36 protein-coding genes (1 of these 36 cut by a window edge) are annotated in these 43,865 nt (G+C 59.5%); 22 read left to right on the top strand and 14 right to left on the bottom strand.

The window, feature by feature from the left end; genetic code table 11:
• On the bottom strand, positions 1-1,742 hold the 5' portion of the coding sequence (locus ACYSMN_RS16320; protein ID WP_488924976.1) for a M1 family aminopeptidase. The gene continues 715 nt to the left of window position 1, outside the view; only the first 1,742 of its 2,457 coding nucleotides appear in the window; it begins with the start codon at positions 1,740-1,742; the stop codon falls past the left edge of the window.
• A gap of 263 nt (positions 1,743-2,005) precedes the next feature.
• Here ACYSMN_RS16320 and ACYSMN_RS16325 point away from each other — a divergent pair, with 263 nt between their 5' ends.
• Complete coding sequence (locus ACYSMN_RS16325; RefSeq protein WP_488924977.1) at positions 2,006-2,575, top strand: hypothetical protein; 570 nt, start codon at positions 2,006-2,008, stop codon at positions 2,573-2,575.
• Positions 2,576-2,621: 46 nt separating this feature from the next.
• Here ACYSMN_RS16325 and ygiD read toward each other — a convergent pair whose 3' ends face one another.
• Complete coding sequence (gene ygiD / locus ACYSMN_RS16330) at positions 2,622-3,455, bottom strand: 4,5-DOPA-extradiol-dioxygenase (RefSeq protein WP_488924978.1); 834 nt, start codon at positions 3,453-3,455, stop codon at positions 2,622-2,624.
• Between the two features lie 263 nt (positions 3,456-3,718).
• Here ygiD and ACYSMN_RS16335 point away from each other — a divergent pair, with 263 nt between their 5' ends.
• On the top strand, positions 3,719-4,111 hold the full coding sequence (locus ACYSMN_RS16335) for a BlaI/MecI/CopY family transcriptional regulator (RefSeq protein WP_488924979.1): 393 nt from the start codon (positions 3,719-3,721) through the stop codon (positions 4,109-4,111).
• Positions 4,101-5,576 (top strand): M56 family metallopeptidase, encoded by a 1,476-nt coding sequence (locus ACYSMN_RS16340; RefSeq protein ID WP_488924980.1) that lies wholly within the window; start codon positions 4,101-4,103, stop codon positions 5,574-5,576. The genes ACYSMN_RS16335 and ACYSMN_RS16340 overlap by 11 nt, the downstream gene beginning before the upstream one ends.
• Positions 5,577-5,654: 78 nt before the next feature.
• On the opposite strand, the gene ACYSMN_RS16345 is transcribed toward ACYSMN_RS16340, so the two are convergent.
• From ACYSMN_RS16345 to dnaB, 6 genes are all read right to left on the bottom strand, one after another.
• Positions 5,655-5,960, bottom strand: coding sequence for a putative quinol monooxygenase (locus tag ACYSMN_RS16345; protein ID WP_488924981.1), 306 nt, complete (start codon positions 5,958-5,960; stop codon positions 5,655-5,657).
• Between the two features lie 250 nt (positions 5,961-6,210).
• Entirely contained in the window at positions 6,211-6,510 is a 300-nt protein-coding gene (locus ACYSMN_RS16350; RefSeq protein ID WP_488924982.1) for a putative quinol monooxygenase, read from the bottom strand.
• A gap of 144 nt (positions 6,511-6,654) precedes the next feature.
• On the bottom strand, positions 6,655-9,270 hold the full coding sequence (locus tag ACYSMN_RS16355; RefSeq protein ID WP_488924983.1) for a TonB-dependent receptor: 2,616 nt from the start codon (positions 9,268-9,270) through the stop codon (positions 6,655-6,657).
• A 304-nt stretch (positions 9,271-9,574) separates the two neighbouring features.
• Complete coding sequence (locus ACYSMN_RS16360; RefSeq protein ID WP_488924984.1) at positions 9,575-9,931, bottom strand: winged helix-turn-helix domain-containing protein; 357 nt, start codon at positions 9,929-9,931, stop codon at positions 9,575-9,577.
• Between the two features lie 34 nt (positions 9,932-9,965).
• The gene (locus ACYSMN_RS16365; protein ID WP_488924985.1) at positions 9,966-10,358 is read right to left on the bottom strand and encodes an NTF2 fold immunity protein; all 393 of its coding nucleotides are present in this window, start codon (positions 10,356-10,358) and stop codon (positions 9,966-9,968) included.
• 304 nt (positions 10,359-10,662) lie between these two features.
• Complete coding sequence (gene dnaB / locus ACYSMN_RS16370) at positions 10,663-13,221, bottom strand: replicative DNA helicase (protein WP_488925013.1); 2,559 nt, start codon at positions 13,219-13,221, stop codon at positions 10,663-10,665.
• 768 nt (positions 13,222-13,989) lie between these two features.
• On the opposite strand from dnaB, the gene ACYSMN_RS16375 reads away from it, so the two are divergent.
• A complete protein-coding gene (locus ACYSMN_RS16375; protein WP_488924986.1) occupies positions 13,990-15,375 on the top strand; it encodes a UDP-N-acetylmuramate--L-alanine ligase in 1,386 nt (461 codons plus the stop codon).
• Entirely contained in the window at positions 15,372-16,082 is a 711-nt protein-coding gene (locus ACYSMN_RS16380) for an alpha/beta fold hydrolase (RefSeq protein WP_488924987.1), read from the top strand. Before ACYSMN_RS16375 ends, ACYSMN_RS16380 begins: the two co-directional genes overlap by 4 nt.
• Positions 16,083-16,173: 91 nt before the next feature.
• Here ACYSMN_RS16380 and ACYSMN_RS16385 read toward each other — a convergent pair whose 3' ends face one another.
• From ACYSMN_RS16385 to ACYSMN_RS16395, 3 genes are read right to left on the bottom strand one after another with little or no spacing between them, the layout of a single operon-like run.
• Positions 16,174-16,311, bottom strand: coding sequence for a hypothetical protein (locus ACYSMN_RS16385; protein WP_488924988.1), 138 nt, complete (start codon positions 16,309-16,311; stop codon positions 16,174-16,176).
• A 2-nt stretch (positions 16,312-16,313) separates the two neighbouring features.
• Positions 16,314-16,886: a hypothetical protein gene (locus ACYSMN_RS16390; protein ID WP_488924989.1), complete on the bottom strand. Its 573-nt coding sequence runs from the start codon at positions 16,884-16,886 to the stop codon at positions 16,314-16,316.
• Between the two features lie 50 nt (positions 16,887-16,936).
• A complete protein-coding gene (locus tag ACYSMN_RS16395; protein WP_488924990.1) occupies positions 16,937-17,731 on the bottom strand; it encodes a M48 family metallopeptidase in 795 nt (264 codons plus the stop codon).
• A 294-nt stretch (positions 17,732-18,025) separates the two neighbouring features.
• On the opposite strand from ACYSMN_RS16395, the gene ACYSMN_RS16400 reads away from it, so the two are divergent.
• Positions 18,026-18,640 carry a fumarylacetoacetate hydrolase family protein gene (locus tag ACYSMN_RS16400; RefSeq protein WP_488924991.1) on the top strand — a complete coding sequence of 205 codons (615 nt, stop codon included), beginning with the start codon at positions 18,026-18,028 and terminating at the stop codon, positions 18,638-18,640.
• A gap of 393 nt (positions 18,641-19,033) precedes the next feature.
• Complete coding sequence (locus ACYSMN_RS16405) at positions 19,034-21,055, top strand: M23 family metallopeptidase (protein ID WP_488924992.1); 2,022 nt, start codon at positions 19,034-19,036, stop codon at positions 21,053-21,055.
• 289 nt (positions 21,056-21,344) lie between these two features.
• On the opposite strand, the gene ACYSMN_RS16410 is transcribed toward ACYSMN_RS16405, so the two are convergent.
• The 3 genes from ACYSMN_RS16410 to ACYSMN_RS16420 all read right to left on the bottom strand — a co-directional run bounded on the left by ACYSMN_RS16410 (position 21,345) and on the right by ACYSMN_RS16420 (position 23,012).
• Positions 21,345-22,037, bottom strand: coding sequence for a ClpP family protease (locus tag ACYSMN_RS16410; RefSeq protein ID WP_488924993.1), 693 nt, complete (start codon positions 22,035-22,037; stop codon positions 21,345-21,347).
• A gap of 89 nt (positions 22,038-22,126) precedes the next feature.
• Positions 22,127-22,426 (bottom strand): hypothetical protein, encoded by a 300-nt coding sequence (locus tag ACYSMN_RS16415; protein ID WP_488924994.1) that lies wholly within the window; start codon positions 22,424-22,426, stop codon positions 22,127-22,129.
• Positions 22,427-22,430: 4 nt separating this feature from the next.
• Positions 22,431-23,012 carry an RNA polymerase sigma factor gene (locus ACYSMN_RS16420; RefSeq protein ID WP_488924995.1) on the bottom strand — a complete coding sequence of 194 codons (582 nt, stop codon included), beginning with the start codon at positions 23,010-23,012 and terminating at the stop codon, positions 22,431-22,433.
• A gap of 227 nt (positions 23,013-23,239) precedes the next feature.
• Here ACYSMN_RS16420 and ACYSMN_RS16425 point away from each other — a divergent pair, with 227 nt between their 5' ends.
• The 15 genes from ACYSMN_RS16425 to ACYSMN_RS16495 all read left to right on the top strand — a co-directional run.
• A complete protein-coding gene (locus tag ACYSMN_RS16425; RefSeq protein WP_488924996.1) occupies positions 23,240-23,818 on the top strand; it encodes a lipocalin family protein in 579 nt (192 codons plus the stop codon).
• Between the two features lie 449 nt (positions 23,819-24,267).
• Positions 24,268-27,351 carry a DUF8696 domain-containing protein gene (locus tag ACYSMN_RS16430; RefSeq protein ID WP_488924997.1) on the top strand — a complete coding sequence of 1,028 codons (3,084 nt, stop codon included), beginning with the start codon at positions 24,268-24,270 and terminating at the stop codon, positions 27,349-27,351.
• Between the two features lie 33 nt (positions 27,352-27,384).
• The gene (locus tag ACYSMN_RS16435) at positions 27,385-28,362 is read left to right on the top strand and encodes a PorP/SprF family type IX secretion system membrane protein (RefSeq protein WP_488924998.1); all 978 of its coding nucleotides are present in this window, start codon (positions 27,385-27,387) and stop codon (positions 28,360-28,362) included.
• A 446-nt stretch (positions 28,363-28,808) separates the two neighbouring features.
• Complete coding sequence (gene bcp / locus ACYSMN_RS16440) at positions 28,809-29,258, top strand: thioredoxin-dependent thiol peroxidase (protein WP_488924999.1); 450 nt, start codon at positions 28,809-28,811, stop codon at positions 29,256-29,258.
• 254 nt (positions 29,259-29,512) lie between these two features.
• Positions 29,513-30,415: a transketolase gene (locus tag ACYSMN_RS16445; protein WP_488925000.1), complete on the top strand. Its 903-nt coding sequence runs from the start codon at positions 29,513-29,515 to the stop codon at positions 30,413-30,415.
• Between the two features lie 173 nt (positions 30,416-30,588).
• Positions 30,589-31,992, top strand: coding sequence for a vWA domain-containing protein (locus ACYSMN_RS16450; RefSeq protein WP_488925001.1), 1,404 nt, complete (start codon positions 30,589-30,591; stop codon positions 31,990-31,992).
• A complete protein-coding gene (locus ACYSMN_RS16455; protein WP_488925002.1) occupies positions 31,992-32,507 on the top strand; it encodes a hypothetical protein in 516 nt (171 codons plus the stop codon). The genes ACYSMN_RS16450 and ACYSMN_RS16455 overlap by 1 nt, the downstream gene beginning before the upstream one ends.
• A 256-nt stretch (positions 32,508-32,763) precedes the next feature.
• Entirely contained in the window at positions 32,764-33,489 is a 726-nt protein-coding gene (locus ACYSMN_RS16460; RefSeq protein WP_488925003.1) for a phytanoyl-CoA dioxygenase family protein, read from the top strand.
• Between the two features lie 118 nt (positions 33,490-33,607).
• Positions 33,608-33,907, top strand: coding sequence for a GIY-YIG nuclease family protein (locus tag ACYSMN_RS16465; protein WP_488925004.1), 300 nt, complete (start codon positions 33,608-33,610; stop codon positions 33,905-33,907).
• 179 nt (positions 33,908-34,086) lie between these two features.
• The gene (locus ACYSMN_RS16470; protein WP_488925005.1) at positions 34,087-35,043 is read left to right on the top strand and encodes a transketolase family protein; all 957 of its coding nucleotides are present in this window, start codon (positions 34,087-34,089) and stop codon (positions 35,041-35,043) included.
• 663 nt (positions 35,044-35,706) lie between these two features.
• Positions 35,707-36,306 carry an RNA polymerase sigma-70 factor gene (locus ACYSMN_RS16475; protein ID WP_488925006.1) on the top strand — a complete coding sequence of 200 codons (600 nt, stop codon included), beginning with the start codon at positions 35,707-35,709 and terminating at the stop codon, positions 36,304-36,306.
• Between the two features lie 150 nt (positions 36,307-36,456).
• Positions 36,457-37,497, top strand: coding sequence for a FecR family protein (locus ACYSMN_RS16480; RefSeq protein WP_488925007.1), 1,041 nt, complete (start codon positions 36,457-36,459; stop codon positions 37,495-37,497).
• A 226-nt stretch (positions 37,498-37,723) separates the two neighbouring features.
• Positions 37,724-41,173 (top strand): TonB-dependent receptor, encoded by a 3,450-nt coding sequence (locus ACYSMN_RS16485; protein ID WP_488925008.1) that lies wholly within the window; start codon positions 37,724-37,726, stop codon positions 41,171-41,173.
• A gap of 18 nt (positions 41,174-41,191) precedes the next feature.
• Positions 41,192-42,643, top strand: a complete 1,452-nt coding sequence (locus ACYSMN_RS16490) for a RagB/SusD family nutrient uptake outer membrane protein (RefSeq protein ID WP_488925009.1) — start codon at positions 41,192-41,194, stop codon at positions 42,641-42,643.
• Between the two features lie 504 nt (positions 42,644-43,147).
• The coding region (locus tag ACYSMN_RS16495) for a glycoside hydrolase family 30 protein (protein WP_488925010.1) at positions 43,148-43,865 on the top strand (718 nt) is incomplete at its 3' end.

A 43,865-nucleotide genomic window follows, 5' to 3' on the forward strand; every position in this document is an offset into this window, starting at 1 on the left:
CGCCGGTCGAGGTAGCGCGGGGCGCGGCGGTATTGGTAGGCGTATTCGGCGAGGGGCTTGTTATCTTTCTTCTGCCACACCAGCGTTTTCTCGGCGTCCACGTTCACCAGGTCGGGTTTGGTGGCTGCCGGGAAGTACAGCGTATCCACGGCGTGGCGCAGGGTGGCCGGATAGCGCTGGACCCGGCTCCCGGCGTAAATATCCACCGTGAGCGGCAACACGAACGGAATGCCGGCCTGGGTTTGGCGCACCACTACGGCCTGCCGCTTGCGGGCCGCGTCCCACTGGTAATCAATCGTGACGACGGGCTGGCCGGCGCCGTAGTACCACTGGTTGAAAAACCAGTTCAGGTCCTGGCCCGACGCTTCTTCCAGCGCCAGGCGCAGTTGCTGGGCTTCGCCCGTTCCGAAGGCATTCTGCGTCAAGTAGCCTTTCAGGCCCCGGAAAAACACCTCTTCGCCGAGGTAGCTGCGCAGCATATTTAAGATGCTGCCACCCTTCTGGTAGCTCACGGCGTCGAACATGTCCTCTTTATCGGAATACTGGAAACGCACCAGCGGCTTGGTGTGGTTTTCGGGGTCGCGCAGGTAGTTGCGCAGGCTCCGGTCGGCCTGGGCGGCACCGGCGTCGGGGCCGTATTCGTGCTCGGCCCAAATCACCTCGCTGAAGTTGGCGAAGGACTCGTTCACGGTCAGGTTGCTCCAGCTTTCCGCCGTCACGTAGTCGCCGAACCAGTGGTGGAACAGTTCGTGGGCTATTTCGCGCTCCACGCCGGCGTATTCCCAGTCGAGCAGCTCCCGACTCGTGCCCTGGGCTTGTTCGCCAAACAGGGAAGCGGTGGTGTTTTCCATGGCCCCGGCCACGTAGTCGTGCACCACCACCTGGGCGTATTTCTCCCAGGGAAAGTTCACGCCCAGGCGCTGCGAAAAGAACTCCAGCATCTGGGGCGTCTTGCCGAAAATCTGCCGGGCCTGGGCTGCGTACCGGGGTTCGAGGTAGTAGCTCACTTCCTTGCCGCGCCAGGTGTCTTTGGTGATGCGGAAGTCGCCGACGGTCAGCATGAACAGATAGGGCGCATGGGGCTGGTCCATCTTCCAGGTGTCGGTGCGCAGGCCCGGCCCGGCTGGCATCTGCCCGGTCAGCTTCCCGTTGCTCAGCGTCACGTACTTGGCTGGTACGGTGAGGCTGATTTCGGAAGTGGATTTCTGGTTGGGCTTGTCGATGGTCGGAAACCAGGCGGAGTTGGACTCGGTTTCGCCCTGCGTCCAGATCTGCACGGGCTTGCCCGCTACGGCACTATCGGGGTTGATGAAGTACAGCCCTTTCGCGTCGCCGATGGCCACGCTGCCCTTTACCTTCAGCTCGTCGGGTTTGGCAGTGTACTCGATATAGATAGTGTACGCCTCGCCAGCCGGCACCTTCCGCCCGAGTCGGATGAGCAATTGCTGCTGGTTGTAGTCGTACTTGAGCGGCTGCGGCGTAGTGCCTTGCAACAGCCCTACCGCCTTAATATCCATGCCTTGGGCATCGAGCCGCAAAGAATCGGTGGCGTAGCCGTGAGGCTTGAGTGTCAGCCATTCCTTGCCGTAGACATGGCGCTTGGCGTAGTCGAAGCGCAAATCCAGCTTGGTATGCACCAGATTGTTGACTTTGCGGGGCGTGTTGCGGTAGGTGGTGGCGGGTTGTTGGGCGACGGCCGGGGTGGTGAGGGCCAGGCCGAGGAGCAGGGAAAGGTTTCGCATAGCGCACAAGGTAGGCAACGGGGGCGGATGGGGGCCTCACCCCCCAGCCCCCTCTCCTTCAGAGAGGGGGAGCCAGACGACCGTACGTACGGATGCACGGATGGCTAGTGGCAGCGTCGGCGTGAACAAGTGAGGCAGGGAGCCGGACGGTAATAGGTGTGCGTGGACTGGAGAGTTGCTTTATGAATGGGTTTTGATTGGGTTTTAATCAGGAGGGCGTTTACTTCGGGGCAGCCTTTTACCGTATCATTCTTCGCTCCCTCATGCCGCTGCACTACACCAACCGCCGCCAGGAAACCTACTACGTGCGGGCTGCCCGTACCAGCAAAGGAGGTGTCCGCTATTACATCGTCAAGGATTTCACCCGCTACCCGGCTGAGGAAATTCTGGAAGCCATGCCCGAGGGCTTTGAGTGGTATGAGTACCCGGAAGATGGCAAAACCACGCTTCGCAAAATCGTGCCCACCACCGTGCCGCCCGACATGGTGGAACTGGTGGAGGAGCTGGTATACCAGTATTCGCCGCTCCAGATTCTGCACCTCGACGTGGAGCCCGACGCCGTAACGGTGTACGAATACCCGCACAACCCTGCCGATCTAGGCATGAGCGCCAAGGAAATCCGCCGCTTTGCTTATATGCTGCCAGTGTTGCGGTTCGCGCAGCTGCCGGAGCAGCAGTTTCAGGTGCAGCGCGTGTGCCAATATCCTGGCCTGGAAGGCTGGATTCCGCTGGAAACCGGGACCAATCTGGCCGCCCTAGCCACTAAGTTCGCCCCGCACATCGGCCAGGATAGCCTGCTGGAGTTCTGGATTGAGGGAGAGGAAGACTTCTAGAGCTGTGAGCCGCAAGCTGTGGGGCATACGGACAAATAACAGCGGCCTACCCCACCACAAACGTGCGCATGCTCATGCCACCGAAGCTCACTTCCTCAAAGGCATGGCGAATATCGTCGTTGGGTTCGGCCAGGGCCAGGCTGTAGAGCATGGGAATGTAATGGTCGGGGGTGGGCACAGCCAGCGGGCCACTAGCCCCGGCTTGCTGGTAGTGGGCCAGAGCGGCGAGGTCGCGCTGGTTTATTTTGGCTTTGGCCCAGGCATCAAACTCCACCGCCCAGTCGTGCGGACGGGCATCGTTCTGCATGAAGCTGGGCATGCTCTGGCGCAGGTTGTGCACGATGTTGCCGCTGCCTAGAATCAACACGCCCCGGCGGCGCAGAAACTGTAGCTGCCGGGCCAGCTCGGCGTGGAAGGTGATGGGCTTGTAGTAGTCGATGCTGAGTTGGAACACGGGAACATCGGCGGCCGGAAACAGGTGGTGCAGCACCGTCCAGGTGCCGTGGTCGAGGCCCCACTCGTCGGTGGGGTGAGCATCGGGCAAAGCGGCGAGTACCTCCTGGGCCACGTCGGGCGCGCCGGGCGCGGGGTACTGCATGTCGAACAGTTCCTGCGGGAAGCCGCCAAAGTCGTGAATGGTTTCGGGCCGCTCGTTCACGGCTACGAAAGTGCCGCGCGTGAGCCAGTGCGCCGACACCACCAGAATGGCCCGCGGCACCTGCCGGTTCCGAATCTCCTGGCCCAGCTGGTGCAGCGTCTGGGTGAAAGGGTTGTCGGCCAGCGCGTTCATGGGGGAGCCGTGGCCCACGAAAAGCACGGGCATCTTGGCCGTTTGCTGAAAGCCGCTGGCGACGGTATGGAGGTCTTGCAGGGAGTTCATAAGGAAAAGGCCATGAGGCCAGTGATTTGGGAAAGTGTTGGCGGAGCCTGAAGGCTAGAACCTGCACACAACAGGAAACTCGGTCGGAAGTAGCAGGAATTTGTCGGTAAAGAATACTCGGGCGACACACTCACGCTCAGGCGGACTTATTGACGCCTGAAGGCTAAACAGGCAATAGCCTGTTTATCAGATAAAACTGATGCATAAGTTTATTAACGTATAAATAAGTTGTAAAACTTATTTATACGTTGCACCTTTACCACATGGAAGAACTAACCAAAACGGAGGAGCGCATCATGCAAGTCCTCTGGCAGTTGAAGAAGGCCTTCGTAAAGGACATCATCGAACAGCTGCCGGACGAACCTAAACCGCCCTATAACACCATCTCCTCGGTGGTGCGCATTCTGGAGCGCAAGGGCTACGCCGGTTTCAAAGCCTATGGCAAGACGTACGAGTACTTCCCGCTGATTAGCCGCGCCGAGTACCGCGCCGCCAGCTTCAAGCGCCTGCTCACGCAGTATTTCGACAACTCGCCTTCGGCTTTAGTGTCGTTTATGGTGGAAGAAGAAACGCTCGATCAGCAGGAGGTACAGCAGCTGCTCACCATGCTACAGGCATCTGACAAGCCTTCTAAACCCACCGGCGATGCCAACTAGCCTGCTGCTGTATCTGGCGGAAGCTTCGTTCTGCCTGGCTGCTTTTGCCCTCACTTACCGGGTGCTGCTGGCTCGCCTCACCTATTTCAGCTGGAACCGCTGGTACCTGCTAAGCGTCGTAGTCGCCAGCCTGACGCTCCCACTGCTTTCCTTCCCATTTCTCTCCTCTCTTCTGGCTCCTGATCCAGCGGCGACAAGCGGCCTGTTGCTGCCGCCGCTGACTTGGGGCCGCTCGGTGGCCGCGGCAAACACTCCCGCGCCAAACGCGCCGGTAGGTATTTGGCCTTGGCTGGCAGCCTGCACTCTTGCTCTTTACGCGCTAGGCCTGTTGTATCGGCTACAGCGTTTCGCCCGGAACCTGTGGTGGCTCCGGCAGCTGGTGCGGCAACATTCGCGCACCACCCACGGCTCCTGCCAACTGGTGCATCTCACGGATGAGCGGCTGCCGGCTTTTTCTTTTGGGCGCTTCGTGTTTCTCTCGCCACGGCACACAAGTCTCAGCCCCGAAGAGCAACTGCAGCTTCTGCAGCATGAGTTGGTACACGTGCGGCAAGGCCACACGCTCGATGTTCTGCTGTTGGAAGCGGCGGCGGCGGTGCTGTGGTTCAACCCGGCCATTTTCTACCTGCGCAAACAGCTGAAAGAGGTGCACGAATATCTGGCCGATGCCGCCGTAGCCCGCACTTCAGGCAGCATCACAAGCTACGGGCAGCTGCTCATTAAGCTAGCTGCTCAGCAGCTTCCTCTTTCTCTGGTTCATACTTTTTCCACCAAGCAAATCTTTCTGCGCATCACGATGCTCACAACGCCCTCCTCCCGCCCCGCGCAGAAGCTGCGCTTTCTCCTGGTGTTGCCGGTTTTGGCCGGCGCTTGGCTGGCTACTGCCTGCGTAGGCTCGCCAGCTTCCGAAGCCACGGCGGCTTCCACCGCCGCTACGGCCACCTCCTCGGCGGCTACAGCGGCTCGTATTGGCCGTATCACGTGGGAAGGCAATACCGTGCTGCCCACCGACCGCCTTAATCAGGCACTCGGACTCAAACCCGGTGATGCTTATGATTCGCTAGCGGTGGCAAAGCGCTTGAATTATTCAACGGATAACCGCGACGTAACCTCGCTCTACATGAACCAGGGCTACTTGTTCTTCTCCGTCGTGCCCACTGCTAGCCGCCAGCCCGATGGCAGCATAAACCTGCTATTCAAGATTGCGGAAGGCCGCAAAGCGCAGCTCGGTACCATCACGTTCGTGGGCAACGGCAAAACGCCCACCAAGTCGCTGCTGGCAGCCATTCCTCTCCGCTCCGGCGACGTATTCAGCCGCGCCAAGCTCATGGAAGCGCAAAAGAATCTGGCACTCCTAGGTCCTTTCGACCCCGAAAAAATTGGTATCACTCCGCAACCCGTGATGCGCCAGGACGCCCCAACGGACCTAGTGAATATTGAGTTCAAGCTAGAGGAGAAAAAGTAGGATACCCAATTATATATAAACAAGAAGGCCCGGAACAACTGCTCCGGGCCTTCTTGTTTTGAGGAGATACCAAAACGCCTACGCGCCTTTCGAGGCCAGGATGTCCAGCATTTCGATGGTGGGCTCCGAGGCCAATAACTCAGCGGCGTTTGCGAACAGAGCTTCGGCTACGCGGCCACCCAAATGAGCTTTGCGGCCGGCTTCGTCGGGGAAGGTGTCGAAAATGCCGAACGTGGAGGGCCCTATCTGGATTCCGTACCAGGTGGTAGTTTCGGGTTCCTGCTCTACCAGGGCCAAGCCGCCACGCAGAAAATCGGCTACGGCTTGTTCCTTGCCGGGTTTGGCTTCGAGCCGCACTAGTAATCCTACTTTTTGTCCTGTCATGGCTGTATGGGTTGTTGGTTGAAGTAATGATACAAAACTGCGGCAAGCTGGGGCTACATCCCTGAAATGAATGATAGTTTATTCGGTATTTTTCAGAGATGAGCGTTTGGGAGGAAGCTCATCTGACGCTGCTCACTGTAGGCCGGGGCAGAGAACACGTAACCTATCGCCATACCTCCTAATGAAAAGGCCCGAAATAGCTGTTCCGGGCCTTTCGCGTGACTTGTAAGAGTGCAGAAGAAGTTACTCCCTACGCGCCTTTCGAGGCCAGTACGTCCAGCAGTTCGACGGTAGGTTCGGCCGTCAGCAAAGTGGAGGCGTGGGCAAATAGAGCCATAGCTACGTTGCCACCCAAATGCGCTTTGCGCCCGGCCTCATCGGGGAAGGTGTCGAAAATGCCGAACGTGGACGGGCCCATCTGCACGCAGTACCACGTGAGGGTGGCGGGCTCCTGCTCTACCCAGGGCAAGCCGCGAAGCAAAAAATCGGCCACCGCTTCTTCCTTACCGGGCTGAGCTTCCAGCCGCACCAATAGTCCTACTTTTCCCATGATGCTTATTTTAAAGATTGATAACGGGCAGCTTGTACGGGCTACTACCAGACAAGCTGCCCCTGGTTTTACAACGCAATATTAGGATATCCCATGAGCACTTCGTTAGCGAAGCATAGATCTATTGCTGCGCATTGCCTGCTTCTACAGCCCATACGTCACGGCCAGATAGTACAGCCCGCCCACGCTTGGGCCGCCGAGGTAGCTCACGTAGTACTCGTTGAGCACGTTGCTGGCGCCGAGCTTGAGCCGCAGCTTGGGCACGGGCACCGTGTAGCTGAGCTGAGCATCGAGCGTGTGATAGGCAGGCGCGTTGCCCACGACGAGGAAGGTCTGGGAAAAGTAGCTGTCTTGCCAGCGGTAATTGAGGCCGAAACCTAAGTTCTTGTAGACGTTCTCGTTGCCCAAACTCAAATTGTAGGCCCAGCGGGGCGTGTTGAAGCCATCCTCCAGTCCATCGCCGGATTCCGTGCGGTCGAGGCGGGCGTAGGTGACGCTGGCGCCGGCCAGGTAGCCGCTGGCCACATCGTAGCGCAGCCCCAGGGAGCCGCCGTAGTTGTATACCTTGCTTTGGGCGTTGGTCCAGAGGCGGAAGCGGTTCTGGGTGGCGCGGGTGTTTAGGTAAATAGCAGCGGAGTCCGGGTTGTTGGTTTTGGGCACGTAGGCTTCCACCTGCGCAATAAAGTCGCGGTAGGAGTTGTAGTAGAAATCTACGTCCACCAACAGGCGGCCCTCCGGCAGCAGCGCCGCTTTGTAGCCGGCTTCGAAGGAGCGGATGTACTCGGGTTTGAGGTAGGTATACGGGTTGCGTACCAGCCGGCCCTTGTTCTGCTCGATGGCCAAACGACGCTTCTCCGCCGCGCTGGCCGAGGTGGTGTTGGCGTTGATAGCGGCCGTAACGGCGTTGTTGAACGCGTCGATGCTGCTGCGCAGGTAGCTGTTCTCAAACACCCCATCCGACATCACCCGCAGCCCACCAATACGCTTCACCTGGCCGCTGTTCACGTTGGAAAAGCCCTCGAACAGGCTCGGAAAACGGTAGCCGCTCTGGTAGCTCACCCGGAAATTATGGCGCTGCGTGAGGGAGTATACCGCCGTGAGGCGCGGGTTGTAGCGCGTGCTGAAGTAGTCGTTTTTGTCGGCGCGCACCGTGGCCGTGAGGCGCAATCTCTCGCTCAGCAGCCGCGCACCCGCCTGCACGAAGCCGCCGATTTTGCCGTACGTGAGCGTGCTGTACGGGTCTTCGCCCTTCTCCGGGTTGATGAAGTAATTGCCGTCGGGCTCGATGAAGTAGGTGCGGTGGTCGGCTCCCACCAGCAGGTCGGCCCAGGCTGGGAAGGCGGAGCGGCGGCGGCGCAGGGCTTCGCCCACGTTCACCTGGCCCTCCCCGTGCAGCATTCGGGCCCGTACGCGCAGCGCAGCGCCCTGGTCCCAGTTGTTGATGTCGGCCAGTTGCGCCAGCTTCTGCTCGAACTCCGGCGTGCCGGGCTGGAGGCGGCCCGCATCGGCGGCGGCCCGGGCGGTGGCGTGGGCCTGCGCTACGGTTTGCCCCTGCCCTACCGCGCCGTTCCAGGCGGCGGTGTAGTCTTGGCTCCAGCGCGCATCGGTTTTGAAGCTGCGGTCCAGATTTTCGCCGGCCGAGCGGAGGTTGTAGCTCTTGCCTGTATTCTCCTGCGTGAGGTACACCCGCGCCTGCACCACCGGGCCGCTGAGCTGCAAGGCGTGCTGTTGTAGGCGGTAGTCGTCGAGGCGGAACCGGTTGCTGCGCTGGTACACGTTGTCGAGCCGAGTGCCGCGGTAGGTATAGGCTAGTTCGGCGCGGCTCGTCAGCTTGTAGTGCAGGGCGGCATCGTAGCGCAGGGTGCGCAGGTTGTAGTCGGTGATGTCCTTTTCATTGTAGCCGGTGCGGGCCACGGAGTAGCTTTTGCCACCAAGCGTGAGCGGGCTGCGGTTCGAGGACTCGTTGCCGTAGCTGTTCACCGGGTCGCGCGCCGGGTTTTCAGCCCCGAACAAGTCAGTGGTGGCGTTGCCGTTGGGGTTGATATCCGTCTGGTCGTTGGCAATCCAGTCGTAACCGCGCAGATAGGTGCCGTTGACTTTGAAAGCCAGCTTATCGGTGAGGGCCTTGGCGTAGCGCACACTGGTTTCGGAGAATAGCCGGGCGCCGGTGTTAGGGTCATTGACGTGATTGACGCCGGTTTTCTGCTGTACGCTCAGTCCCTCACTCACAAACGGGTTGCGCGTCGTGAAATTCGCCAGCCCATTGATGGCGTTCAATCCATAGAGTGCGGCGGCCGTGCCCGGCACTATCTCCACGGCTTGAATATCCAGGTCGCTAGGCCCGAGCACGTTGCCAATCGGGGCGCCAATGTGCGGCGCCTGATTGTCGATGCCGTCCACGAGCTGCACAAAGCGCACGTTGGTAGTATTGGTGAAGCCGCGCGCGTTTATCACCTTGAAGCTCAGGCTCGGCGTAATCACCTGCACGCCTTTCACGTGCTCAATGGCGTCGAAAAACGAGGGCGCCGGCGTAAGGCGCAGTTGCCGCGCGCTCAGCTTCTCCACCGTCACCGGCGACTGCAAAAAGCTCTCTTCCACCTTGGACGCCGACACCACCACTTCGCCAAGAGTCACGCTTTTGCGTGTGGTGTCTGCCGCTGCCGCGCGTCCCGCTTTTGGCTGCTGACCCCACGCAGGCCCGGCCATCGCCACTCCCGCCATCACGAAACCTACCAGCGTGCTACGTACTATGTGTTTCATCAAGTCAGTCTGTAAGCCTCGTTATATTTTCACAAACATAACGTAGAAGGTGATGAATGGCTTCTCGGCGGGAAAAGATTATTCTTCTAGCACTACCTTCTAATCTCCCTCAATAGTTTTTCACCATGCGTGTAGCTTGGGCTCGCGCATACTGGTTTTCGAGCAGCGCAACGATACCCTTGTGGCACGGACTTCAGTCCGTAGTCCCATACATGGCACAATACAGCAGATAGCGCCTGAGCGGTAGTCTATAACGTAATCTGGGAGAATTGTAGGGCTACGGACTGAAGTCCGTGCCACGTCTCTATAGCAGTCGCGCCGCTTCTGCCTGCAGAAACTCCTGAAACCGCTCCTGCAACGCCCGAAACTCCTGCACCAATTGCTGTCCTTCGGCTGTTACTTCGGCCCCGCCGCCACTCTTGCCGCCAGCCTGGGTGAGTACCAGCGGGCGGGCCGCCTGCGCATTGAGCGAACTCACCAGATCCCAGGCCCGCTTGTACGACATACCCATCTGCTGCGCGGCCTTCGAAATGGAGCCCTGCTCCTGAATATGCGTGAGCAGCTCTAGCCGCCCGATGCCCATGAACCGTTCATCATCCGTTTCCACCCACAGGCGGCCGTTGAGGCGGAAGGTCAGGTCGTGTCGGAGCAGAGTTTTCACGGCGGCAAGTTGCGGAAAAACCGGCAACAGGCCCTTATTTCCCGTGCGTCAACTGCAACACTCGGTTATTTCGAGCATCCACAATGATGAGAAAGGTGCCTCCTTTGGATGCTTCGGGCAGCAACCCGGCTATCACCCAGTACGTGTCTATGAGGTAGCTTTCGTACGGCCGTTGGTCTTCGATTTTCTGGCGGCCATACCGGCTGAACAGTATCGGCTCCACAACCTGAATAACAGTCTTACTGTCTTTTATGAGCAGTTGCCCGGGGGAAACCACGCTCTGCTGCACAGAATCTGCCAGTGCCGTTTGGAGCGCCAGCTTAGCACCTTCTAACCCAAGGGCCGACCTGCCTCTTCTACTTTGCGCGCGGGCTGGATTGTGCAAAAGCGCGGCAAAGAGCAGGAAAAGCAACAACCATTTTTTCATCTACTCTAGGTAGCAAAAAAGCGCCGGATATTTCCATCCGGCGCTTTCAAAACTTAATCTCCCTAGCCAGTACCAACATCCCACTACTTCAGGACTTACGCACGGCGGCGCTTGTTTAGCCCCGGCGGGGCGGTATCGGTAGCAAAAACAGCTGCGCTATTGAACCAAGTCCCGTAGGGGCGACACCAATCGTTGAACGGTTGGTGTCGCCCCTACGGGGCTTTCGTGGTTTTTACCAGCTGGTTTCTACCGATATACCGCCCCGCTGGGGCTTCCCACAGGCCGCCGTGCGTAAGGCCACTACTTAAAACGGCGGGGGGCCGTCGTCAAAATTACTGCGGGGGAAAGGCTGGGCGGGCGGCGGACCGTCGTTGTTGAGGCGGGAGCCTAGCCGGATGGTGTTCGGCGTGAAGCCGGTTTGCTCGTCGAAGCTGCTGGGCGGGAAGGCGCCGGGGTTGAAGCCGGCGTCGCCGAAACCACCCGCGCCATCGAGGTCGGCGAACTTGGTGAAGCGGCCGATGAACTTGAGCTGCACAGTTTCCAGGGAGCCATTTCGGTGCTTGGCAATAATGACTTCGCCGGTGCCCTGCGTCGGGTTGCCCATTTCGTCTTCCGTAATCTTGTAGTACTCCGGGCGGTAGAGGAAGATTACCATGTCGGCGTCCTGCTCAATGGAGCCCGATTCGCGCAGATCACTCAGCTGCGGCTTTTTGTCGCCGCCGCGGGTTTCCACGGAGCGCGAAAGCTGCGAGAGGGCCAGCACGGGCACGTTCAGCTCCTTAGCAATGCCTTTAAGGGCCCGCGAAATCGAGGCAATTTCCTGTTCGCGGTTGCCCATGCCCTTGCCGCCATCCGTGTTGCCCGACATCAGCTGTAGATAGTCGATGATGATCATCGAAATATCGTGGTGCGCTTTGAGGCGGCGGCACTTGGTGCGCAGCTCCCGGATGCTCAGGCCCGGCGTATCGTCAATGTAAATCGGGGCCGAGGACAGGGCCGAAATCTTGTGGTTGAGCTGGGCCCACTCGTAGTCGGCCAGGTTGCCCTTCTTGATTTTCTCGGAATCCAGCTCCGCCTCCGCCGAAATCAGACGATTCACGAGCTGCAACGAGGACATTTCCAGCGAGAAAATAGCCACCGGCTTCTTGAACTCCACCGCCGCATTGCGCATCGCCGACACCACGAAAGCCGTGTTGTGCGTCACGGTCATGTCTTGGAGCAGAAACAGCCGGTTGCCGTCAATCTCAAAGCCGTAATAGTCGTCTTCCTGGTCGAACTCCACCGTGATGCCCGTCATGCGCCAGTCCACGCTGCTGGCCCAGGGCTTGGCCTGTTTGCGGGCTACACGTACCGGTACCCGGTTCACATCGCCATAAATACGGACGCGGTAGACCTCGCTCTCGTAGCCCCGCGTCGTAATCACGGCCCGCTTCTTTTTGAGCGAAGTGCGGAAACCCAAAGAGTCGCACAGGAACTTGATTTGCCGGGCCAGCCGATGATTCTTCTGCGTGATTTCGTAGCCGTTGCTCACCACGTCTAGGTGGCCATCCGAGTCAATCAGGCCCGCCAGCAGACGCAGGCGGTTTTCGGTGCTGTTGATGAGGTAAGCCTGCGGAATGTGTTTGTCGCCGAGTACGCCCAGCTGGCGCAGCTCATCCTGCAACGAGAATTGCATCAGGCTACCACCTTGCCGGCCGCGCGTGATGCCGTAAGAGTTGCAGCGGTTTTCGGCCACGCCTACCGTTACTTGCAATTGCAGCTCATCGGCGTACTCGTTGAGGTAGCTGATGATTTCTGAGTCTTGCGCCGTTATACGGCAGTTTTCGGTGTTACCATCGCCTAGCCACAGCCCCAGAAAATACGGATCTACTGGCAGCTCTTGATTGGCAAACTCCACAGCCACTTTATAGCCTTTGTAATTCGAGCGAAACTTCGGCCCTTTGGCCAGATAGTCTTTCACGGTGATATTGAGCACGTCGCCGTGGCGGTGCGGGCCTTCGGTGCGGCTGCGCTTGAGCGAGAGAATGTGGCTCTCGTTCACGCGGTAGTCCTCGGCCTTGTTCTGGCGCACCCAATACATTTTTTCGCGGCCGCGGGCGATGCTCAGCACCCGGCGCGGGGTAGAGTCGTCGCCCATCAGCAACTCGCCAGCCTGCACGTCTTCCACGTTGCGCAGCGTGCCATCGAACATGAGCACCTTGGTACCTTTGCCCAGGCACTTACCCATGCCGGGCCTAGCTGCAATGATTACTAAGTCAGACGGTTGCCAGCCGCTGGTTACGCGGTCTAGGGCTGAGAAACCGGATGGTACGCCGGTGAGACCATCCTTCTGATCCTTCTTCTCTTCCAGCTCTTTGATGGCTTTGCCCATCAGGCTGCGCATGTCGTCGAAGTTCTTGCGGATGTTTGATTCCGACACTTCAAACAGCGCTTGCTCGGTGCTGTCGAGCAGGTTGAATACGTCGGTGGTGTCCTCGAAAGCGTCGCGCTGAATAACGCTGGCAATGTTGATCAGCTCCCGCTTGATGGCGTTTTCGGTGATGATGCGGGAGTGATACTCGATGTTGGCCGCCGAGTTGACTTTGAACGTGAGGTTGGCCACGTAGTGCGCCCCGCCCGCCGCTTCCAGCTCGCCCATCTCCCGCAGCTCGTGCGTCACGGTCAGAATATCAATCGGCTCTGACTTGTCGAACAGGTTCAGGATGGCTTTGAAGATGCGCTGGTGACCGTCTTTGTAGAAGCTTTGGGGCTTCAGAATATCGATTACGGTGGTTAGGGCGTCCTTTTCGAGCATGAGCGCGCCTAGCACGGCGGCTTCTAGTTCGAGGGCCTGCGGCGGCAGCTTGCCCGCCGGGCCACCCATCGGCAACGATGGCGTGGGCCGGCCCGTGAGAGCAGCTTTGGCGCGCGAGGCCGATAGTTTCAGGCGGTCATCCATCCGGTCGTTCATCACTCAGGGGTATTCGTACAAGATAAGCAGCTTAGGTGGTTTTCGGGTAGCTGAAGCATCCGTTCCACTTAAATTTTCCACCCAAAGGGGTACAAATCTAACGGCTGAGCCCAAGAAGTGGCCACTAGCAGAAAAGGTTTCTTTTGTGTATGCTGTTGAGGTGACAGGTTTTGGGTGACAGGTGGCAAAGGTACTGTCATCCTGAGCGGAGCGAAGGACCTTCCTCTGGTTACCCAGCCTAATCATCTTTGAAAAGCTCACCCATGCGCACCGCAGTTAAAGGCTATTTTTTTCCTGGCTACAGCATGTCGGGTCGGCGGGGGAAAGAGCCTGTGGAAGCCGCACACGTAGGCGACGCTTGTAAAGACGAGTAGGCTCTGTGCTATTACCCGCGGAGTTGCGAAGCATCACGTCCCGGCGGGGCGGCATATCGGTAGAAATACCGGTTCTACCGCCTGGTCAAGCTCCGTTAGAGCCACATGTGCCTGGCTGAATATCACGCCGATAGAGCCTTACCTGCGTGGACCCGACTTGCATTACCGACATGGCGCCCGTCCCACTGGGCTCACGCATCAACTTCTCAGATAGTTAAGAGGAAGGTCCTTCGCTCCGCTCAGGATGACAGTACCTTTGCCACCTGTCACCTCATTACCTTTGCCGCCCGCTTACCTTACTTATTGAATGGCCGCTACTCCTTCCGCGCTTCAACGCCTGCACCTGATTGCCATTGGGGGCAGTATTATGCACAACCTGGCCCTGGCCCTGCACCAGAGCGGCGCGCACGTCACGGGTTCCGACGACGAGATTTTTGAGCCCGCCAAAGGCCGCTTGGCCGCGGCCGGGCTGCTGCCTGCCGCCGAGGGCTGGTTTCCGGAGAAAGTTACGGCCGACCTCGACGCCGTGATTGTGGGCATGCACGCCCGCGCCGACAACCCCGAGTTGCTGCGCGCTCAGGAGCTGGGGCTGCGGGTGTACTCGTTTCCGGAGTTCATTTACGAAGCGTCCAAAAACAAGCAGCGCGTGATAATTGGCGGCTCGCACGGCAAAACCAGCATTACCTCGCTCATTCTGCACGTGCTGCGCTACCATAAGCGCCAGTTCGACTACGCGGTGGGCGCCCAGCTCGAAGGCTTTGATTTGATGGTGCAGCTCACCGACGACGCGCCCATCATCATCATCGAAGGCGACGAGTACCTGTCGTCGCCCATCGACCGGCGGCCGAAGTTTCACCTCTACCACCACCACATCGGCGTGATTTCCGGCATCAGCTGGGACCATATCAACGTGTTTCCGACTGAGGAAATGTACCGGGAGCAGTTCAAGATCTTCGCTGACATGACGCCCAAGGCCGGCACGCTCATTTACGACCGTGACGACGAGCAGGTGCAGCTCGTGACCGTGCCCAGCAACCCCGACGTGCATTACATCGGCTACGGTCCGCACGACCACGTGATTCGGGACGGCAAGACGTATCTGCTGAACAAGAAGGACGAAGAAGTGCCCGTGCAGGTATTTGGCGAGCATAACCTGCGCAACATCTCGGCGGCCAAGGAAGTGTGCAAGCAGCTCGGCATCAAGGGCAAGGACTTCTACGAGGCGCTAGGCTCGTTCAAGGGCGCCGCTCGCCGATTAGAGTTGGTGCGCGAAGGCCACGACTCGGTGGTATACAAGGATTTTGCCCACGCCCCAAGCAAGCTCAAAGCCACCGCTACGGCCTTCAAAAAGCAGTATCCGAAGCGCCGCCTGGTAGCCTGCCTGGAGCTGCATACGTTCAGCTCGCTCAACCCAGCTTTCCTGCCCCAGTACGCTCACACCTTCGACGCGCCCGACGAGGCCATCGTGTATTTCAACCCCCACGTACTCCAACACAAACGCCTACCCGACTTACCGCCTGAGGCCGTGCAAACCGCCTTCCAGCGCCCCAACCTGCGCGTGTTCACTGACAGCCGAGAGCTGGAAACTTTTCTGCGGGACCAAAACTGGCAGAACGCCAACCTGTTGATGATGTCGTCGGGCACGTTTGATGGCCTCGATTTAACGCAGCTCGCCACGGAAATTACGCAATGAAGCCGCCCCTCATCCTGTTGCACGGAGCCCTAGGCTCGGCGGCCCAACACAAGCCGCTGGCCCGCGAGATGTCGGCTTTCTACGATGTGCACCCGGTGGAATTCAGTGGCCACGGCGGCCGGCCGCTGGTGGCGGGCGAGTTTACGATGGCCGGTTTCGTGCGGGAGCTGCTGCACTATCTACAGGATAAAAAGCTACCGGCCGTCCACGTATTTGGCTACAGCATGGGCGGCTACGCGGCGTTGGCGGCGGCTGTAGCAGCCCCGGAGCATTTTCGCAGTATCACTACGCTGGGCACCAAGTTAGACTGGTCGCCGGCTACGGCGGCGCTGGAAACGCGCTTTCTGGACGCGGAGAGGATGCGCGAAAAAGTACCACAGTACGTGGCGCAACTAGAGCGGCTGCACGCGCCTACGCCCCTGCCAGAGCTGCTAACAGCAACCGCCGCCCTCATGCGCGGCCTCGGCGACGTGCCTTTGCTCACGCGAGAAAACCTGTCGGTACTGGAAGTACCCGTGCAGGTGTTGGTAGGCGAACTCGACAAAACGGCCGGGGTAGACGCCTCCCGTCACTTCGCCGACTACATGCCGCGGGCCATGTTCGAAATCATCATGAACACCCCGCACCCGCTGGAGAAAGTAAACCCCGACTTGCTGGCGGCGCGCATCATCCGCTTCATCAGTTCCGCCGAGGAAGGCATGGTGTAATTATAGCGTGGGCTTCAGCCCGCAGTCCTGGCGTATGAGCAAGCAGTTTACCCATGTACCAGGGGCTGCGGGCTGAAGCCCACGCCACATTTTACTCAGCCTGCTCGTCTTCTTCTGGCTCCGGTTTGAGTGGCTTGGGAGGTTCAGGCCGTGGCCGACGCCGGTCGGTGGTGACGAGCAGGGCCAAAGCCGTGAGCGAGAGACGCAGAATCCATTTACGGCTGAGCATGGCTAGCGAGTGGGAAAGAGCGTGTTGGTTTCTTCTACTCGCAGGTCGCAGCGGCTGCCGCCGGTGTTTTCTTCGCAGCTGGTGCCCACAATATCGTTACGCTCGAAGTTGAAAAAGCAGAACGCGCAGCCCACGCCGGAGATAATGTACCGGTCGGCGTTGGAGCTGAGGTACAGTTCGTTTTCCGTCGATTTGGTGAGCGGCAAGGCCATGCCCCGGAACATGCCGTTGCGCAGCCCCAACCCTACCAGATAGTACATGGCGGGTTCTTTGGGCTTGCCTTGCACTTTGCGCACCATGGTTTTGTCGATGCTGGTACCGTCGCCGAATTGTTGGATAAAGGCTTGGGCCAGTTGATCACGAGGCACCAGGTATTTCACCAGCCCCTGCTCCCCGATCGAAGCAATGTGCTTGTTGGTTGGCTCGCGGCGGCGACGGCTGGCCTCATCGGTTTCTCCTTCGGGAGATTTTTGCTCTGGGAAGCCTTTCTTGGTGGTCTCACAGGCTGGTAAGGTAGTAGTAAGTAGTCCGACTGCTAGGAACAGACGCCAAAAAGATCGAGGGTAAGGAATCATGGGGACAAGATAAGCGGTGAGAACGGTTTATAAATAAGTTTATAATTAATTTAACGGGGTTTATAATACTTGCGAGCTTCCGGCAACTCGCGCTCAATATCGGCGACGCGCGTGCCGCTGGAAGGGTGAGTGGAAAGGAACTCCGGCGGCGCGGCTTGTCCTTCGCGCGCGTCCATGCGCTGCCAGAACGCCACGGCCTCATCGGGGTTGTAGCCGGCCATGGCCATGAAAATGAGGCCCAGGTGGTCGGCTTCCGATTCCTGGCTGCGGCCATACTTGAGCAGGCCCAGCGACGAACCCGCGCCCACAACTTGCAAAAACACGTTCTGCGTGGCCGATGGATTTTGGCCGACAGCCGCCGACAACACGCCGCCCAAGCCCTGCGTGGCCATCTGCTGGCTCATGCGCTCCGAGCTGTGACGGGCCACGGCGTGCGCAATTTCGTGGCCCATTACCACGGCGAGGCCAGTTTCATTCTTCGCGATGGGTATGATGCCGCTGTACACAGCCACTTTACCGCCGGGCATGCACCAGGCGTTTTCCTGCTTGTCGTCGATGAGGTTGAATTCCCACTGGTAGCCGGAGAGCTGGGCTTGCGCGTTTTGCTGGCGGAAGTAGGTTTCCACGGCCTGCTGAATACGCTGGCCCACGCGCTTCACCATAGCCACCTGGGCGCCGCTGTTGATGACTTTGCTGGATGCTAGCACCTTCTGGTATTCGGTGGCGGCCATGGTATTCATTTCCGCGTCGGAAACGAGGCTGAGCTGGCGGCGGCCGGTGATGGGAACCGTGGAGCAGGCCGCCGCTAGGAACAGGCAGCTGACCAAGGCAATTTTTCTGAGCATGGGGCGAAAGGTGTGGCTGAGAGGAAGAACGGAGCGAGAGCAGCAGAAGCGCGGCACCTTTGACTATACGATGCGCGACCCGCAAAATGTTTGCTCAACGCCTGGCCCGGCGCCCACGGGCCATGTTTTTCAACCTCGACAGGTTTTGGGGTGGGATTTACGCCTAATTTTGGGCCCCGAGGTTTTGCCGGGGCCGGGTCTGGCTTGCCGTTCTGCTTCACGTAAAACAGTCGAACGTCATCCATTTTCGAGCCCACTAGCGTAAGGCCTCCTCTTTCAAAGCCCCGAACTCCCATGAAAATACTGTGCATCGGCCGCAATTATGCCGAACATATTGCCGAGCTGCAGAACGAGACGCCCGACGCGCCCGTCATTTTTGCCAAGCCCGATACGGCCCTGCTCCAACGCAATCAGCCGTTTTTCCTGCCCGATTTTTCGCAGGACATTCACCACGAAATAGAGTTGGTGCTGCGCATCTGCAAGAATGGCAAGAACATCGAGGAGAAATTTGCGCACACCTACTTCGACGGTATTGGCCTGGGCATCGACTTCACGGCCCGCGACTTGCAAAGCAAGCTCAAGAGCAAAGGCTTGCCCTGGGAGCTGGCCAAGGGCTTCGACGGCTCGGCCCCGCTCTCGCAGGAGTTCAAACCGCTGGCCGAGTTCACGGATTTGAAGAACATCAACTTCCGGCTCGAAGTGAACGGCGAAGTGCGCCAACAGGGCAATTCGGGGCTTATGCTGCACCCGTTCGGGGCCATCATCAGCTACATTTCCCAGTTCATCACTCTCAAAATGGGGGACTTAATCTTCACCGGCACACCCAGCGGCGTCGGCCCCGTCCGCCTCGGCGACCAGCTGACCGGCTACATCGAAGACCAGAAAATGCTGGAGCTGGCCATTAAATAACTGGGGTGGTTTATGTTGTTGGTTCTTGGTTTGTAGATGCAGGTTGTCCTCAAGACGCCCAAACCATCAGCTAACAGCCACCACCTGCGTGCTACCTATCCGGCAGCTTGTTGCTGACACTTGCTGGTTGATGGGAAGTGGCGCGGCAGTCCGTTCCGCGACGAGCGAAGCATAGGCAATACCGCGCCACTTGCCTTAGCGCGGAGGGACTCGCGTGCCGCTCGTGCTCGGAACGGACTGCCGCGCTACTTTTCGCGGCCGCCTCTGATTCTTCGTAACAACCTCAGCAGGTGGAATAAGCAGTTGCTACCAGCTTGGCAAGCCCGGCCCTACCCAACCCGAAGCGGCGCGTTTACGTCTCCTCTTCTGCTTTCCCTATTGACTTTTCCCTGAATGCCCCATTCTTCCCTTTATGGTTTCCCGCGCCAGCTGTTGGGCGTGGCGCTGCCATTGCTTCTGACGCTAGGTGTTCCTACTGCCTGCGGCGGCCAGGAACCCGATACGGCCGAGAAAAAGTCGGTTGCCAAAAACTCCACTAGCGCGGCGGCCGACATCGAGCCCGAAGTACCAGCCGGCTACTTCCTATTTCCCATCAAACCCGGCAAGCAAAACTACCTGGCCGGTAGCATGGGCGAGCTGCGGCCCAACCACTTCCACGGCGGCCTCGACATCAAAACCGATGGCCGGGTAGATTTGCCAGTGTACGCCTCCGCCGACGGCTACATCTCGCGGCTCAAGCGCAGCAGCTACGGCTACGGCAACGTGCTCTACATCACGCACCCCAACGGCCTGACAACGGTATATGGTCACCTCAATCACTTCCGCGGACCCGTGGCGGCCGAGCTGCTGCGGCAGCAGTATGCCAAGCGCACCTACGAGGTGGAGCTGTTTTTCCGGCCCGACCAGTTCCCCGTGAAGCGCGGCGAGATAGTGGCACTGTCGGGCAATACGGGCGGGTCGGCGGGGCCGCACCTGCACTGGGAAGTGCGCACCGCCGACGACCACCAACTCAACCCGCTGCAATGGGGCGGCTTCGCGGAAGTGCAGGACCACGTGGCGCCCGTGTTGCAGGCGTTTGCAGTGGAGGCGCTGGGCATTGAGGCCCGTGTGCAAAGCCGCTTCGGCAAGGCTGTGTTTGTGCCCAAAATCCCGCCCCTGCCCGGTGGCGGGGGCTACGTGTGGGCCGATACCATTTCCGCTTTCGGGCAGGTGGGGCTCCTTCTTCAGGCCTTCGACCGGTTTGATGGCATGTGGAACCGCAACGGCGTGCAGCGCGTGGAAGTGCGCGTGAACGGCCAGCCGCTCTACCAGCACGTCATCGATGATATCCCGTTCCCAGAAGGCTCGCGCCAGATCAATCGGCACGTCGATTACGAGTGGCGCTTCATGCAGGGCCGGCAGTTTGAGAAGCTGTTCGTGGATGATGGCAATGACCTGAATATGTACACCACCGGCGCGAGCAAAGGCCGCTTGCGCGTGGAAGCGGGCAAGCTCTACAGCGTGGAAATCATGATGGCCGACTCCTACGGCAACCGCACGCCGCTGCGCTTCGTGTTGCGCGGCGAGCAGCCAGCCTACTTCAAAACCCGCTCGGCACTCATAAAACGCTCTTCTCTGCGCTACGACATCAGCCGCAACTTGCTCGTAGCCGTGGCCCAGGACCCCGACACGGCCGCCGTGGGCGGGCCGCTCATGCTCTACAAAGGCAACCGTCGCCTCACGCTCAAGCCTAGCTACACGGTGTCCAGCGAAAACACCTACCTCTACGACCTGCGCGCCGGCCTGCCCGATTCGCTCAGCTTCGGCAACGTTATGAGGCGCTTCGACCGGCAGGCTATGATTCCGTCGGGGCAGGATTTTGCTTTCACCACCAGCGCCTTACAGCTCGGCTTCTCGCCCAAGACGTTGTTCGACAGCCTCTACGTGCAAACCAGCTACAAGGCTGGCCTCTGGACAGTGCACATGCCCCGCACACCGCTCTACGAAACCATGCGCCTCACCCTCAAGCCCGAAACCCCGGTAACCGACCTCCGCCGCACGGCCATCTACGGCGTCACGGCCAAGGGCGGCAAGGCGTACGTGGGCGGCAAGTGGGACGCCAATGGCACGGCTATTTCGGCCCTTATCAAGTCGTTTGGCCAGTTCCGCATTCTCTCCGACACCATACCGCCCTCGGCCCGGCTGCTTAGCAAAGGCTCGAACGGCGTGGTCTTCAAAGTTGGCGACAACCTCTCTGGCCTGGCTAGCTACACATTTGAAGTGAATGGCCAGTTCCGGATGCTGCGCTTCGAGCACAAAAACGCCACCCTCTTCACGGAGCGCGCCGACACGCTCGGCCCCCGCCTACGCGGCCCAGCCACCCTGCGCCTTACCGACCAGGCCGGCAACGAGAAAGTGCTGAACGTGGTGTTGTGAATGAAGAATGAAGAATGAAGAATGAAGAATGCGCTACGCGACCTCCGACTGACCAGGTTGCGTAGCCATTCTTCATTCTATCACCCGCCGGTCTGCTCGCTTTTTCGGCGAGCTGACCGGTCGCCGTCAGCTACCGTTGTTTCGTCTGGTTGGTTAGCGCAATTGTTCATTGTTCATTGTTCATTATTCATTGACTTAGCGGCGCGCCCTTCGACCGGTCAGCCCGCCGAAAAAGCGGGCTGACCGGCGCGGTCGATTAATTCCTCCTTCTTCATTCCTAACTGCTCATTTATTTCTTCTCTAGCACTTCGTCGATGAGGCCGTATTCTTTGGCTTCGTCGGCGCGCATCCAGTAGTCACGGTCGGAGTCGTCGTGGATTTGCTGGTAGGTTTTGCCGGTGCGTTCGGCATATATGGTGTAGAGTTCCTGGCGCAGCTTCACTACTTCGCGGGCCGTGATTTCGATGTCGGCCGAAGGGCCTTGCACGCCACCCGAGGGCTGATGAATCATGACGCGGGCGTGGGGCAGGGCCGAGCGTTTGCCCACCGCGCCGCCCGTCAGCAGAAAAGCACCCATCGAGGCTGCCAACCCAGTGCAGATAGTAGCCACGTCGGGACCCACGTACTGCATGGTGTCGTAGATACCGAACCCGGCGTACACGGAGCCGCCGGGCGAGTTGACGTAGAGCAGAATGTCTTTCTTGGCGTCTACTGACTCCAAAAACAGCATTTGCGCCGTCAGAATGTTGGCAATATTATCGTCGACGGCCGTGCCCAGGAACATAATACGGTCCATAATAAGACGCGAAAACACGTCGATTTCCGCGAAGCGCGCGGGCCGCTCTTCAATTACGGAGCGCGTCATGTTGGTTACAAAGGGCCGGGCGAGGCCCTCGGCGAGGCGCACGTATTGGTCGACTTGTAGACCGTTGAGGCCCTGACCGTGCACGGCAAAGCGGCGAAATTCCTGCGTGTTGAGCATGATAGTAAATGGAAAAAATGGGCATGCGCGGGCCTGTCCGCTGAAAAGCGGGAAACTCCCTGCCCGATGAAAAGATGAATGGATTACGCCTACCGGCGCCCCGCCCCTCGGCGCAGCAGCACGCGTAGGGTGGCCGTAGCTTGCCGCAGCCACCGCCCCGGCCGGGATTCTACCCCGCCGTAGAGCCGCGCATGAATGGCCTCCAGTTCCCGCCGTAACTGCCGCTGCCCAGCCACGTACAGGCCCTGATACACCAGCTGTTGCGCCTCGGTATCGGAATTTAGCTCAGCATCGAGCAGTTCTTGCACGGCCCACGCTGGTTGCTCTTGCGGTGAAGTGCCTAGCAGGTGGCGCTCTATGCGTTGCAGACGTTCGAGTTCGGGCCGCATGAGCTTAGGCGTGCAGAGCTTCTTGCAATACGTTGCGCACCGAGTTGCGCAGCCGCTCCAGGCACTTGAATTTCTGCACCGTAGCCGAGCGCACCGAGCGGTAGGCGTGGGTGGCCGCAATCTGCTCCAGCGGTTGCTGGAAGTAGTAAAACGAGAGCAAAATGTTCTTACACCTCTCTCCTAGCCGCTCCACGTAGTCGAGCACCGGCACATCGGCAGCTGATGGTTCGGGCTCTTCGTTGGGTAGCTCCAGATGGTTTTCGTCCAGGCTGGCGTGGGGGCGGCGCTGCCGACGGTCCTGCTCCTGCCGCCACAAGTTGCGGGCAACGCCGAGCAGGTAGGTTGTGGGGGCGGCGGTTAGGTGCAGTTGGCCGCTCACCGTCTTCTCGTAGAGAATCACCAGTGCGTCCTGAAACACGTCTTTAGCCTCCTGCGCCGTGCCGCCGTGCTGCTGCACGTAGTGGCGCACCATCGGAAAGGCTTTCCGGTAAAGCTGCGTGAGAGCTGCGTCCCGGTCGGCTCGTAAGGCTTGCCGGAGCTGGGCGGCCTCGGTGGGAGAATCCTGAAGTAGGTTGGCTGTTTCCATTAAAGCAGAAGTTTCACTGAATAATCCGCGTAAGCAACAACTATCACCCTCAACGGCTGAAAAAGATTATTGAACCCGAAATAGTGTGCAACGAAAACCTAACAGATCTGAAGCCCTAAGCCCTGTTAGGTATGGCGCCGCGCGGCTTGCTGACGCCTTCGATCTTGCCCGTATATCTTCCCTTCGGCCGAGCCGTACAGCTAGCTTCACCTTCTCGTGTTCTGCTCATGGCTAAACGCCCGAAACTCCGCCGCCCGGTTCTCTTCACTGCTTTGGCTGCTACCGTGGCTACGGGGGTAGCCGCCTATGCTTACGCCCGCCGCAAGCTGCACCCGCCGCTTCCCACCGTGCCCCACGTCGATTTGCACAAGTACATGGGCCTGTGGTACGAAGTGGCCCGGCTGCCGACCCGCTTCGAGAAAGGCTGCCAGCACGTTACGGCCGAGTACAAATTGCGTCCCGATGGCCGGGTAAGTGTGCTCAACACTTGCCACCAGCAAGGCCTCAACGGCCCAGTCGAAACCGCCAAAGGCATTGCCCGCGTGGCCGACGCTGCCACCAACGCCAAGCTGCGAGTCAGCTTTTTCTGGCCCTTCGAAGGCGACTACTGGATTCTGGCCCTCGACCACGCCGACTACCGCTACGCCCTGGTGGGCACGCCCGACCGTAAAAACCTGTGGCTGCTGAGCCGCAAGCCCCACCTGGAGCGCACCCTCCGCGACCAGCTCATTGTTAAAGCGCAAAACCTCGGCTTCTCGGTTGAGCGGTTAATTTTCACGCCGCAGCCCATTGATGGCAAGCCGTAGCCAACATAATTTTTTATAGTCAGCAACTCAGCGGCAACTCTCTTCAATATAGTCGAAGAAGGTTGCCGCTGAGTTTTAGGCGGCATTTTCTATTGGCATAATACTGTTTATAACCTATTAACTGTATTAATTCTATTGCCCGTGTTGTTATGGATACTCAGCAAACATTGTAGCTTTACCGGAGCTGGTAGTTTCGAATTGCACTTTTTTTGAAAATTCCAGTAGTTGAGGGCTTTTCTGTTCTGTGCTTTTCTTCATTCCGGCCTATGGATGCAACTCTCTACATTGTACAAAAACGCCCTAAATTCCTGTTCATCCTTGGTGGTAACAGGAGGCTTTCCGGAGTCATAAGAACATGGGCGTCGGGGCTTATTCGCTGGGCTGCGAGCTTGTTGCTCCTTCTTCTAATAAGTAGCGCCACAACGGCCTGGGCACAAACCAACCGCTTTGTGGCTCGCGACGACGCCAACCAGGTACCCCGCAGCACAGCTAAGTCGGGCAACGTGATTCCCAACGACGACAACCCCGACAACCTCGCCAACTCGGCCTTTGCTGTTACGCTGGTTACCAGTCCGACGCGCGGTACTGTAGCCCTGAACAGCGACGGCAGCTACATTTACACCCCCAATGCCGGCTATACCGGCCCCGATAGTTTCACGTACCAAATCTGCCAGCCGGGCGCCACCCCTACCTGCTCTGGCGCTGCTACGGTGGCCCTGAACGTGTACGACCCAGCGGTGGCATGCACGCTGGGTACAGGCCGCAACCTGCTGCAAAATCCTAGCTTCACGCTCGGCAACACGGGCTTCTCCACCAGCTACACCTTTGTGCCTGTACCCACCGGCAGCATTGGGGGAGGCCGCTATGCCATCGACACCAACGCGACACCGTACTACCCGCTGTTTTCGGGAACGGGCCGAACCGGCCCCAACGACAAATTCATGATCGTGGATGGCGCCCCGGCGCTGGTGGCCGTGTACTCGCAAACCGTGACGGTGCAACCCAACCGCTACTATTCATTTTCGGTGTACGCCGCCAATATTCACCCGCTAAGCCAGACGCACACGGCGGCACAGCTGGCGTTGGTGGTAGACGGCAAATCTACCTCCGCCGTAACGACGCTGCCTGCTCCAACCGGGCAGTACGTGCAGATTGCGGACCTCTATTTCTCGGGTCCCGGACCGGCCGGTGGTTTTCCGGTTACCATCGAAGTTCGGGACGTTAACAAGGACCCGCAGGGCAACGATTTTGGTCTCGATGACCTGTATTTTGGCTCGTGCAGTGCCTTTCTGCTAGCAGACACCAAGACCACCACCCCGGTGCCCAACGCAGTGGTGCCCGCGCCCATTCTACCACTGAGCGCCACTATCAGCACTGGCGGCAGCGTGGGCGTTACGGTGGCTTCGTTCACCATTCAGAGCTTGCCCGTCGGCGGGACGCTTATGTACAATGGCGTGCCCGTAACCGTAGGCCAGGTGATTCCGGTGGGCATTCCGGGCGGCCTAAGCAGCGGCGGCAGTCTCACCTACACGCCGGTAGGTGGCTGCACCAGCGCCAGCCCCACGTTCACCTACACCGCCACCGACAGCGACGGCAATGGCTCGGGCAACATTGCCACGTACACTATTCCCGTGGTGCCCCTTGCCCAACCGCCTATCCGGGTGCGCGGCTCCACCGTCTTTTGCCCCGGCGAGCAAGTGCGGCTCAGCACCGACCCGCGGCCAGGCTACCTCTTCACTTGGTTTAATGGCACGACGATAGTGAACGGAGCCGGCTCCGTGCTCAACGACAGCGTGTTCATTGCCACCGCGAGCGGCAATTACACGGTTAGAGCGCAACTGGCCGCCTGCTCGGCTACTTCCAACGGCCTGGCTCTCACCTTGCGCCCTCCGGTAGTGCCGGGCACCATTGGAACCAACCAAGTGGTGTGCGCGGGCACTACGCCGGCTCCGCTTACCAGTCTGAGTGAGGCCAGCGGTGGCGTGGCTCCCTATGCCTACCGATGGGAAACTTCCACTGACAACCTTACCTGGACTCTCATCCCCAATGCCACCGGAGCAGGGTATGTGCCGGGCCCCGTCACTATCACCACCTACTACCGGCGGCGGGCTAATTCGGCTAATAGTAACTGCCCGCCTTCTTTTTCCACTGCCGTCACGGTGACGGTTAGCCCAACAGTGACGCCGGGCGCTATTGGAGCCGACCAATTGATTTGTCCTGGTACGGCACCCGCGCCGCTCACTAGCTTGGCGGGAGCCAGCGGCGGAGTAGGCTCCTATGTATATCAGTGGGAAAGCTCCACGGACAATAGTACCTGGAACCCCATTGCTAACGCTACGGGAGCGACCTACGCACCGGGCCCACTTACTACTACCACGCGTTACCGGCGGCGCGTTGTTTCGACCAACAGTGGTTGCGCGCCAGTTTTTTCCGGCGTCGTGACGGTCACTGTCAGCCCGGCGCTACTTCCGGGTTCCATTGGAACTGGCCAGCTGATTTGTATCGGCAACACGCCGGCCCCACTTACCAGCGTGGCGGTAGCCAGCGGCAGCCAGGGTCCCTACACCTATCAGTGGGAGAGCTCCACCAATAACAACACCTGGGCGCCCATTAATAATGCCACCGGAACCGAGTATGCCCCCGGTCCGCTCACTACCACTACTTATTACCGGCGGCGGGCTACTTCGGCCAACAGCAACTGCCCGCCCGCTGCCTCCGCTGTCGTAGCCATAACAGTTAGCCCAGCAGTGACGCCAGGTGCTATTGGCTCCGGCCAGCTCGTCTGTGCCGGCGCGGCCCCAGCTCCACTCACCAGCACGGCCGGCGCTGGCGGCGGCCAGGGTGCCTACACGTACCAGTGGGAAAGCTCTTCTAACAATACAAGCTGGACTCCCATTGCCAACGCCACCGGAACGACTTACGCGCCGGGTCCGCTCACAACGACAACTTACTACCGGCGGCTGGCCAGTTCCCCCAACAGTGGCTGCGCGCCCGTAGCCTCGAACTCTGTGATGCTGGAACTCAGCCCCGTAGTCAGTGTGGAAGCTGGGCCAGATAAAGAGATTATAGAGGGCGGCCAAGTGGAACTGGAAGGCCGGGCCAACGGCAACTTCGCCGTCGTCTGGACTCCCACGCAGGGCCTGAGCTTTGCCAACGGCAACCCGTTGCGGCCGATAGCCTCTCCCAACGTGACGACGGTGTACACGCTATCGGCTGGACCGGCCGGCTGCGGCGACGAAAGTCAGGTCAAGGTGACGGTACTGCCTCCCGTGCGCATTCCCAATGCCTTCAGTCCCAACGGCGATGGCGACGACGACACCTGGGAAATAGACCGTATTGGGGACTTCGCCGGCAACACCGTTACCGTGTTCAACCGCTGGGGCAACGAAGTCTTCAAGACGAAAAACTACAACCGCAGCAACGAGTGGAGCGGCAAAATCAATGGCCAGCCCGCTCCCGTCGGCACCTACTACTACCTGGTTACCCTCGGTAATGGCAAATCTTACAGCGGACCGCTCACGGTTCTGTATTGATCACGAGCGAGTGAATCGCGCCAGTAGAACTTCATGAAAAAGACTCTCCAACGATTGCTGCTGGTCGCTGGGCTGGCCTTAGGAGCCGCCCGGCCGGGGCAGGCGCAGCAGCAGGCGCAGTACAGCCAGTACATGAACAACAACTACATCCTCAATCCGGGGGTGGCTGGCAGCGAAGACTACATCGACATCAAATTTAGCTACCGCACCCAGTGGACCGGCCTGGAAGGGAAACCCAACACCTACTACGCCAGCCTCCATACCTCCCTGGACCGGTGGCGCAGCCAGCCTAAGCGCACGATGGGCGACTGGCGCCGCAGTTTTCACGCCGTGGGCGGCCTGGCCTACAACGACGTAACGGGCCCCACCAGCCGGGCCGGACTCTACGCCTCCTACGCCTACAATATGGCCCTAACGCCCACCATGCGCGCGGCCCTGGGCCTCTCCGTCGGGATGCAGCAGTTTGCCGTGGACGGACAGAAGCTGCAATTCCACAACCCCAATACCCGTCCCGGCAGCCAGGCCTCGCGCGTACCCGACGCCACCATTGGGCTGTGGGTGTACAGTCCCGTCTTTTACGTGGGCGTTTCGACCGCGCAGCTGCTGGGCAACGAGCTCAAGTTCTCCTATTCGCAAGTCGACCAGAGCGAGTACGTCAACAGCTTGAAGCGGCATTATTTTATCACCGGGGGCGTGCGGCTGCCGCTCAATACCGACTTTGTGCTGGTGCCTTCCGTGCTAGTGAAGTCGGTAGCGCCCGCACCTCTTTCTGTTGACGTTAACGCGAAGCTGAAATACCAGAATCTGTTCTGGGCCGGCGCTTCGCTACGCGCTTTCGATTCGGTGGTGGCCTTGTTTGGGCTTAACCTCACTGACTATTCCAGCCTGAGCTACTCCTATGATGCCGGCACGTCCCGGCTGAACGGCTACCACTGGGGCAGCCACGAAGTGCTGTTGGGTCTGCAGCTGAAGCGCAAGGCCAAGGTTGTCTGCACTGATCGGTTCTGGTAGCCCTTGTCCTTGCGCCGGCTTTATCACTGAATAGTTTTCTTGGGCAATAACATCTGTTGGCAGTCTTCCGCCGGGCCGCCCAGACGGCAGAATACGTGGCGGCAGCTGAAGCTAGGTGCCTCACCGTTTGCGCGCTACATTTGCCGAAACCCTTTTCCTAGTGGGCTGGCGGCAGTCTTGAGCGCGGCGCAGCCAAGTGAAGACTGCCAGCCACGACGTCAAGTCAGTCTTCAGACTGTCCCCTCGACACAAGGCAGAACAGAGAATATAACATGCTTGGTGGTCAGTCTGAAGACTGAATAGGCTTTCGTGGCTGGCAGTCTGCGCCAACTCCGTTGGCTGGAAGACTGCCGCCAGCGTGCCGGCGGCCAGAGCGCCCGAAGCGTTTTTGCTGGAATATCGGGCTTCATTGTTTGCGCGCTACATTTGCTGAAACTCTTTGTTCTATGCCCATTCCTCAAGTCGGCGAGCAGGCTCCTGCTTTTGAAGCCCAAGACCAGCACGGCCACACCCACCGCCTGCAAGACTACCACGGCCGCCGGGTGGCCCTCTACTTCTATCCCAAGGACGACACCAGCAGCTGCACCGCCCAAGCCTGCGACCTGCGCGACAATTACCAAAGTCTGCTTGCCGCCAGTATTCAGGTGCTGGGGGTGAGTATCGACGGTGCCAAGTCGCACCAGAAGTTTGCTCAGAAGTACGAGCTGCCTTTTCCGCTGCTCGTCGATGAAGACAAAAAGCTGGTGCAGGACTACGGCGTGTGGCAGGAAAAATCCATGTACGGCCGCAAGTACATGGGCACGATGCGCTACACCTTCCTGATCAATGCCGAGGGCCGGATTGAGAAGGTCATCACCAAAGTAGACACCAAGAACCACGCCGCGCAGCTGCTGTAAGTTCTTACTGTCATTGCGAGCGGAGCGAAGCAATCCTTCCTCTCAGTGAGACCTGTTTTCTACACAGATAAGCCCTTGACGTAGGCTAACGTCAGGGGCTTATTGCTTTGGTAGGTTCAACGCATCGAGAGGAAGGATTGCGTCGTCGTGCCTCCTCGCAAGGACAGGCGGCGTATGTCATGACACGATATGCTGCAATGACACGGGCTCAACTTCCTACCTTTGCCTTACTCCCCAACCACCAATCAAAACTCATGTCGCAGGCCACGCCCCTTGTTCCTTCTTCCGAAACGCACGCTGCTTCCGCTACCAAGTCGGTGGCCGAGCTAAAACAGATTGCCGCGCAAGTACGCCGCGACATTGTGCGGATGGTGCACGCGGTGAATTCGGGCCACCCCGGCGGCTCGCTCGGCTGCACCGACCTGCTAGTGGCGCTCTACTTCAAGGTGATGAAGCACACGCCCCAGCCGTTTGACCTGAATGGCATCGGGCAAGACCTGTTTTTCCTTTCCAACGGCCACATTTCGCCGGTTTTCTACTCGGTGCTAGCCCGCTCGGGCTACTTCCCGGTGAGTGAGCTGGCTACGTTCCGCAAGCTCAATTCGCGCTTGCAGGGCCACCCCGCCACCCACGAGCATCTGCCCGGCGTGCGGATAGCTTCGGGCTCGCTCGGCCAAGGCTTGAGCGTAGCGACTGGCGCGGCCCAGGCCAAAAAACTCAACCACGACGACCGGACGGTGTACGTGCTCATGGGCGATGGTGAGCTGCAAGAAGGCCAGATTTGGGAAGCCGCCATGTACGCCCCGCACCACAAAGTCGACAACCTCATTGCCTTCGTGGACCGCAACGGCCAGCAGATAGATGGCCCCACGGAGAAGGTAGGCGGCCTCGGCGACCTGCGCGCCAAGTTCGAAGCCTTCAACTGGCAGGTGCTCGAAACCGATGGCAACAACCTCGATCAGCTGCTCGCCACCATCGCAGAAGCCCAGAGCCTGCTTGGCCAGGGCCGCCCCGTGCTGGTGCTCATGGACACGCAAATGGGCTATGGTGTCGACTTTATGATGGGCTCGCACAAGTGGCACGGCGTGGCGCCCAACGACGAGCAGCTCGAAAAAGCCTTGCAGCAACTCAGCGTAGAGCAGGCTTCCGACTACTAAGCATTGTTTGTGCGGCGGGCCCCTGGCTCGCCGCACTTTTATTGACCTGCTTGGTAAGCCTTTTGGCGCCTATTCTGGTCTGTACAGCATTGCAGTCCTAGTCTTCTTTTCTACTATAGCCGTCTGGTCTTCCTTTTCCTTGGGATAAGAGTCGGGCGGTAAGGTTCTCACGTATGCGCCGCCTGGCCGCTCTTTCCTACTTGGTGTTGTGGCTGACCGCCTGGCCGGTAACAGCTGCCCGCGCTCAAAATGTACCGCCGGAAAAGCCGCGCGTCACGCGCATCTTGTTTTTGCTGGATGCTTCGGGCTCGATGCTGGCGCCCTGGGAAGGCCGCCCGCGCATGGATGTGGCCAAGAGTCTGCTGGCGAAAATGGTGGACTCGCTCAACGCCTACCCCAACCTGGAGCTAGGGCTGCGCGCCTACGGGCATCAGCACGATAAAGCTGAAAACAACTGCGAGGACTCTAAACTGGAAGTACCCTTTGCCCCCAAAAACGCAGGAGCTATCAAGAATCGGCTCAAAACCATCGAGCCCCGCGGCAACACGCCCATCACCTTCTCCCTGCTCCAATCGGCCGGTGACTTCCCGACTGATAAAACGGCGCGCAATGTGCTCATTCTGATAACCGACGGTTTGGAATCGTGCAAAGGGGACCCGTGCGCTACGTCGGTGGCCTTGCAGCGCAAGCACATTTTCCTGAAGCCTTTCGTGATTGGCATTGGGGCCGAGCGGGAGTTTGGCAAGCAGCTCGAATGCCTGGGCCAGTACTACAACGCCGCCGACGTCAAGACCTTCCGCACCATCCTCAACGACGTGGTAGCCCAGACGCTGGCCAAAACCACCGTGGCCATTAACCTCACCGATGAGGACGGTAAGCCGGTGGAGTCGAACGTGAATATGACGTTCATCAACAACATCACTGAGCAGCCGGAATACAACTACGTGCACTACCGCGACGCCCAGGGCAAGCCCGATGCCCTCGACATTGACGCGCTCCAGAGCTACGACCTAGTGATTAACACGGTGCCGCCGGTGCGCCAGGAAAACCTGAAAATCAAGCCCGGCAAGGCCAATATCCTGACCTATAAAACGCCCCAGGGCACGCTGTGGCTGCAAAGCCCCACCATTACGGCCAACCCCTACGGCACGGTGCAGGCGGTGGTGCGGCAAGCGGGCAAGGACAACACGCTGGTGGCGTTGCCGTTTGGGGCGCGGCAGAAACTGCTGGCTGGTAATTACGAAGTGGAACTGCTGACCCTGCCCCGCCAGATCCGGCGCATCACTATCAAGCAGGGCCAGGAAACCACCATTACCTACCCCGCTCCCGGCACGCTCAACATCATCTCGGACCTGAAAGGCTACGGCAGCATCTACCGCCTCAACGACGACGAAAGCCAAACCTGGATCTACAACCTACCCGACGGCGGCAGCAGCAAAGTAAACGTGCCCATGCAGCCCGGCGCCTATCGCCTCGTGTTCCGCACCAAAACCAGCACCGGCAGCAAATTCACCGACGTACGCAACTTCACCATCCGCAGCAGCCAAACTAGCTCGGTAAGCATCTTCGGGAAGTAATGAAGGCCGCTGTCTACGTGCTCCTATGTACCGCAACGTTATTGGCGCCCACCACTCAGCCGGAACTGACGGTCAGAATAAACTTTGCTCCCTCCCGCTCGGGAGTTGGTGGCGACTTAATAGCCGTGGACGAGAACGGCAAACGGTATGCTGTTGATTCGCGCCTGACCGGAGAGTACCGGTTCACCGCCATTGCGACGCCAGCCGATTTATTCCTCTATCAAGGCATCGGCACCGACACCCTATATGTCGGTACTGCTTCGCGTGGCTTGCAAGAAGTGAATTTGATTTTCCCATTGAAACTGCGCAAAAGTTTATTAGGTCATTATATCTGCCCGAAATGTCGCTGGTCCGATAAAACGGTGGAAATCATCAGTACACTAGCGCCACAAGTACGCAGAATGATTGTGGCCGGGGACACCTCTTATTCTTCTATCATTGGCCGAAAGATGGACGAAGGATGCGTTAACGGTGGCGGCCGTGGCTATTGCCAGCGCGACAAAATTCGATTTTGATGGCGAAGCGAAACAAAGAATTTCACCCCTCCTGTCATCCTGAGGCGGTAGCCGAAGGACCTTCCTCCTCTAAGCGAAAAGCCCAATTTCCTCCTGTCCTTCTGAGCTTGCGAAGGACCTGTCTCCTTATACCCCGACACGCAATTCAACGCTCCAAGCCCTGATGTTCGCGCAGCAACCAGAAGGTGTCAATCAAGAACCCGCCACGCCCGTTTCAGCCCCTGTTCCTAAAAATTCTGCGGTTACGCAGGACCATTTGGCAGCTGCCGTTACGGCGCTTCGGGAGCAAGGCCATGCCACACTGCCCGGCGTTTTCTCCGCCGAGGAAATTGCGGACCTACTTCGCACCATTGAAAGCGCCGAAGCCAGTTCGTCCAACTTCCGCCGCAGTCAGGATGTGTTTGCCATTCGTAACTTACTAGGTGAGATTCCGGCGTTGCGGGAGCAGCTTCTGACACCGCCGCTACGGCAGTTGCTGGCCGTGCTTTTTCCGCAGCCGCCACAGCTGGTAAAGACCATTTACTTCGATAAACCGGCCGGCTCCAACTGGCTGGTGGCCTGGCATCAGGACGTGATGATCCACGTGAGCGAACGGCGAAACCTGCCCGGTTACGGCCCCTGGACCAGCAAAGCCGGCGAAACATCGGTGCTACCGCCCCGCGAAATTCTGGAAAGCATCATCACCCTGCGCCTGCACCTCGACGACTGCGACACCACCAACGGGGCCTTGCGCGTAGTGCCCGGCTCGCACCGACACGGCGTCATTGCAAACGAAAATCATCCGCGTTTCACGCCCCAGGCCGTAACGTGCGCGGTACCAGCCGGTGGCGTCATGCTGATGCACCCGCTCACCCTGCACGCCTCCAACCGCAGCACCAGTTCCCGCCCTCGCCGCGTAATCCACTTGGAGTTCAGCGCCGCCGAGTTGCCCGCCAGTTTGCAGTGGCGCGAATGGCAGGCCATTCCTCCCCTGTCCTCCTGAGGCGGTAGCCGAAGGACCTTCCTTCTCATCAAAGCAAAAAGCCCCGTTTCCTCTGTCCTCCTGAGCTTGCGAAGGACCTCCCTCCTTAAACTCCAACACCCCTTTCAAAGCTCCGCAGATGTTCGCGCACCAGTATTATGTCTACATCGTCACCAACCCGGCTAAAACGACCGTCTACACCGGCGTGACGAACGACATCCGGCGGCGCCTGCAAGAACATTTCGACAACCGAGGCAACCGCAACACCTTTGCCGGCCGCTACTTTTGCTACAACTTGGTCCACTACGAGCCTTTTGAGCACATTGAGGGCGCTATTGCGCGCGAAAAGGAAATCAAGGGCTGGACGCGGGCTAAAAAAGACGCGCTGATTGCTGGCCGGAACCCGCAGTGGCTTACCTTGAATTACGCGGAGCTTTGAATGAGCTAGGGGCTTTTTATGGGGCTCGGCGCTCAATGGAGGCAGGTCCTTCGCAAGCTCAGGATGACAGAGAAGACTAAGCTCTGCGCTTCTCGGAGGTAGGTCCTTCGGCTACCGCCTCAGGAGGACAGGTAAATGATGACAGGTACAGAACGACAACATACAACACTCTCCCAACCATGAAAGATTTCCCCTACACTGAATCGAAAGACACCCGCAGCGGCTTTGGCGCGGGGCTGCACGAGCTGGGCAAAACCAACCCCAACGTGGTGGCTCTTTGCGCCGACCTTATTGGCTCCTTGAAGATGGACGCCTTTGTGAAAGATTTCCCGGAGCGCTTCTTTCAGGTGGGCATCGCGGAAGCCAACATGATGAGCGTAGCCGCAGGCCTCACCATTGGCGGCAAAATTCCGTTCACGGGCACCTTCGCCAACTTCAGCACCGGCCGCGTTTATGACCAGATCCGGCAGAGCATTGCGTACTCCGGTAAGAACGTGAAGATCTGCGCCTCGCACGCCGGCCTTACGCTGGGCGAAGATGGCGCCACTCACCAGATTCTGGAAGACGTGGGTATGATGAAAATGCTGCCCCACATGACCGTCATCAATCCCTGCGACTACAACCAAACTAAGGCCGCCACCCTGGCCATTGCCGAGCACGAAGGCCCCGTGTACCTGCGCTTCGGCCGGCCGGTGGTGCCCAACTTCACCCCCGCCGACCAAACCTTCGAAATCGGCAAAGGCATCGTGCTCAACGAGGGTACCGACGTGAGCATCTTCGCCACCGGCCACTTGGTGTGGAAGGCCATTCTGGCGGGCAAGTTGCTCGCCGAGCAGGGCATCAACGCCGAAATCATCAACATCCACACCATTAAGCCCCTCGATGCGGAGCTGGTGCTGGCGTCGGCCCGCAAGACGCGCTGCGTAGTAACGGCCGAAGAACACCAGATGAACGGCGGCCTCGGCGACTCCATCGCGCAGCTGCTGACCCGCGAGGAGCCGCTGCCCCTGGAAATGGTAGCCGTCAACGACTCCTTCGGCGAGTCCGGCACGCCCGACCAACTCATGGAAAAATACGGCCTCAACGAAACGGCCATCGTAGCGGCCGTGCAGAAGGTGATGGCCCGGCGCAAGTAAGCGGCCACTGCTGCCTACGTGCAAGCTCCCCCGTTTTTTCGGCGCAGCACAAACCAGCCCCAGCGGGGCGGCATGTCGGTAGCTTTCCGATAGCTCGAAACGAACCAAGCCCTGGCGGGGCGGCATCTGCGTTAGGTGTCGCTCCGCCAGGGCTTGCGTCTGTTGTGGTAATCTTTTCTACCGCTATAGCGCCCCGCTGAGGCTAGGCTGTATAGACAGCAAGTAAAAACCAGGCCGTCATGCAGAGCGCAGCGAAGCATCTCGCGTGCTGATGTTAGGGTAGTAACTCAGGCGTCAGAACTCGAGATGCTTCGCTGCGCTCTGCATGACGCTCTATAGGACCATTTCACCGGCTACGCACTCCCAAAGCAGCAGCTGGCCACATCCTCTAGTAGGAGATCCAATTTCCAGGTTTATTGTGCCTGCGCATCCACCTAAGCCACCACATTCGCACGTTGCTGCTCGGAGTTGTAGGGTTATCTGACACGACTCCTCCCTATTTACTGAACGAGGTAGTGTGTAAGCTCGCCGGAGCCGTATTATCAACCTCGGCACTAATGCCTTATTCTTGCACCGGGCAGGCGGAGGATGTAATTATTTGTTTACTAATCTGTATACTTGTCTTGCCCTGCATTTCCTCCTTCCCGCCCATTTCTTCTGGTTGTGCATTCTTCACCGCTTCGGCTGTATGCTTCCTGGACCGATGACGACTTGGTTGGCGCCCTGCTAACCGATGACCGGGGCGCGTACGCGGAAATCTATGAGCGCTACTGGTACCAGCTTTTTGCGGTGGTGTACCGCCGGCTCAAAAGCCGGGAGGCAGCCGAGGAAATCATCCAGGATATATTCGAGGCGCTGTGGTTCAACCGGGCCGGCAACAATATTCAGCACCTCAAGCACTATTTGTTTGCGGCCGTGCGCTATAGAATCATCCGCTATATTAAGTCGCAGGCCGTGCGCGAGGGCTACCGCACGTATTGCGAAACGCACCAGCTCGGCACCGATGCCGCTACGGAAGCAACCATTGCCGCGAATGATTTGAGCGCAGCCCTGCACCAAAGCTTGCAGCAGCTACCCGAAAAGGCCCGCGAAGTATTTCGCCTTAGCCGCCTGGAGCATCACTCCGTCCGGGAAATCTCGCTGCGGCTGAATCTGTCGCCCAAAGCCGTAGAATATCACCTCACCCGCTCGCTCAAGTTCCTGCGTGGCTACTTGAGAGAATTTCTGGTGGTGACCCTGCCCTTGCTCCTGTTTCTGCGCTAAACGCGGCAAAACCCAAGGATGCACAATCAATCGAAAGCCTGCTCGCAAGGCTTTTTTGGTGGGAGCGAAAATATTCTTTGTAGGAGGTTAGGGTAGTAGCCTGGTTAAGTCACTTCTACACTAGAGGCTTGCCAACTACACTCTACCGCTATGACAGAATCCGACTTCGAAAGCCTATTACAGCGCTACCTGGAAGGCCGCTGCTCCCCCGCTGAACAGGCTCGGGTGGAGCAGTGGTACGAGAAAATGGGCCAGCCGGCAGACACCGTGCTGGACCGGCACGAGCGTGAAGACGTACGGGCCGCTATTTGGCGGCGTCTGGAGCAAAGCACCGCCGCGCCTACCGTAGAAGCAGAAGTAATTAGCCGGCCCCGCGAGTTTTGGCAGCAACCGGCTTTGCGCTGGGCGGCCGCCGCCGTGGTGCTCCTCACCTTGGGCGTGGCCTGGCTCCTGGCCTCGCGCCCCGCCCGCCTCAGCCAAAGCCCCCTCGCCTCAACCCAGGGCTGGTACCGGCACAGCAACACCACCCCGCAGGTGGAGCGCCTGCGTCTGCCCGATGGCAGCCAGGTGCTGCTCAACCCGGGTAGCAACGTACGCTATGCCACCGGCTTCAGCGGCCCGCGCCGCGAAATTCACTTAGAAGGAGAAGCTTTCTTTGAGGTAACTAAAAACCCGGACCGGCCCTTTCTGGTGTACACCAAGCAAGTCGTGACGACGGTGCTGGGCACTAGCTTTCGGGTGAAAGCCTACGCCGACAACCTCCCTACCTCGGTAGCCGTGCGCACGGGCCGGGTGGCCGTGCAACTGCGGAAAGACGCCCACCTCGATGCCACGCCGGCACAACCGGCCGCAGGCAGTGTGCTGCTACTACCCAACCAGCAGGCTATTTATTCGGTGGAAGCCAAGCAGCTGAAAAAGGAGCTGGTGGATAAACCCGCCATTCTGCATCCACAGTCATTCGACTTCAATGAGCGGCCCGTGACGGAAGTGCTGGCGGCTTTGGAGAAAGCCTACGGCGTGCACATCGTCTACGACGAAGCCAAGCTGCGCAACTGCACCATCAGCGTCACTTTCTACAACGAGCCCCTGTTCGAAAAGCTAAGTCTGCTCTGCAAGGCGCTGGGCGCTTACTACCAGGTTTCTGACACCCAGATTACCTTCCACAGCAATGGCTGTCAATCCGCGCCGTAGGCTTCCTGCCGCGCGGATTTTTTGTGACCGGCTTTTCTGGCCTCGCCCGCAAAGCCTGTAGTTTTTCAAGAAGCCGAAACCCGTGCTGCTTATGAATCGCTAAGTCACCTCCTCCTTCTTCCTTCAGCAAAAGCCCGAGTGCCTTTTCTAGCCCTTCCACTGACCTCTCTGGGGTCAGAATGGCACTCTATTCCCCTCAATTTTCCACCAAACTCCCACGCGCTGCATGAAAAACCCACTACAATTCCAGCTTTTGTTTTGGCATATCAGGCTGTGGCACGCCCTGCGCAAGCTGCTGCTACTTACCCTGTGCCTCTGCGCCCTTAGTGGCATGGCCACGGCCCACCGGGGCGTGGCGCAAGTCGTGCTGCAACAGAAAATCACGTTGCAAGTGGAGCAGCAAACCATCAAAAGCACCCTGAACCGTATTGAGAAGCAGGTGAACGTGCATTTCGTGTACAGCCACGAGCTGATTCGGGCCAACCGCCGGGTGACGCTACGAGCCACGGATGAGCCGCTGGAAACCGTGCTGGACGCCCTGCTGGCCCCGCTCAAGCTGCGGTACGAAGTCGTGAACCAGCGCATTGTGCTCCAGGTAGTGGCCACCCCCTCTGCCGCCGACATCACGGTGTCGGGCCGGGTCACGAGCCGCGACAACAACGAGGGCCTGCCCGGCGTGACGGTGTTGCAGAAAGGTTCCAGCAACGGCGTTTCCACCAGTGCCGACGGCTCCTTCTCGCTCACCGTGCCCGAAGGCAGCACGCTCGTGTTTAGCGCCATCGGCTTCGTGAGCCAGGAAGTACCCGTGACCGGGGCAGGCGACGCCCTCAACATCGTGCTGGCTACCGATACCAAAGCCTTGAGCGAGGTGGTGGTAGTGGGCTACGGCACGCAAAGCCGGCAGGAGCTGACCACGGCCGTGTCGTCGGTGAGTGGGCGGGACATTGAGCGGCAGACAGTAGCGGGCTTCGACCAGGCATTGCAGGGCCAGACGCCGGGCGTGCAGGTAACCTCGCCTTCCGGGCAGCCGGGCGCCGGTATCAACGTGCGCATCCGGGGCAACAACTCCCCTAGCCTCACCGGCTCGCCGCTCTACGTGATTGATGGCGTGCCCATCTTGCCCACCTACGAACGGGAGCTGCGCGTGGGCAACCAGACGCCTAACCCGCTCAACGCCATCAACCCCAACGACATCGAGAGCATCGACGTGCTCAAGGATGGGGCGGCGGCGGCTATTTACGGCGTGCGGGCTTCCAACGGCGTGGTGGTCATTACCACCAAGCGGGGCAAAGTCGGCAAGGCGCAGGTAGGCTTCAATGCGTACTACGGCACCCAGGAACTGCGCAAGAAACTGGACCTGCTCAATGCCCGGCAGTTTGCCGAGTATTTCAACGAAGCCCAGATCAACAACGGTCTTTCCGCCGCCGACCAGCAGGACCCCAGCAAGTTCTTCCCCGACCTCAACAACCTGCCCTACGATACCGACTGGCAGGACGAGGTGTACCGTACGGGCTCCATTCAGAACTACCAGCTCAACGTGAGCGGTGGCTCCGACAAAACCCGCTACTACGTTTCGGGCGGCTATTTCAAGCAGCAGGGCATCATCCTCAACTCCGGCTTCGACCGTTTCAATTTCAAGCTCAATCTGGACCAGGAAGTGGGCAGCCGTTTCCGCATCGGGACCAACCTCAACCTGAGCCGGACCAACAACAACGGCAGCGTGAGCAGCGAAGCCCGCATCGAAAACGGCGGCGCGGTACTCGGTGCCCTCGGCAACATTCCGACGCTGCCCGTCTACAACCCCGACGGCACGTACTCCGTCAACCCGTTCCAGGCTTTCGACAACCCGGTGGGCAACCTGCGGGAGCGGCGCAACGCGGCGGTTATCTACCAGGTAATCGGCAACGTGTACGGCGAGATTGACATCCTCAAGAGCCTGACCTTCCGCAGCTCGCTCGGCATTGATTTCCGCACCCAGCTCGAAAACGAGTACATCACCCGCGAATATCCCGGCACCAAAAGCCAGGAGTCCAGCCTGCGGGGGCAGGGCACGACCGGCACCAACCAGCAGGTGATTTGGCTGAGCGAAAACACCCTGACGTACAACCCCACCCTAAGCGAAAAATCCCGGCTGACGCTGCTGGCGGGCTACTCCGTGCAATCTTCCAACCGCTTCACCTCGGGGGCGCAAACGCGGGGCTTCGCCTCCAACTCGGTGCCTTATCTAACGGGCGGCAGCGACTTGCGTAGCGGCTTCAGCTTCGCCGATGAGTGGGGCCTAATGAGCTACTTCAGCCGCGCTATTTATAGCTACGACGAGCGCTACCTGGCTACGCTCAGCTTGCGCGCCGACCAGAGCAGCCGCTTCCGCAAAGGCAAGCGCACGGGGTATTTCCCGGCGGTGGCCCTGGGCTGGCGCATCGCCAAAGAATCCTTCTTCCCGCAGAACAGCGCGGTGTCGGACTTGAAGCTGCGCGCGAGCTACGGCGAAAACGGCAACCAGGAAATTCCGATTTACGCGCGCTTTGGCACCTACGCCGTGGGTGCCACCTACCAGGGCTACGGCAGCACGGGCGGCACCCCGGTGGGTGGCATTCGGCCCGAGGTAATCGGCAACCCCGACGTGACCTGGGAAACCACCAAGCAGTACAACCTGGGCCTTGATGTTGGGCTAATAGACAACCGGGCCACCCTCACCCTGGACCTGTACCGCAAGCGCACCACCGATCTGCTGTTCCAGTTTCCGCTGGCCTACAGCACCGGCGCCGCCGACCCGCAGGTGATTCAGAACCTGGGGGAGGTGCAAAACCAGGGATTCGAGCTTGGGCTGAACACCACCAACGTGCGCGGCGAGCAAGGAGCCTTTAGCTGGACCACCAACCTCAACTTCACCATCAACCGCAACGAGGTGAAGGACATTGGCACCCGGGCCAACGAGAACGGCCAGATCGTGCCCGTCGAAATCATTGGCAACGGCAACTACACCATCGTGCGGGCCGGCGACCCGCTGGGCTCGTTCTACGGCTACAAGGTGCGGAGCATTTTTCAGTCACAGGACGAAATCAGCAATGCGCCCGAACAAGCCAATGCCTCCCCCGGCGACATCCGGTTTCAGGACCTGAACGGCGACAACGTGATTGACGAGAAGGACCGCACCATCGTGGGCAACCCCAACCCGGACTACATTGCCGGGGTCACGAATACGTTTGGGTTCAAGGGCATTGAGCTGAGCGTGTTCTTTCAGGGCAGCTTCGGCAACGACATTTTCAACGACACCCGGCGCACCACCGAGGGCCTCTACGAAGCCCTCAACCAAACCACCCGCGTGCTCAACCGCTGGACGCCCACCAACACCAACACCGACATACCGCGCGCCGTGCGCAACGACCCGGCCCAGAACAACCGCTTCTCCGACCGTTGGGTGGAAGATGGCTCCTACGTGCGCCTCAAAAACCTGACGCTGGCCTACAACCTGCCCGTGAGCCTCATTGGCAAGGTGGGCCTGGGCAATCTGCGCCTGTACGCCACCGGCCAGAACCTCATCACCTGGACCGACTACCTGGGCTACGACCCGGAGGTGAGTGCCGACCCTTACTCGACCACCGAGTTTGGCCGCGACCTGGGCGTGTACCCGCAGGCCCGCACCTACACCTTCGGCATCAACGCTACTTTCTAAGCCCCAGTCCTTCCCACCATGAAAAAGATTCTCTTCTCGACCTTGGTCCTTGGCGTGTTGCTGGCTAGCTGCGACGTGCTCGACCGGGAACCCCTCACCAGCCTCACTCCCAGCAGCTTTTACCGCAACGCCGACGACGCCGAATCGGGCCTGACGGCGGCTTACGACGGCTTGCAGAACAACGGGGTGTACGGCGAACGGATGAACCTCATTGGCAATCTTCCCTCCGATGACTGCACGAACTCCGGCGGCGCCACGCTGGACCGGCTCACCTGGAATGCCAGCACCGACGATCTGCGGCGCATGTACCAGGACCATTACGTGGGCATCAACCGCTGCAACGCGGTGCTGAAAAACGTGCCCGCCATCAACATGGACGCCAGCCGCCGAAGCCAGATTCTGGCCGAGGCCAAGTTTCTGCGGGCACTCTACTACTTCAATCTGGTGAAGGTTTTTGGGGGCGTGCCCCTGCGGCTGCAACCCACGGAGGTCTACGACGCCGCTACGGCCACCTTGCCGCGCGCTACGGCGGAGGCTGTTTACACGCAGGTGGTTCAGGACTTGACGGAGGCGGAACCCGACATCAGCGCGAGCTATAGCAACGTGGTGGCCGACCGGTCGCGGGCCACGAAAGGAGCCGTGAACGGGCTCCTGGCCCGCGTGCAGCTCTACCAGCGCAACTGGGCCGCTGCCGCCGCCGCCGCGGCCAAGGTGGTAGCCAACTCTTCGTACGTGCTGGCCGCCACGCCCAAAGCCTTGTACCCGCCGGAAAGCAACCCGGAGGCGGTATTTGAAGTGGCCTTCTCCGGTACCGGCCCCGATGGTGGCTTTACCATCCCCGACATTGTGCTACCGGCGCCGCCCGCTACGTATTCCTTCCCCAAAACCAACATTCCCACGCCGGAGCTGCTGGCCTACGTCGATACCATCAACGACCGGCGCTGGACGTACGTGGGGCGCACCATCGCGGGCCGCGACCACGTGAGCTACGTGGATGCCGACCGGGGCACCGGCAACGACGCGGGCCCCTTTATGTACAAGTGGCCCGCCAATCCCGGCGGCTTCAACTCCCCCGACAACGTGTACATCCTGCGTTTGGCCGAAGTGCTGCTGATTCAGGCGGAGGCACTCAACGAGTCGGGTAACGTGGGCGGGGCCTTGGTGCCCCTGAACCGGGTGCGGCAGCGGGCCGGCCTGCCCGCCTTGTCCCTGGCCGATAAGCAAGCCGTGCGCGACGCCATTGACCGGGAGCGGCGGCTGGAGCTGGCTTTCGAGGGGGAACGGTGGTTTGATCTGGTGCGCTACGCCCGCCACACCCTCGCCGATGCCTCGGCCCGGCACCAGATTACGGCCCTGGACGTGATTCAGGAGAAACGCAACGGCAGCCGGGACGTGAATTACCTGCTGTTCCCGATTCCGATCTACGAAATCAACAATAACCCGAACGTGCAGCAAAACCCCGGCTACTAAAGAACCCGCTGGCGAGGAAGCAGCATGAGAAGCGGCGGCGCTGCAACGCCGCCGCTTCGGTAGTGGAGTAAGCCACTCAAGGATGGGTTCGGTCAGCCGCCCCGCATACTGGAATGGGTTTCGAATTTTGATTGGCCAAGGTGCTAGCCGAGGCTATCAGCGCTCGTGGGAAGGCGTCGCTAGGGGGCGGGATTCGGCCCATTCCACTTGGGTGACTTTGGAGAAACGGCCCCAGCTACGCGTTGGGGTGCCTACACTATGCGGCATAGCCGCCGCGCGAGCCGGTGCGAGCCCAAAGCAACCGGAGACTTTTGAGCGAAACGATGGAGGGCCCCGCCGAGAAAGGCTGATGGCCCGCAGCATACGAAGCAGCCGCTATGGCTGCGCGCCCGGTGACAAACCCGCTGCCCGTATCCGGCGGCAAGGTTTTTAAGAGGCCGGTTCCGTGACCTTTTTGCTCCGTTTGGAGCGGCTTGTTCCTTTTCCAACCAAAACCCCACTGCTATGAGAAATTACTTCCGCCCTTTCCTGGGCTTGCTGGCCAGCAGCCTCGCCTTGTGCGGGCTTAGTGCCTTCCGGCCCGCCCCAGCCAGCACGCTGAGCACGCAAGCCAATGAAGTAGTGAGTGTCTGGCTCACGTACGGCGACCAAAGCAAGCTGTTACAGGAACAGACCAGCAAGCCGTCTTTTGGGCCCGACAGCGGCAGCAACCCCACTACTATCACAGTAGACGAAAACACGACCTACCAAAGCATCGATGGTTTCGGGGCTTCCATGACGGGCTCGGCTGCTTATCTGATGAACCGTCGCATGAACGCCAGCCAGCGCGACGCGCTGCTGAACGAAATGTTCGGCTCCGGCGGCTTGCGTTTCGACATGGTGCGGCATACCATTGGCGCCTCCGACTTTTCGCTCAACTCCTACACCTACAACGACCGGCCCGCAGGCCAAACGGACTTTGGGCTCAACAACTTCTCCTTGGCGGGCGACCTGGACGATGTGGTGCCGATGCTGCAAGCCGCCCGCTCCAAAAACTCTAACCTGCGCATTATGGGCAGCCCCTGGAGCGCGCCGGCCTGGATGAAGCACGATTACACGCTCAACGGCAGCTACCTGGAGCTGGATAAGTACGGCGTCTACGCCGACTACTTCGTCAAGTACATCCAAGCCTACGGCAACGTGGGGCTGCCCATCTACGCCGTCACGCTGCAAAACGAGCCGG

It is taken from the genome of Hymenobacter sp. M1-2 (assembly GCF_057808495.1).

Bases quoted from the DNA above. Each gene is read 5' to 3' on its own strand.
- ACYSMN_RS16445 (WP_488925000.1), top strand. From the start codon at position 29,513: ATGTCGCAGGCCACGCCCCTTGTTCCTTCTTCCGAAACGCACGCTGCT.
- ACYSMN_RS16420 (WP_488924995.1), bottom strand. From the start codon at position 23,012: ATGGAAACAGCCAACCTACTTCAGGATTCTCCCACCGAGGCCGCCCAG.
- ACYSMN_RS16390 (WP_488924989.1), bottom strand. From the start codon at position 16,886: ATGATTCCTTACCCTCGATCTTTTTGGCGTCTGTTCCTAGCAGTCGGA.
- ACYSMN_RS16355 (WP_488924983.1), bottom strand. From the start codon at position 9,270: ATGAAACACATAGTACGTAGCACGCTGGTAGGTTTCGTGATGGCGGGA.
- ACYSMN_RS16345 (WP_488924981.1), bottom strand. From the start codon at position 5,960: ATGACAGGACAAAAAGTAGGATTACTAGTGCGGCTCGAAGCCAAACCC.
- ACYSMN_RS16485 (WP_488925008.1), top strand. From the start codon at position 37,724: ATGAAAAACCCACTACAATTCCAGCTTTTGTTTTGGCATATCAGGCTG.
- ACYSMN_RS16395 (WP_488924990.1), bottom strand. From the start codon at position 17,731: ATGCTCAGAAAAATTGCCTTGGTCAGCTGCCTGTTCCTAGCGGCGGCC.
- ACYSMN_RS16465 (WP_488925004.1), top strand. From the start codon at position 33,608: ATGTTCGCGCACCAGTATTATGTCTACATCGTCACCAACCCGGCTAAA.
- ACYSMN_RS16400 (WP_488924991.1), top strand. From the start codon at position 18,026: ATGAAAATACTGTGCATCGGCCGCAATTATGCCGAACATATTGCCGAG.
- ACYSMN_RS16365 (WP_488924985.1), bottom strand. From the start codon at position 10,358: ATGAAAAAATGGTTGTTGCTTTTCCTGCTCTTTGCCGCGCTTTTGCAC.
- dnaB (WP_488925013.1), bottom strand. From the start codon at position 13,221: ATGGGTGGCCCGGCGGGCAAGCTGCCGCCGCAGGCCCTCGAACTAGAA.
- ACYSMN_RS16380 (WP_488924987.1), top strand. From the start codon at position 15,372: ATGAAGCCGCCCCTCATCCTGTTGCACGGAGCCCTAGGCTCGGCGGCC.
- ACYSMN_RS16435 (WP_488924998.1), top strand. From the start codon at position 27,385: ATGAAAAAGACTCTCCAACGATTGCTGCTGGTCGCTGGGCTGGCCTTA.
- ACYSMN_RS16325 (WP_488924977.1), top strand. From the start codon at position 2,006: ATGCCGCTGCACTACACCAACCGCCGCCAGGAAACCTACTACGTGCGG.
- ACYSMN_RS16340 (WP_488924980.1), top strand. From the start codon at position 4,101: ATGCCAACTAGCCTGCTGCTGTATCTGGCGGAAGCTTCGTTCTGCCTG.
- bcp (WP_488924999.1), top strand. From the start codon at position 28,809: ATGCCCATTCCTCAAGTCGGCGAGCAGGCTCCTGCTTTTGAAGCCCAA.
- ACYSMN_RS16375 (WP_488924986.1), top strand. From the start codon at position 13,990: ATGGCCGCTACTCCTTCCGCGCTTCAACGCCTGCACCTGATTGCCATT.
- ygiD (WP_488924978.1), bottom strand. From the start codon at position 3,455: ATGAACTCCCTGCAAGACCTCCATACCGTCGCCAGCGGCTTTCAGCAA.
- ACYSMN_RS16450 (WP_488925001.1), top strand. From the start codon at position 30,589: ATGCGCCGCCTGGCCGCTCTTTCCTACTTGGTGTTGTGGCTGACCGCC.
- ACYSMN_RS16335 (WP_488924979.1), top strand. From the start codon at position 3,719: ATGGAAGAACTAACCAAAACGGAGGAGCGCATCATGCAAGTCCTCTGG.
- ACYSMN_RS16470 (WP_488925005.1), top strand. From the start codon at position 34,087: ATGAAAGATTTCCCCTACACTGAATCGAAAGACACCCGCAGCGGCTTT.
- ACYSMN_RS16425 (WP_488924996.1), top strand. From the start codon at position 23,240: ATGGCTAAACGCCCGAAACTCCGCCGCCCGGTTCTCTTCACTGCTTTG.
- ACYSMN_RS16455 (WP_488925002.1), top strand. From the start codon at position 31,992: ATGAAGGCCGCTGTCTACGTGCTCCTATGTACCGCAACGTTATTGGCG.
- ACYSMN_RS16410 (WP_488924993.1), bottom strand. From the start codon at position 22,037: ATGCTCAACACGCAGGAATTTCGCCGCTTTGCCGTGCACGGTCAGGGC.
- ACYSMN_RS16385 (WP_488924988.1), bottom strand. From the start codon at position 16,311: ATGCTCAGCCGTAAATGGATTCTGCGTCTCTCGCTCACGGCTTTGGCC.
- ACYSMN_RS16350 (WP_488924982.1), bottom strand. From the start codon at position 6,510: ATGGGAAAAGTAGGACTATTGGTGCGGCTGGAAGCTCAGCCCGGTAAG.
- ACYSMN_RS16405 (WP_488924992.1), top strand. From the start codon at position 19,034: ATGCCCCATTCTTCCCTTTATGGTTTCCCGCGCCAGCTGTTGGGCGTG.
- ACYSMN_RS16490 (WP_488925009.1), top strand. From the start codon at position 41,192: ATGAAAAAGATTCTCTTCTCGACCTTGGTCCTTGGCGTGTTGCTGGCT.
- ACYSMN_RS16480 (WP_488925007.1), top strand. From the start codon at position 36,457: ATGACAGAATCCGACTTCGAAAGCCTATTACAGCGCTACCTGGAAGGC.
- ACYSMN_RS16415 (WP_488924994.1), bottom strand. From the start codon at position 22,426: ATGCGGCCCGAACTCGAACGTCTGCAACGCATAGAGCGCCACCTGCTA.